Annotated in this window: 47 protein-coding genes and 1 tRNA gene (2 of these 48 cut by a window edge); 41 read left to right on the forward strand and 7 right to left on the reverse strand. The window is 70.2% G+C overall.

Annotated features, from left to right (window positions below; genetic code table 11):
* The 6 genes from B5F23_RS05125 to B5F23_RS05150 form a co-directional block, all read left to right on the forward strand.
* Positions 1–313: the final stretch of a DNA topoisomerase I gene (locus B5F23_RS05125; RefSeq protein WP_087352436.1), read on the forward strand. The gene continues 2,210 nt to the left of window position 1, outside the view; 313 of the gene's 2,523 nt are visible here — the last part of the coding sequence; its start codon lies beyond the left edge, outside the window; its stop codon occupies positions 311–313.
* 337 nt (positions 314–650) lie between these two features.
* Entirely contained in the window at positions 651–2,549 is a 1,899-nt protein-coding gene (locus tag B5F23_RS05130; RefSeq protein ID WP_087352438.1) for a glycoside hydrolase family 2 protein, read from the forward strand.
* Between the two features lie 24 nt (positions 2,550–2,573).
* The gene (locus tag B5F23_RS05135) at positions 2,574–3,215 is read left to right on the forward strand and encodes a flavodoxin family protein (RefSeq protein ID WP_087352440.1); all 642 of its coding nucleotides are present in this window, start codon (positions 2,574–2,576) and stop codon (positions 3,213–3,215) included.
* Positions 3,216–3,320: 105 nt separating this feature from the next.
* Positions 3,321–3,950 (forward strand): dTMP kinase, encoded by a 630-nt coding sequence (gene tmk, locus B5F23_RS05140; RefSeq protein ID WP_087352442.1) that lies wholly within the window; start codon positions 3,321–3,323, stop codon positions 3,948–3,950.
* Positions 3,947–5,098 carry a DNA polymerase III subunit gene (locus B5F23_RS05145; RefSeq protein ID WP_087352443.1) on the forward strand — a complete coding sequence of 384 codons (1,152 nt, stop codon included), beginning with the start codon at positions 3,947–3,949 and terminating at the stop codon, positions 5,096–5,098. The genes tmk and B5F23_RS05145 overlap by 4 nt, the downstream gene beginning before the upstream one ends.
* Complete coding sequence (locus B5F23_RS05150) at positions 5,077–6,609, forward strand: PSP1 domain-containing protein (RefSeq protein WP_087352445.1); 1,533 nt, start codon at positions 5,077–5,079, stop codon at positions 6,607–6,609. The genes B5F23_RS05145 and B5F23_RS05150 overlap by 22 nt, the downstream gene beginning before the upstream one ends.
* Positions 6,610–7,167: 558 nt before the next feature.
* Here B5F23_RS05150 and B5F23_RS05155 read toward each other — a convergent pair.
* Positions 7,168–9,801: a transglutaminase domain-containing protein gene (locus B5F23_RS05155; protein WP_143786359.1), complete on the reverse strand. Its 2,634-nt coding sequence runs from the start codon at positions 9,799–9,801 to the stop codon at positions 7,168–7,170.
* A 190-nt stretch (positions 9,802–9,991) separates the two neighbouring features.
* Between B5F23_RS05155 and B5F23_RS05160 the strand changes: the two genes are divergently transcribed.
* The 6 genes from B5F23_RS05160 to B5F23_RS05185 all read left to right on the forward strand — a co-directional run bounded on the left by B5F23_RS05160 (position 9,992) and on the right by B5F23_RS05185 (position 16,500).
* Positions 9,992–10,414 (forward strand): 6-pyruvoyl trahydropterin synthase family protein, encoded by a 423-nt coding sequence (locus B5F23_RS05160; protein ID WP_087352448.1) that lies wholly within the window; start codon positions 9,992–9,994, stop codon positions 10,412–10,414.
* 177 nt (positions 10,415–10,591) lie between these two features.
* Entirely contained in the window at positions 10,592–11,635 is a 1,044-nt protein-coding gene (locus tag B5F23_RS05165) for a glycoside hydrolase family 5 protein (protein WP_087352449.1), read from the forward strand.
* Complete coding sequence (rsmI, locus tag B5F23_RS05170) at positions 11,635–12,492, forward strand: 16S rRNA (cytidine(1402)-2'-O)-methyltransferase (protein WP_087352451.1); 858 nt, start codon at positions 11,635–11,637, stop codon at positions 12,490–12,492. The genes B5F23_RS05165 and rsmI overlap by 1 nt, the downstream gene beginning before the upstream one ends.
* A 520-nt stretch (positions 12,493–13,012) precedes the next feature.
* Positions 13,013–14,623, forward strand: a complete 1,611-nt coding sequence (gene metG, locus B5F23_RS05175) for a methionine--tRNA ligase (protein ID WP_087352452.1) — start codon at positions 13,013–13,015, stop codon at positions 14,621–14,623.
* Positions 14,624–14,629: 6 nt separating this feature from the next.
* The gene (rsmA, locus tag B5F23_RS05180; protein WP_087352453.1) at positions 14,630–15,484 is read left to right on the forward strand and encodes a 16S rRNA (adenine(1518)-N(6)/adenine(1519)-N(6))-dimethyltransferase RsmA; all 855 of its coding nucleotides are present in this window, start codon (positions 14,630–14,632) and stop codon (positions 15,482–15,484) included.
* Positions 15,485–15,486: 2 nt separating this feature from the next.
* Positions 15,487–16,500, forward strand: coding sequence for a TatD family hydrolase (locus tag B5F23_RS05185; RefSeq protein WP_087352455.1), 1,014 nt, complete (start codon positions 15,487–15,489; stop codon positions 16,498–16,500).
* A 304-nt stretch (positions 16,501–16,804) separates the two neighbouring features.
* Here the strand turns inward: B5F23_RS05185 and B5F23_RS05190 are convergent, their stop codons facing one another.
* Positions 16,805–17,986, reverse strand: coding sequence for a hypothetical protein (locus B5F23_RS05190; protein ID WP_087352457.1), 1,182 nt, complete (start codon positions 17,984–17,986; stop codon positions 16,805–16,807).
* 125 nt (positions 17,987–18,111) lie between these two features.
* On the opposite strand from B5F23_RS05190, the gene B5F23_RS05195 reads away from it, so the two are divergent.
* The 16 genes from B5F23_RS05195 (at position 18,112) to B5F23_RS09695 (ending at position 34,449) form a co-directional block, all read left to right on the forward strand.
* The gene (locus B5F23_RS05195) at positions 18,112–18,858 is read left to right on the forward strand and encodes a ComF family protein (RefSeq protein ID WP_241145803.1); all 747 of its coding nucleotides are present in this window, start codon (positions 18,112–18,114) and stop codon (positions 18,856–18,858) included.
* Between the two features lie 419 nt (positions 18,859–19,277).
* A complete protein-coding gene (locus tag B5F23_RS05200; protein ID WP_087352461.1) occupies positions 19,278–20,237 on the forward strand; it encodes a substrate-binding periplasmic protein in 960 nt (319 codons plus the stop codon).
* Between the two features lie 119 nt (positions 20,238–20,356).
* The gene (gene hpf / locus B5F23_RS05205) at positions 20,357–20,947 is read left to right on the forward strand and encodes a ribosome hibernation-promoting factor, HPF/YfiA family (protein ID WP_206392280.1); all 591 of its coding nucleotides are present in this window, start codon (positions 20,357–20,359) and stop codon (positions 20,945–20,947) included.
* Positions 20,940–22,016 carry a DegV family protein gene (locus B5F23_RS05210; RefSeq protein ID WP_087352463.1) on the forward strand — a complete coding sequence of 359 codons (1,077 nt, stop codon included), beginning with the start codon at positions 20,940–20,942 and terminating at the stop codon, positions 22,014–22,016. Before hpf ends, B5F23_RS05210 begins: the two co-directional genes overlap by 8 nt.
* A gap of 131 nt (positions 22,017–22,147) precedes the next feature.
* On the forward strand, positions 22,148–23,179 hold the full coding sequence (locus B5F23_RS05215; protein WP_087352465.1) for an NAD(P)-dependent oxidoreductase: 1,032 nt from the start codon (positions 22,148–22,150) through the stop codon (positions 23,177–23,179).
* 52 nt (positions 23,180–23,231) lie between these two features.
* Positions 23,232–23,999: an NYN domain-containing protein gene (locus tag B5F23_RS05220; protein WP_087352467.1), complete on the forward strand. Its 768-nt coding sequence runs from the start codon at positions 23,232–23,234 to the stop codon at positions 23,997–23,999.
* Between the two features lie 12 nt (positions 24,000–24,011).
* Entirely contained in the window at positions 24,012–24,575 is a 564-nt protein-coding gene (locus tag B5F23_RS05225; RefSeq protein ID WP_087352469.1) for a hypothetical protein, read from the forward strand.
* Between the two features lie 98 nt (positions 24,576–24,673).
* A complete protein-coding gene (locus B5F23_RS05230) occupies positions 24,674–25,567 on the forward strand; it encodes a hypothetical protein (RefSeq protein WP_087352471.1) in 894 nt (297 codons plus the stop codon).
* A gap of 9 nt (positions 25,568–25,576) precedes the next feature.
* A complete protein-coding gene (locus tag B5F23_RS05235) occupies positions 25,577–26,773 on the forward strand; it encodes a purine-nucleoside phosphorylase (protein WP_087352473.1) in 1,197 nt (398 codons plus the stop codon).
* A 53-nt stretch (positions 26,774–26,826) separates the two neighbouring features.
* Positions 26,827–26,902 (forward strand) — tRNA-Thr (locus B5F23_RS05240).
* A 420-nt stretch (positions 26,903–27,322) separates the two neighbouring features.
* Positions 27,323–28,372: an inorganic phosphate transporter gene (locus B5F23_RS05245; protein WP_087352475.1), complete on the forward strand. Its 1,050-nt coding sequence runs from the start codon at positions 27,323–27,325 to the stop codon at positions 28,370–28,372.
* 43 nt (positions 28,373–28,415) lie between these two features.
* Positions 28,416–29,042: a DUF47 domain-containing protein gene (locus B5F23_RS05250; RefSeq protein ID WP_087352477.1), complete on the forward strand. Its 627-nt coding sequence runs from the start codon at positions 28,416–28,418 to the stop codon at positions 29,040–29,042.
* Between the two features lie 208 nt (positions 29,043–29,250).
* On the forward strand, positions 29,251–30,387 hold the full coding sequence (locus tag B5F23_RS05255) for an aldo/keto reductase (RefSeq protein ID WP_087352479.1): 1,137 nt from the start codon (positions 29,251–29,253) through the stop codon (positions 30,385–30,387).
* A 72-nt stretch (positions 30,388–30,459) separates the two neighbouring features.
* Positions 30,460–31,101, forward strand: coding sequence for an HAD family hydrolase (locus B5F23_RS05260; RefSeq protein ID WP_087352481.1), 642 nt, complete (start codon positions 30,460–30,462; stop codon positions 31,099–31,101).
* 12 nt (positions 31,102–31,113) lie between these two features.
* On the forward strand, positions 31,114–32,127 hold the full coding sequence (locus B5F23_RS05265) for a helix-turn-helix transcriptional regulator (protein WP_143786360.1): 1,014 nt from the start codon (positions 31,114–31,116) through the stop codon (positions 32,125–32,127).
* A 138-nt stretch (positions 32,128–32,265) separates the two neighbouring features.
* The gene (locus tag B5F23_RS09695; RefSeq protein ID WP_158096124.1) at positions 32,266–34,449 is read left to right on the forward strand and encodes an immunoglobulin domain-containing protein; all 2,184 of its coding nucleotides are present in this window, start codon (positions 32,266–32,268) and stop codon (positions 34,447–34,449) included.
* A gap of 102 nt (positions 34,450–34,551) precedes the next feature.
* On the opposite strand, the gene B5F23_RS05275 is transcribed toward B5F23_RS09695, so the two are convergent.
* Positions 34,552–35,610 (reverse strand): threonine aldolase family protein, encoded by a 1,059-nt coding sequence (locus tag B5F23_RS05275; RefSeq protein WP_087352487.1) that lies wholly within the window; start codon positions 35,608–35,610, stop codon positions 34,552–34,554.
* Between the two features lie 350 nt (positions 35,611–35,960).
* Between B5F23_RS05275 and B5F23_RS05280 the strand changes: the two genes are divergently transcribed.
* Entirely contained in the window at positions 35,961–37,001 is a 1,041-nt protein-coding gene (locus tag B5F23_RS05280; RefSeq protein ID WP_087352489.1) for a branched-chain amino acid aminotransferase, read from the forward strand.
* 67 nt (positions 37,002–37,068) lie between these two features.
* On the opposite strand, the gene B5F23_RS05285 is transcribed toward B5F23_RS05280, so the two are convergent.
* Positions 37,069–38,349, reverse strand: coding sequence for a hypothetical protein (locus tag B5F23_RS05285; RefSeq protein WP_087352491.1), 1,281 nt, complete (start codon positions 38,347–38,349; stop codon positions 37,069–37,071).
* A gap of 285 nt (positions 38,350–38,634) precedes the next feature.
* On the opposite strand from B5F23_RS05285, the gene gatC reads away from it, so the two are divergent.
* The 4 genes from gatC (at position 38,635) to B5F23_RS05305 (ending at position 43,034) form a co-directional block, all read left to right on the forward strand.
* Positions 38,635–38,952, forward strand: a complete 318-nt coding sequence (gene gatC, locus B5F23_RS05290; protein ID WP_087352493.1) for an Asp-tRNA(Asn)/Glu-tRNA(Gln) amidotransferase subunit GatC — start codon at positions 38,635–38,637, stop codon at positions 38,950–38,952.
* Positions 38,952–40,454, forward strand: coding sequence for an Asp-tRNA(Asn)/Glu-tRNA(Gln) amidotransferase subunit GatA (gene gatA / locus B5F23_RS05295; protein ID WP_087352495.1), 1,503 nt, complete (start codon positions 38,952–38,954; stop codon positions 40,452–40,454). Before gatC ends, gatA begins: the two co-directional genes overlap by 1 nt.
* The gene (gatB, locus tag B5F23_RS05300; RefSeq protein WP_087352497.1) at positions 40,451–41,962 is read left to right on the forward strand and encodes an Asp-tRNA(Asn)/Glu-tRNA(Gln) amidotransferase subunit GatB; all 1,512 of its coding nucleotides are present in this window, start codon (positions 40,451–40,453) and stop codon (positions 41,960–41,962) included. The genes gatA and gatB overlap by 4 nt, the downstream gene beginning before the upstream one ends.
* A gap of 127 nt (positions 41,963–42,089) precedes the next feature.
* The gene (locus tag B5F23_RS05305; protein WP_241145804.1) at positions 42,090–43,034 is read left to right on the forward strand and encodes a YitT family protein; all 945 of its coding nucleotides are present in this window, start codon (positions 42,090–42,092) and stop codon (positions 43,032–43,034) included.
* Between the two features lie 430 nt (positions 43,035–43,464).
* Here the strand turns inward: B5F23_RS05305 and B5F23_RS05310 are convergent, their stop codons facing one another.
* Entirely contained in the window at positions 43,465–44,115 is a 651-nt protein-coding gene (locus tag B5F23_RS05310) for a helix-turn-helix transcriptional regulator (RefSeq protein WP_087352499.1), read from the reverse strand.
* A gap of 304 nt (positions 44,116–44,419) precedes the next feature.
* Between B5F23_RS05310 and B5F23_RS05315 the strand changes: the two genes are divergently transcribed.
* The 5 genes from B5F23_RS05315 to xdh all read left to right on the forward strand — a co-directional run bounded on the left by B5F23_RS05315 (position 44,420) and on the right by xdh (position 53,411).
* The gene (locus tag B5F23_RS05315) at positions 44,420–45,820 is read left to right on the forward strand and encodes a uracil-xanthine permease family protein (protein ID WP_087352501.1); all 1,401 of its coding nucleotides are present in this window, start codon (positions 44,420–44,422) and stop codon (positions 45,818–45,820) included.
* A gap of 58 nt (positions 45,821–45,878) precedes the next feature.
* Positions 45,879–47,222, forward strand: coding sequence for a putative aminohydrolase SsnA (gene ssnA / locus B5F23_RS05320; protein WP_087352503.1), 1,344 nt, complete (start codon positions 45,879–45,881; stop codon positions 47,220–47,222).
* Between the two features lie 147 nt (positions 47,223–47,369).
* A complete protein-coding gene (gene ygfK / locus B5F23_RS05325) occupies positions 47,370–50,366 on the forward strand; it encodes a putative selenate reductase subunit YgfK (RefSeq protein WP_087352505.1) in 2,997 nt (998 codons plus the stop codon).
* A 67-nt stretch (positions 50,367–50,433) separates the two neighbouring features.
* Positions 50,434–50,646, forward strand: coding sequence for a 4Fe-4S binding protein (locus B5F23_RS05330; protein ID WP_087352513.1), 213 nt, complete (start codon positions 50,434–50,436; stop codon positions 50,644–50,646).
* A gap of 11 nt (positions 50,647–50,657) precedes the next feature.
* Positions 50,658–53,411 (forward strand): selenium-dependent xanthine dehydrogenase, encoded by a 2,754-nt coding sequence (gene xdh / locus B5F23_RS05335; RefSeq protein ID WP_087352515.1) that lies wholly within the window; start codon positions 50,658–50,660, stop codon positions 53,409–53,411.
* A 133-nt stretch (positions 53,412–53,544) separates the two neighbouring features.
* Here xdh and B5F23_RS05340 read toward each other — a convergent pair whose 3' ends face one another.
* Both B5F23_RS05340 and B5F23_RS05345 read right to left on the reverse strand, forming a co-directional pair.
* Positions 53,545–54,048, reverse strand: coding sequence for a hypothetical protein (locus B5F23_RS05340; RefSeq protein WP_087352517.1), 504 nt, complete (start codon positions 54,046–54,048; stop codon positions 53,545–53,547).
* A 168-nt stretch (positions 54,049–54,216) separates the two neighbouring features.
* Entirely contained in the window at positions 54,217–55,086 is an 870-nt protein-coding gene (locus tag B5F23_RS05345) for a tetratricopeptide repeat protein (protein WP_087352519.1), read from the reverse strand.
* 106 nt (positions 55,087–55,192) lie between these two features.
* Here B5F23_RS05345 and B5F23_RS09950 point away from each other — a divergent pair, with 106 nt between their 5' ends.
* The 3 genes from B5F23_RS09950 to B5F23_RS05365 all read left to right on the forward strand — a co-directional run.
* Positions 55,193–56,047: a hypothetical protein gene (locus tag B5F23_RS09950; protein WP_241145805.1), complete on the forward strand. Its 855-nt coding sequence runs from the start codon at positions 55,193–55,195 to the stop codon at positions 56,045–56,047.
* 2 nt (positions 56,048–56,049) lie between these two features.
* The gene (locus tag B5F23_RS05360) at positions 56,050–56,847 is read left to right on the forward strand and encodes a hypothetical protein (RefSeq protein WP_087352520.1); all 798 of its coding nucleotides are present in this window, start codon (positions 56,050–56,052) and stop codon (positions 56,845–56,847) included.
* 401 nt (positions 56,848–57,248) lie between these two features.
* Positions 57,249–57,671 carry the 5' portion of an alanine/glycine:cation symporter family protein gene (locus tag B5F23_RS05365; protein ID WP_206392282.1) on the forward strand. Its footprint extends 1,008 nt past the window's final position, so only the first 423 of its 1,431 coding nucleotides appear in the window; the start codon lies at positions 57,249–57,251; the stop codon falls past the right edge of the window.

A 57,671-nucleotide genomic window follows, 5' to 3' on the forward strand; every position in this document is an offset into this window, starting at 1 on the left:
GGCCGGGCGCTCCGGGCGCCTGATCGCCCACAAGTCCGAGAGGAGCGGCAAGCGCTTCATCCGCTGCACCAACTATGACGAGTGCGGCACGAGCTACCCCCTGCCGGCGCGCGGCGCGCTCGAGGCCACGGGCGAGACCTGCCCGGACTGCGGCGCCCCGATGGTCGTGGTGACCACGGCGCGCGGGCCCTGGAAGCTCTGCCCCAACATGAGCTGCCCCGGTCGCGAGAAGAAGGAGGCCGCGCGGGGCTCGCGTGGCCGCGGCGGGCGAGCGGGCGGCGGGCGCAAGGCGGCTCCCAGGAAGAAGTCCTAGCGCCGGCCGCAGGTCCTTCTCGCCGTATGCGGGGTTCCCTGCGCCGGCCTGGCCGCACTCCCGCGCAAAGTCGCCGCGATTGGGTGGCATCCTTGATACGGGCCGTGGTCTCGCGCCCGGGTTTTTGCCAGATCGGCACGCGAGGCCGACGTTGCTGCAGGATTCTTCGTCGCCCTTCCGGCGAGAAGGGCCTGCGGCATCAAGGATGCCACCCAATCGGAGGGGGTTTCCGCCAAAACCGGCCTCCCGCGCAGCGCGGAGGCGGGCAAACACCCACAATCGGTCAAAATGTGGCAGTGAGTGTGACCGGGAGCGCCCGAGTGCAGGGAGGGACGCCATGCTGGATCTGAGGCGCGTGCTCGCAAGCAAGCCCAAACCGCCGCAGGACGTGGAGCTTACCGAGCTCTGGACGCCCTGGGGCGCACGCGTTGCCTCCGGCGAGAAGGACCTCGCCACGGCGCCTGCCTCCCACCCGCGCCCGCAGCTCGCACGCGAGCGGTGGACGTCGCTCAACGGCTGGTGGGAGTGCGCGTTCGTTGCGGCGGGGCCGGACGCGGGCGCGGCCTGGCGCAAGGCCGCCCCGCCCGCGGACGGCTGGCGGCCCATCCGCGTGCCCTTCTCGCCCGAGGCGCCGCTCTCGGGCGTGCGGCGCCAGCTCAAGCCGACGGAGCTGCTGTGGTACCGCCGCGCGCTCGCGGCCCCCGCCCTCGGGCCCGGCGAGCGGGCGATCCTGCACCTCGACGCCGTGGACTGGGCGTGCGCCGTCCTCGTGAACGGATCGCGCGTGGCCGAGCACGTGGGCGGCTCCCTGCCCTTCTGCGCGGACGTCACCGACGCGCTCCGCCCCGGCGAGAACCGCCTCGAGCTCTGCGTCCACGACCCCTCCGACGCCGGCCCCACGCTGCGCGGCAAGCAGCGGCTGGCGCGCGGTGGCATCTGGTACACGGCGCAGAGCGGCATCTGGCAGGACGTGTGGCTTGAGGCGGTCCCGGCGGCGCACGTGCGCTCGCTCGCGGTGGACGCGCGCCCGGGCAGGGGAGGCGCCCCGGCCAGCGTGGCGCTTCTCGCCGAGGTCACGGGCTCAGACGAGCTCCTCGTCCGCGTGCTCGACGAGGGCCGGGAGGTGGCTCGCGGCCTGGTCCGCGCGCGGGACGGCCGCGCGACCCTCACGCTGGAGCTGCCCGACGCGCGCCTCTGGTCCCCGGACGACCCGCACCTCTACGACCTCGACCTCGCCTACGGCGCGGACCGCGTGCACAGCTACCTCGGCGTGCGGGACGTGCGCGTGGCGCCTGACGCCCATGGCACCCCGCGCGTCCTGCTCAACGGCGAGCCCGTCTTCCTGCGCGGCGTGCTCGACCAGGGCTACTGGCCGGACGGCCTTCTGAGCGCACCCGGCGAGGAGGCGCTTGCCCATGACATCCGCACGGCCCGCGAGCTGGGCTTCAACCTGCTGCGCAAGCACCTCAAGGTGGAGCAGCCGCGCTTCTACGCCCTCTGCGACCGCATGGGCATGCTCGTCTGGCAGGACATGGTCTCCGGCGGCGACCCCGGCCCCTACGACGCTCTCCACACGAGCTACCTGCCCACGCTGCTGCGCGCGAGCTGGTCACGCCACGCAGACGCGGGTCCGCGCGCGGCTCGCCAGCTCTCCGCGGCAGACCCCGCCTACCGCGCGGCGTGGCGCGAGGCCTGCGAGGGGACGGTGCGCCTGCTCGGCGCGCACCCCTGCGTCATCGGCTGGACGCTCTTCAACGAGGGCTGGGGCCAGTTCGACGCCCGTGCCGCCGCGGAGGCGGTCCGCGCGCTCGACCCCACGCGCCCCATCGACGCTACGAGCGGCTGGTACGACCAGGGCTGCGGCGACTTCTTCAGCGTCCACAACTACTTCCGCCCGCTTGAGGTCTGGCCGGACCCGGCGCGGGGGAAGGCGCCCGGGCGTGCCTTCGCCATCTCGGAGTTCGGCGGCGTGAGCTGCGCGGTCCCCGGCCACGTGAGCCTGGGGACGTCCTACGGCTACGAGCGTGCGGACGACCTCCCCGCGTTTGCCCGCGAGGTGCGCGCACTTCTCGCCCGGGCGGACGCCCTGGAGGCCGAGGGCCTGGCCGGCTACGTCTACACACAGCTTACGGACGTCGAGGAGGAGACCAACGGGCTTCTCACCTACGACCGCCGCGTCAACAAGCTGGCGCCCGGTGATTCGGGGCGGGACTCCGGGGTAGAATTGGCAACGTAACGTCGCCTATGGAGAGGGGCACACATGAAGGTCCTGATGCTCAACGGAAGCCCGCACCAGGCGGGATGCACCAACCGCGCGCTCGAGGAGGTTGCCAAGACGCTTGCCGAGAACGGCGTGGAGTCGGAGGTCTTCTGGGTGGGCGCGCGTCCGGTGGGCGGCTGCACGGCCTGTCACGCCTGCGACAAGCTGGGGCGCTGCGCGTTCGGCGAGAAGGACGGCGTCAACGAGTTTCTCGCCAAGGCGGCAGACGCCGACGGCTTCGTCTTTGGCGCCCCGGTGCACTACGGTCGCGCCGGCGCGTCGCTGCTCGGCTTCATGGACCGCGTCTTCTACGCCAACGGACGCGCCGGGCAGCCCAACGTCTTTGCCTACAAGCCCGCGGCGGCCGTGACCTCCGCACGCCGCGCCGGCACCACCTCGGCCCTCGCCGACATCGAGAAGTACTTCACCATCTCCCAGATGCCGATCGTGAGCAGCCGCTATTGGAACATGGTGCACGGTCAGAGCGCCGAGCAGGTCGAGCGGGACGAGGAGGGCCTGTGGACCATGCGCCAGCTCGGGCGCAACATGGCGTGGCTGCTCAGGTGCGTCGAGGCCGGGCGTGCCGCGGGCGTGGGCCTGCCGGAGGCCGAGCCGGGCGCCTGGACCAACTTCGTGCGGTAGCCGGGCCTGCGGCCGCGGCCGCTCCGCCGCCCCGTGGTTTTCTCGCGGCAGGACCCTCGTCGCGCTATCATGAAAAGGTTCACTAGCTCGTGAGGGGGAGGATGTATGCGCGGGGTCTTCATCACGCTCGAGGGGGCGGACGGCTGCGGCAAGTCCACGCAGGCCGCGCGTCTGGCCGACGCGCTCGAGGCGTCCGGCCGCGAGGTCGTGCGCCTGCGCGAGCCCGGCGGCACCGCGATCTCCGAGAAGGTCCGCGCCATCCTGCTCGACCCGGCCAACGCCGAGATGTGCCCGGAGTGCGAGCTCATGCTCTACGAGGCCAGTCGCGCCCAGCTCGTGCGCGAGGTGGTCGAGCCCGCCCTCTCGCGCGGCGCCGTGGTGCTGTGCGACCGCTTCTACGACTCGACCTACGCCTACCAGGCCGGGGGGCGCTCCCTGCCCGAGGACCTCGTCCGGCGCGCGAACGCCCTCGGCAGCTGCGGACTCGACCCCGATCGCACGCTTGTCTTCGACCTCGACCCCGAGCTCGCCTACGCGCGCGCCACGGCCGGCGGCGCCGACCGCATGGAGGCCGAGGGGCTTGCGTTCCAGCGTCGCGTGTGCGACGCCTACCTGCGCCTCGCCCAGGCCGAGCCCGCCCGCGTGCGCGTCGTGGACGCCTCGGGCGAGCGGGAGGCGGTGGCGGGGCGCGCCCTCGCCGCGATCGCCGACCTCGTGGACGTGAGCCGCCCATGAGCGCGCCGTCCGCCGCCCCCATGCCCGCCGCCCTCGCCTCGCTCGAGGACCAGCCGCGCGTGCGAGACCTCCTCGCCACGGCGCTCGCCGAGGGGAGGCTCTCGCACGCCTACCTCTTCGTGGGTGCGCCCGGGTCGGGCAAGCACGAGGCGGCCGAGGCGCTCGCCAAGTGCGTGGTGTGCCCGAGCGGCGGAGACGCCACCTGCGACGAGTGTCGTCGCGTGGCGCACCGGACCCACCCCGACGTCCGCTGGCTCGCCCCCGGCAGCGCGACGGGCTACCTCGTGGCCCAGGTCCGCGAGCTCATCGCCGACGCGAGCCTCGCCCCCGTGCGGGCGGCCTCGAAGGTCTACGTGCTCGAGCGCGCCGAGCTCCTGCGCGCGGCGGCGGCAAACGCCCTGCTCAAGACCCTCGAGGAGCCGCCCGAGGGCGTGATGTTCATCCTGTGCGCCCGCACCGTCGCCTCCATGCTCCCCACCATCGTCTCGCGCTGCCAGCGGGTGCCGTTCCGCGCGACGTCCCCGGCGGCCGGCCTCGAGGCCGTGACGCGCGGCTGCGTCGCGTGCGAGTCCGAGGCGCGCGTGGCGCTCGCCGTGGCCGGGACCCCCGCGCGGGCCGTCGACTTCCTCCAGTCGCCGGCGCGCCGCCAGGTGCGGCGCCTGGTGGTCGGCGCGCTCGACGCGCTGGCACGCGACGACTCCTGGGACGTTCTTCTCGCCGCGCGAGAGATCGTGGCCGCCGTGGCCGTGCCCCTGGCCGACGTCAAGCAGGCCCAGGAGGACGCCCTGCGCGAGAGCCAGGACTTCCTCACCTCCTCCGCGCTCAAGCAGGTCGAGGACGCCAACAAGCGCGAGCTCACCGCGCGGGAGCGTTCGGGTATGATGGAGGCCCTGGCAGCGGCGGAGTCGCTGCTGCGCGACGTGCTCGGGCGCCTTGAGGGCGTCGGCGGGGGCGTCGTCAACGAGGACGCGGCCGCCACCGTGGACCGCATCGCCGCCGCGTGCGACACCGCGGGGGCCCTGCGCGCGCTCGACGCGTGCGAGCGTGCCGCGGACGACCTCGCGCACAACGTATCACCCCAGCTGACCCTCGAGGTCATGCTGCTTCGCATCAAGGAGGCACTCGCATGCCCACCATCATCCCGGTGAAGTTCACCTATGCCGCCCGCGACCTGTGGTTCGACCCGGCCGGCACCGGCGCGCAGGAGGGCGACCACGTCATCTGCGCCACCGAGCGCGGCCACGAGATAGGCCTGGCCGTCGGCGACGCGCGCGAGGTCACGCCCGAGGAGCTCTCCTCCACGATCGGCGGCGCCCAGCTGCGCGACGTGGTGCGCATCGCGACCGAGGAGGACCTCGTGCGCGCCGACGAGCTCGCCCGCCGCGGCGAGGAGTCCATGCCCGCCTTCCGCCGCCACGTGGCGGAGTCGGGGCTCGACATGAAGCCGGTGGGCGTGGAGTACCTCTTCGACGGGGAGAAGGCCGTGTGCTACTTCGCCGCCGAGGAGCGCGTGGACTTCCGCCAGCTCGTGCGCGACCTCGCCCGCGAGTTCCACGTGCGCATCGACATGCGCCAGATCGGCGTGCGCGAGGAGGCGGCCATCGTGGGCGGCTACGGGCACTGCGGCCAGGAGCTCTGCTGCCGCCGCTTCGCCACCGGCTTCGACCCGGTCTCCATCCGCATGGCCAAGGAGCAGGACCTGCCCCTCAACTCCACCAAGATCTCCGGCGCGTGCGGCCGCCTCATGTGCTGCCTGCGCTACGAGTTCGAGGCCTACCGCGACTTCAAGAGCCGCGCGCCCAAGAGAAACGCCGTGATCGACACGCCGCTCGGCAAGGGCAAGATCGTCGAGTACGACACGCCCAAGGAGCAGATTTGCCTGCGCCTCGAGAACGGCAAGCAGATCCGCGTGGCGCTCGCGGACATGACGGCCTCCGAGGCGGCGCACAGGAAGAGCGAGGAGCTCGGCTGCCCGTGCCGCCCCGACACCGTGACGCGCGAGGTGCTCGACCGCCTCGAGTCGCCCGACGTGCAGATGGCGCTCGCCGAGCTCGACCGCAAGAACGGCGTCGTCGCGGAGCCCGAGGTGGACGCGGCCGACCTCTTCGTGGAGCCGCGGCGCAAGAGGCGTCGCGCCACGGCCGGCGGTCCCGCGTCCGGCGAGAAGAACGAGCGCGTCGCGGGCTCGTCGGCGCCGTCCGGCGACGAGGCCGCCTCGGGGCGCCGCCGCCGCAAGCGCCGTCCGGGCGACGGCGGGGGAGCGTCCTCGGCGGCGTCGTCCGAGCAGCAGGCCGCCCCGGCGGCCGGCACGCACCGCAGGCGCCACCACCAGGCGGCCGAGGGCGGAGCTGCCGGCGAGGGCGCTCAGCAGGCCGGGCAGCGCCGCACGCGCCGCCCGGGCGACAAGGGCGGCCAGGCCGCGGCGGGCGAGAAGGGCGCGCAGCCGAGGGGCATGCAGCCGTCGCGCCGCCGGCGCGCCCAGCAGGGTGGCGCGGCCGCCGCCGGCGGCGAGCGGCCGGCGCCGCAGGGCGGCCAGGCGCCGCAGCAGCCGGGCGCCGAGGGTGCACCCAAGCGCCGGCGCCGCCGTCGCGGCGGCCGCGGGCGCGGCGGCGCGGGCTCGCCCGGCGAGGGCGGCGCGCCGGCGGGCGGCGCCGAGTAGCGTCGAGCCCGCGTTCTTCTCGCCTAGATGGTATGGGCCGTCCGCGACCTCGCACGCCCCAGAGCGCGTAGGTTGCGGACGGTTTTCTCGTCTGAATCGACCGCAACTCGCACGTGCGTGGGCTACGTGCGGGTTGCGGTCACTTTGGGAGGCCAAACCGTCCGCAACCTGCATATGTCCCCCGTGCGGCCGTGGCCGGCGCCGGCGTTGCTTAGGGATACGGGGTTATGGCAACCGCGTTGCCCCGCGTGCTTAGAAATCCCGGGTTATGGCAGCCAAGGAGTGCCCATGGCGCGCGGCAAGGCGAGAAACCCCAGGTGGCGAGAAGCCCGACGGTCCTTCTCGCTGCCATAACTCCACTTTCGTAAGCGCGCGGCGGGTCAGTGCTGCCATAACCCCGTATCCCTAAGCAGGTCGTGGCCCGGCGCTGCCATAACCCCAGTTCTTTAAGCGGCGCGGGGCGGCGGCGCGCGGTGGTGGTGCGGCGCGGGGCGGCGGCGCGGCGCGGTGGCGGTGTGGTGCGGCGCGGGGTGGCGCCGTGCGTCGCGCCTGGCCCCGCTACGCGAGCGCGGCCAGGCGCAGCACGAGCTCGACGGTCCCGACCGCGTAGCCGCCGCGCGCGAAGAGCCCCACCGGCGCGCCCGCCGCGCGGCAGTCCGCGAGCAGGCAGAGCGGCAGCGCCTCCGGGTCGGCGAACATGCGGCGCGCGAGGCGCTCGGGGAGCTCGGAGAAGTCGTCGCGGACGAGCGTCACGACCACGCCGGCGTCGCGCAGCACGGAGAGGGAGCGCGCGAGCGTGGGGTCGGCCGCCGCGGCCTCGGCGTCCTCGCGCGTGACGAGCGTCACGCCCACGCCGGCCGCGCCCACGCCGGCCGCGCTGTCGGCGAGCTCGTTCAGCAGGTGCTCCGTCGGCTCCTCGGCAAGCTCCAGGAACGCCACGAGGCCAAGGCCCTTCTCGCCGGCGCGCACGAGGCCCCCCGCGGCCGGGAGCTCGATTGCCTGGAACATGTCCTCGGCCGCGGGCTCGCGCATCCGCAGCGCCACCTCGCACGTCCCGTCCACCTCGAGGGCGCGCTCGAGGACCTGCTGGTTGCCGCCCGGCAGGCGGACCGTGGTGGTGAGCCGGTACGTCCCGGCCGGCACCGAGAGCGTCAGCGCGCCGTCCTCGAACTCAGAGCCCCACAGGTCGAGCGGCGCAAAGCCAAAGAGCTCCTGGCCGCCCACCTGCATCGACGTGGTGAGCCGGGCGAGCGACCAGTCCACGCCGTAGACGGGCGCGCGGCCCTCGTCGCAGGTAAGGCGCAGCGAGGCGTCCCGCTCGCCCGGGGACTCGGGCGAGCCCTCCACGCACGCCCACCGTCCGCAGGCGAGAAGCGCCTCGGCCCGCCCGTCGGCCTCCCCCAGTCGCGCGGGCACCCCGAGCGAGCGGCAGGCCGCCACGAAGAGCGTGCGGCGCGTGACCTCCGACGCCTCGCCCGAGGCGAGCGCCCCGACGGGCGTCCCCACGAGCTTGGCCACGTGCTCCGCCGGCGAGAAGCGCAGGTGGTCGGCGAGCCACGCCCAGGCGGCGCGCGGGTCGCGCCCGACCAGCGCCGCGAGCTCGTCCGGCAGCGCCGCGGGCAGCACGGGGCGCCAGGCGCTCAGGTGCTCGAGGCCGACGCGCGGGCAGAGCACGTAGCGCTCCCAGGTCTCGCGCGCCTCCTCCGGCGCGAGCCCCGCGGCGGCCAGCCGCGCCAGCGCCGTGTCGCGCCCGGCGAGCGCGGCGGCGAGGTGGCCCTCAAGCACGTCGGCGGAAAGGTCGAGCCAGTCCTTCTCGGCAAGGCCCGCCAGCATCGTCAGGCGCTCCGGCTCCGGACCGGCGCACAGGAACGCAAGCACCTCGTCGGCGTTCCCGAGCGCTCCGCCCAGCACGCGCGCCACCACGGCGGGGTCGTCTTCCGGGCGCAGCCCGGCGGCGCGCGCCGCAAGCGCCTCGGCGTGCGCGCGCATGGACGCCACGGAGGCGCGGCGCCTCTCGTCCGCCTCGGCCTTGCGCGCTCGGCCGCGCTCGGCCATCTCGGGCGTGAGCGCGCCGGACGGGGCCGGGTGGTCCCTGGGCGCCCGCACGTCGATCGCGCGCCAGCCGGAGTTGCTCTCGCTCACGCGCGCGGCCGAGAGCGCCAGGCACACCTGCGAGACGAGGGCGGTGTCCACGTCCTTCTCGGCCATGAGCGCGCCCGCGCTGGCGTGGACGCGGACGCTCCCGTGGCCCAGCACCGCGCCGCAGCGGCCCTCGTCGTCGGCGGTGAGGGTGACGAGCGGCCGCCACCCGGCCATGTTGAGGACCTCGAGCGAGACCGTCGCCCCCGCGGCCGGGCGCTCGTCAGCCCCGAGGACGCGGACCTCGAGCGGCGAGGACTCGGCGTAGGACTGCGTGACGCCCACCGTGACGGAGCAGCCGCTGCGCATGAGCACGTCCTCGGGGGCGCAGCCAAAGTCCGAGAAGAGCCGCGTGGCCACCATCGGCGCGCGACCGGAGGCCGCCGTGAACCACCCGCGGTCGAGCGCCTCCTCGGGCTCGCAGGCGCCGAGGTAGTGCCAGCGGCCGCCCGCGTAGGCCTCCACCCAGGCGTGGTTGTCGTCGCAGTGGGCCCACCAGGGCACGTAGAGCTGGCGGGCCGGGATGCCCACGGCGCGCAGCGCGGAGACGAGCAGCGTGGACTCCTCGCCGCAGCGGCCCGCCGCGCCCGCGATCACGCCGAGGGCGCCCAGGGTGCGCCCGTCGGTGGTCTGGTAGGTCGCCACCTCGGCGCACCAGTAGTTGACCTCGATTACGGCGCGCTCGGCGGCAAGCCCGGCCACGCGCGGGGCGAGCGCCTCCCAGAGCGCCTCGCGGCAGCGGTCGAGCGGCTCGTTGTTCACGCGCGGGCACGCCACGTAGTGCACGAAGACGTCCTCGGGCAGCGCCGCGGTCTCCGGGCGGGACTCGCGCAGCATGAGCGCGTGGCGCGCGTGGGCGGCGAGCACGTCGAAGGGGGTGTCGAAGACGTCCGTGAGCGGCAGCGTGGCGCAGAAGTAGCGCGCGAGGACGGCGTCGTCGATCGGCAGCGCCTGGAGGGCGGCGTCGAGCTCGCGGCCCTTCTCGCCGAGAAGGGGGCGGCGGGCGTCGAAGCGCGAGGCTGCGTAGTCTGCGAGCTGCTCGGAGAGCTGCATGGGTGCTCCTTGGGTCGGGGCGCGCGGGGCGCCGCGGTCTGGCGGCCTGCTATGGTAGCCCAACGCGCCGGCCCGCTGCCGCGACGTCCGCGAGGCGGCGCGTGCGCAGGCCCCGTGGTTTGGGCGCGCCGGCGAGAAGGGCCGCGCGTCGCCTGCGCTACCATGGACCCACCCGACCGAGAGGATCCCCATGTACGGACTCAAGACCGAGGCGAGCTTCGACTCCGCGCACTTCCTGGCCGACTACCACGGAAAGTGCGAGAACCTCCACGGACACCGCTGGCGCGTCGTGTGCTACCTGCGCTCCGGCGAGCTGGGCGGGGCCGGGACGGAGCGCGACATGGTCTGCGACTTCGGCGCGTTCAAGCGCGAGGTCCGCTCGCTCGTGGCGGAGTTCGACCACATGTTCCTCGTGGAGGAGGGAACGCTCGCGCCGGCCACCGTCGCGGCGCTCGAGTCCGAGGGCTTCACCCTCAAGGTCCTGCCCTTCCGCACCACGGCCGAGAACCTCGCGCGGCACTTCTGCGAGCGCCTGCGCGAGCGGGGGCTGCCGTGCTCGCAGGTCGACGTCTACGAGACCCCGCTCAACTGCGCGACCTACCTCTGGGAGTAGCCCCGGGCGCAGTTCAGGGAGGGACTGGGGGCGGCCTTTCCGGCCCCGAGCCGCCCGTCGCCGACGCAGCGCCGCCGGCCCCCTAGTTTTTCTTGCGCATCGGTTGCGTCCGGCGGGGTCGCTATACTCTCAGGTGGGGGGAGAGAGTCGGGAGACTGGGAGAGGCGGAGGTGCGTCATGGGAAGCAACTCCCTGCACGGTGTCAATCTCACGGGCTGGCTGACGCTCGAGTCGTGGGTCACGCCCGAGCTCTTTGCCGAGGCGGGCGCCCTTGACGAGGAGGCGCTCGTCACCGCGCTCGGGCCGCGGCGCTACGCCGAGCTCGTGCGGCGCCACCGGGCCTCGTTCGTCACGCGCGAGGACTTCGTCAAGATAGCCTCCCGCGGCTTCAACGCCGTGCGCCTGGGCGTGCCCTGGTACGTCTACGGCGAGCAGGGTCCCGAGCCCGGCCCCTACGTGGGCTGCATCGAGCACGTCGACCAGGCGCTCGACTGGGCGGAGGAGATCGGCCTCAAGGTCGTCTTCACGCTGGCGATAAACCCGGGCGGCCCGCACTCGGGCAACGGCATCGCCCCCGACCTGGCCGACTGCCACGTCCCGCGCGACGGCGTGCTCGACGTGGTCTATGCGCTCTCCAAGCGCTACGCCTCGCGCGTGGGCTTCTTCGGCCTGGAGCTCGCCGACGACGCGGTCCCGCAGGTCCGCCGCGGCCTCACCCTCACAGACGGCGTCCCCCTGCACCGCCTGCGCAACTACTACCGCGAGGCCTACGAGCTCGTGCGCAGCGCCGCCGGGGAGGACCCGGTCGTCATCATGCCCGACGGCGGGGTCGCCAACGGCTGGGGCCGCTTCATGGCGCAGCGCCACTACCGCAACGTCTGGCTCGACTGCCACCTCGACCGCTCCGCCCCGCGCGTGGACGTCTCCGGACCCTCCGGCGTGCGGCGCCTCGTCGCCGCGCACGCGCGCCACGTCCGCGACGCCCAGCGCTCCGGCATGCCGGTCATGGTGGGCAAGTGGTCGTCCTCCCTGCCGATCGCCGACTCCCAGATGACGCCTGAGGGGCGCATCGCACTCGAGCGGGTCTACACCTCCGAGCAGCTCGGCTCCTACGAGAAGTGCCCCGCGTGGTTCTTCAACACCTGGAAGACGAGCGGGATGCTCGCCGGCTGGGACGCGCGCGTCGCGCTCGCCACCTTCGAGCGCGGGATGATCGTCTGATGGCCGGACTGCTCAGCGTCGTCGGAACCCCCATAGGAAACCTCGAGGACGCCTCGCCCCGCGTGGTCCGCACGCTCGGCGAGGCGGACCTCGTGCTCTGCGAAGACACGCGCGTCACCGGCAGGCTCCTGAGCGCGCTCGGCGTGCGCGCGCGACTCGAGCGCTGCGACGAGAACGTCATGGCCAGTCGCATCGAGGGGGTGCTCGCGCGCCTGGCGGCCGGCGAGCGGGTCGCCTTCGTCTCGGACGCCGGCATGCCGGGCGTCTCCGACCCGGGCCAGCGCCTCGTGGACGCCGCCCTCGACGCCGGCGAGCGGGTCGAGGTGGTGCCCGGTCCGAGTGCCGTGACCTGCGCGCTCGTAGCGTCGGGGCTCGCGAGCGAGCACTTCTTCTTCGAGGGGTTCCTCCCGCGGCGTCCCGGCGCGCAGCGCGCGCGGCTTGAGGAGCTCGCCGCGGTGCCGGGCGCGATCGTGGTCTACGAGAGCCCGCGCCGCGTCGCCGAGACGCTCGCCAACGTCGCCGAGGTGATGGGCGGCCGGCGCGTCGCGCTCGTGCGCGAGCTCACCAAGCTCCACGAGGAGGTCGTGCGCGGCGAGGCCGCCGAGCTCGCCGCCGAGGTCGCCGCGCGCGGCGAGGTGCGCGGCGAGTGCGTCGTCGTGATCGCCGCGCCGGGCCCCGACGAGCTCGAGCGCCGCCGTGCCGCCGCGGCGGGCCCCGCGCGCCCGCTCGAGGAGGAGATCTCCGCCGGCCTCGCGGCGGGGGAGCCCAAGAGCGCGCTTGCCAAGCGCCTGGCGCGCGCCTTCGGCCTGCCGCGCGCCGAGGTCTACGACGCCGTGGTGGCCGCGGCGGGCCGGTAGCGGGCGGACCTCGAGGTTCTTCTCGCCCGGGCCCGGGCCGGGGTGTGGCCGTGGCCCGCCGAAACGGCGACCCGATTGGGCACGACGCGGCTGCCCGCGGCACAAGCGCGCGACCCTGGTCTGCCAGAAAAGTGGCCCGATTGGGTGTCTGGCCCTTCCCGCGTCTCCGGGGAGCCCCGTCCTGTCACAAAACCCCTTTGGTTGGGTGGCATGTTTGATGCCCGACTCCACCCAGGGGGCCGCCTGGGGCCGTTTTGCCAGGTTTTTCTCGACATTGGGTGGCATTCTTGATGCACCCCATCAAACATGCCACCCAATCGCGGCCCTTTTTTGCGGCGGGGCGAGAAGGACGCCGCGGAGTCGGAGGACGCGGCGGGGCGAGAAGGACGCGGCGGGGCGAGAAGGGCACAGCAGGGCGAGAAGCGCGCGGCGCCGACAAGCGCGCTCCGCCCGCCCGTCGCGTGGGCGTTAGCGCTACAATCGACCCCGCATGCCAAGATCCGTCATGAGGAGTCGTCACATGGCAGAGAAGCCGTCCTACTTCATCACCACCCCCATCTACTACGTCAACGCCGCCCCGCACCTGGGGACCGCGTACTGCACCGTCCTGACCGACGTCCAGGCGCGCTTCCGCCGCGCCGCCGGCTACGACGTCAAGTTCCTGACCGGCATGGACGAGCACGGCGAGAAGGTCGCCGAGGCCGCCGCCGAGCACGGGATGACGCCGCAGGAGTGGTGCGACTCCCAGGCGCCGCTCTTCACCGAGCTCTGGCGCGAGCTGGAGATCTCCAACGACGACTTCATCCGCACCACCGAGCCCCGCCAGCACCACGCGGTCCAGTACCTGTGGGAGCGCATGCGCGAGTCCGGCTACCTCTACAAGGGCTCCTACGACGGCTGGTACTGCGTGCCCGAGGAGACCTACTTCACCGAGACCCAGGTGGAGAAGGCCGACGAGGAGCGCGGCACGAAGGGCGAGCACCTCTGCCCGGACTGCGGCCGCCCGCTCGAGCGCGTCCAGGAGGAGTCCTACTTCTTCAAGCTCTCCGCCTTCCAGGACCGCCTGCTGGCGCTCTACGACGAGCACCCCGAGTTCGTGCAGCCGGACTTCCGCATGAACGAGGTTCGCACCTTCGTGGCCGGCGGGCTCCAGGACCTCTCCGTGTCCCGCACCACCTTCGACTGGGGCATCCAGGTGCCCTTCGACGACGGCCACGTGACCTACGTGTGGTTTGACGCGCTGCTCAACTACATGACCGCCGTGGGCTACAGCGTGGACTCCGACGAGGCCCGCGCCGAGCTCGCGCGCCGCTGGCCCGCCCAGTGCCACGTGGTGGGCAAGGACATCATCCGCTTCCACTGCGTGATCTGGCCGGCCATGCTCATGGCCATCGGCGAGGCCCTGCCCGAGCACGTCTTTGCCCACGGCTTCCTCACGGTGCGCAACTCCGAGACCGGCAAGGCCGAGAAGATGAGCAAGTCCCGCGGCAACGCCATCGCCCCGCGCGACGTCATCGATCTGCTCGGCGTGGAGGGCTACCGCTACTACTTCATGACCGACGTCTCCCACGGCGAGGACTCCGCCATCTCCTTCGAGCGCATGGAGCAGGTCTACAACGCCGACCTGGCCAACAGCTGGGGCAACCTCGTCTCCCGCGCGCTCAACATGAGCGCCAAGTACTTCGACGGCGCCACGCCCAAGTGCCCCGAGGGCTGGGGCGAGAAGGACGGCGTGCTGCGCGGCGTGGCCACGGGCATCTACGACCGCTACGCCGCGTGCATGGAGCGCTTCGACTACGTGGGCGCAAAGGACGCCGTGATGGAGCTCGTGCACGCCGCCAACCACTACATCGAGGACTCCGCGCCCTGGGCCGTGGCCAAGGACCCGGAGCGCGCCGGCGAGCTCGCGGACATCATCCGCGACCTGCTCGAGTCCATCCGCATCTGCGCGCACCTGCTCGCTCCGCTCATGCCCGAGACCTCGGCCGAGGTCCTGCGCCGCATGTCGCTCGCGGGCGAGGCCGGCACCGACGACCTGCGCGCGGCCTGCGCGTGGGGCGGGCTTGCCGGCGGCGTGGCGGTGACCAAGGGAGACGCGCTCTTCCCGCGCCTCGACACCAAGAAGAAGTAGGCCGCCGTGGCTAGATCACCGCTTGCGAGCCCCGGCGCCACGCGTGCGCTGCTCGAGGCCTACGGCCTGGCCACCAAGCACAGCCTGGGCCAGAACTTCCTGGTGAGCGACCGCGTCATCGAGAAGATCATGGACCTCGCCGACCTCGCCGGGACCGAGCGCGTGCTCGAGGTGGGGCCGGGCATCGGCACGCTCACGCTCGCGCTGCTCGACGACGCCGCGCGCGTCGTCTCGGTGGAGATGGACCGTTCGCTCGAGCCGGTGCTCTCCGCCCACGCCGCCGCGCACCCCAACTTCGCCTACCTCATGGGCGACGCGCTCGCGGTCCCGGCCGAGGCGATCGCCGAGGCGGCGGGCGGGGAGCCCACGGTGATGGTCTCCAACCTGCCCTACAACGTGGCCGCCACGATCATCCTGGACTTCTTCCAGCGGATGGGCTCGCTCGAGCGCGCCGTGGTGATGGTGCAGGCCGAGGTGGCGGACCGCATCTGCGCCAAGCCGGGTGGCCGCACCTACGGCGCCTACACCGCCAAGCTGGCGCTTCTCGCCCGCGTGACGGGACGCTTCGAGGTGGGGCCGGGCAACTTCATGCCGCCCCCGCACGTGGACTCCGCCGTGGTGCGGCTGGAGCGCGCGCCGCTCGAGGGCGCGGGCGACGTCGCGCGCGTGTCGGCCGTGATAGACGCCGCGTTCGCCCAGCGGCGCAAGACCATAAGAAACTCGATGTCCGCGTCCGGGTTCGCGCGCGAGGCGCTCGACGCCGCCTTCGCGGCCTGCGGCATCGCGCCCACCTGCCGTGCGGAGACGCTCGCGCCGGAAGACTTCGTGCGGCTCGCCGCCGCGCTCGACGAGGGGGAGTAACCATGCCCGAGCCCGTTGCCCTCGACCACCTCACGCTCGCCGACCGCGAGCTCTTCCACGACCGCAGGGGGCGCGCGTGCCCGCTGCCCGCGCCGCTCGCCCCGCTCGCGGACACCCACGGGCACCTCACGAGCTTCCGCGCCCACGACCCGGCGCTCGCCATCGCGCGCGCCGCGCTCGCGGGCGTGCGGCTGCTCGTGGTGCCGGTCGACCCGGTGAGCGACGTCGGGCGCAAGTGGCCGGACGTGCAGGCGTTTCTCGCCTGGCTCGACGAGCAGGTAGAGATCGCGCGCGAGTGCCTTGCGGAGTGCGCCGGGCAGGGCTTCGTCCCGCCGGCCTTCGAGGGCTTCGACGACGTGCCGGACCTGCTGGACAACGTGAGGATCGTCGCCGGCGCGCACCCCTACGGCGCCGAGGCGCTCGACGACGCGGCGCTGGGGCGCCTTCGCGAGCTGCTCGAGAGCCCGCGGGCCGTGGGCGTGGGCGAGTTCGGCCTGGACTACGGCCCGTACAGCGGCGTGGGCCCCGCGGCGCAGGAGGCGGCCTTCCGCGCCCAGCTGCGCATCGCCCACGAGCTGAACCTGCCCGTCGAGCTGCACATCCGTGACGCCGCGGGTGACGTGCGCGCCACGGCCCACCTGCAGGCGGCGCGCATCCTGCGCGAGGAGGGCGTGCCGGCGCGCGGCTGCGACCTGCACTGCTTCACCTCGGGCCTCAAGGTGATGGAGGACTTCACGCGCCTCGGCTGCCACGTCGCCTTTGGCGGCGCGGCCACCTTCAGCCGCTCGGACGACATCCGCGAGGCGGCCGCGTACTGCCCCGAGCGCTACCTGCTCACGGAGACCGACAGCCCCTACATGGCGCCGGTGCCCCTGCGCGGCGAGGAGTGCGAGCCCGCCATGGTGGCCTACACGGCAGCCTGCGTGGCCGACGCGCGCGAGGCGGCGGGCCGAGAGGACCGGGCGGCCACGTACGCGGCGCTCTGGAAGAACGCCCGCACGCTGTTCGGCGTGTAGGGGCCCGGACGGTCGCGCGACGGCGCCCCTCGCCCCGTCTGCGCCCGAGCCTCGCCTGCACTTCTCGTCCCCGGCGCCCGCACTTCTCGCCTAGCCCGCACCTGATGCCCGCACTTCTCGCCCGCACTCCAGAAGTGCGGGCCTTCCGGCTGGGCGGAACCGCACTCAAGGGCGTCTGTCGAGAAGAACCCCGCACTCGACGTCCTTCTCGCCGTTCGGCGCCCGCACTTCTTGGGTGAGGCCATCGAGTGCGGGCACGCCCCCTGCGCTACGGTCGCCCCAGCGCCCCGCACGCCCCCCCGCGCTACGGTCGCGCGTCGAGGTCAACGCCGTTCGCGCGGGCCAGGTCGCGCCAGCACTTCTCGGCGGCACGTCGGTAGGCCTGGCGCGGGACGCCCTGGCGAACGCCGTCGAAGCCCGCGGCCGAGCCTGAGCGCATGGCGGCGATGAGGCGGTCCACTGCCTCCGAGACCGCCCTGCGCGCCCAGCCCATGCGTGGGCCGCGCGCCGTGGCCGCGACCATGGGCCCCGCCCCCACGGCGACGCCCCCCATCCATCGCGCGCCCGCCATCCGGCAGAACTGCCCGAGCAGGGCAAACGACGGCTCGATCTGCTCGGGCTCGTAGAACCCCATGTTGGCCAGCGCGTAGACGCGCGTCCCGGGCGCGATCAGCCCCGCCGCGCGCCCGAGGAGGTCCACGAGCCCGGCGGGCGGCGCGTCCACGTAGAGCGGATAGCCGAGAAGCACCGTGTCGCAGCCAGAGAGCGCGTCGCCGTCCGCCCCGGAGCGCGGGCAGCCCACGTGGACCACCTCCGGCGCGGGGCCGTCCCCGTAGACGCGCGCGTAGACGCCGAGCGCCTCCTCGAGGTCGGCGAGAAGGGCGGCGGTGGTCGAGCGCTCGCCGCGCGGGCTGGCGTTGACGAGCGCGACGCGGCGGGGGAGCGCGGGCACCCCCGACGCCGCCGGCTCGCACGGCGCTGACGCCGGCGCGTCCCTCTCGGCGGGTATGCCGCTCACGTCGCCGGGAAAGCCGACGCCCGCGAGGCGGGCGCCAAAGTTGAGGGCGTTTCTCCCGGCGAGCCGCCGCGCCGTGGCGCGCTCGGCGTCCGTGGAGGGGCCGTAGAGAACAAACCGCAGGTCAAAGGTGTGGTCGTAGCGCATGCGATGGTGCAGCTCGCCATCGGTCACGGCAAAGCGCGGGTGCAGGTAGCCGAGGGAGCGCTCCAGGGCGCGCTTGGCGAGCGGCGAGAGCCAGCCGAAGGTCATCTTGGACACGACGACCAGCTCGTCCGTGCGGGAGAGCAGGCTCCCGAGGTCGCCGAGCGCGTCGCGCGCCACGCAGGCCCCGGGCGTGCGCGTCCAGCATCCAAAGCACCCGGCGCAGTCGCGCGCGGCGAGAAGGTCCTCGCGCACGACGGCCGCGTCGGGACAAAGCCCGAGCTCGTCGAGCTGCCTTCGTGTGAGGTCGCAGAAAACCGTGCGCATGGGCGCCTCCCTTCTCACTAGCGATGATACCCGCGCGGCCTCGCGCCCGAGCGGGACTTCGCCGTCCGCCCGTGCTAGACTTCTCCCTACCGAGCGACCCCCAGCCTCAGCGGAAGGGGGTCGCTGTGCGTATAGGGGGTCTTGTCCGTGCGGCGGGGGAGGGGCTCGCGGAGGTCCTGTGGCCCACGCGCTGCGTGGGGTGCGACCAGCCCGGCGAGCTCCTCTGCGACGAGTGCCGCGCCCGCCTGCCGTGGGTCGAGCAGCGCCTCGCGTGCCCGGCGTGCGGGGTCCCGTACGGGCACCTCACGTGCACCGAGTGTCCCGGAGAGCCGGGCGGCGCGGCGTGGCCCGCGCGCGCCACGATAGCCGCGCTCGGCTTCCGCGGCACGCCGGCACGCATGGTCACCTGCCTGAAGGACGCCCACGAGCTGCGCCTGGCCCCGGCCATGGCCGCCGCCATGCTCACCGCGCTCGAGGAGGCGTCGGCGTGGCCCGCGGCGGACGGCCGGCCGCGCTTCTCGCCGCGCGAGACCGACGGCGTGTGCTTCGTCCCCGCCACGGCCGCCGCCTTCTCCCGGCGCGGGTTCGACCACATGGAGCTCGTGGCCCGCTCCCTCGCCGGGTGCGCGGGGCTGCCGCTCGCGGACGCGCTCGTGCGGGCTCCGGCGCGCGACCAGCGCGAGCTCGGCCGCGAGGAGCGCTCGGCCAACCTCTCGGGCACGGCCCGCGTGGTGCAGGACGTCGCGGGGGCGCGCCTGCTGCTGCTCGACGACGTCGCGACGACCGGCGCCTCGCTCGCCGAGGCGACCCGCGCCCTCCTCGCCCGCGGCGCCGCGTCCGTGACCGCCTGCGTCTTCGCGCGCGTCTGGTGAGCCCCCCGGCCGCGCCCAGCCCGCCCGCCGGCCGCCCGCCGTCCGCCCGCCGGCGCGTTGCCGGTTGGAGAACGCTGCCCCCGACGTCTTCTGGGGGCGGGTATACTCGAGTGGTCTCGACCAGGTCTGTGGTTGCGGGAGGGGCGGGCGTCTGCCCGCGCCGACCAAGTCCATGCCAGACGAGGGCAAAGGGATCCACGTAAGCCCGGGCGTGCGCGCCCGTGCGATCATGGCTCGTCCTAGAGGTAAGTCGTACCGCCCGTCATACGCATGAGGCATCCGGCCTCGCGGGCGAGAGGGGCTAGAGTGGAGGCGCCGCGGCGCCGAAAGCGACGCTCCCGGTACGCGGGTGTGGGGGCAAAGACCAGGTCAGCTGGGAGAGACGCGCAGAAGGTCCCCGCCGGGAAGAAGGGCTTGCCATGCTGAGCAACCACATTCGCGCCGCAGCGGCCACCGTCGCCGCCCTCGGCCTCGCGCTGGGCCTCGGAGGGTGCTCCGTGGGCCCCGTCGACCTCGACGACTTCCTCATGAGCACCTCCGTCGCGGACGCCCAGGCCGCCGCCCGCGCCGAGCTCGCGCCCGTGGTGACGAGCGACGCGCTGCGCCAGGCCGACACCCTCACGGTGGGCATCCTCACCACCGAGTCCGCCCCGCTCTCCCTCGCCGCGTCCGACGGCAGCCAGAGCGGCATAGACGTCGACGTGGCCCACGCCCTCGCGGACGCGCTCGGGCTCGGCACGGTCTCGTTCGTCTCGGTCTCGGACGTGGACACCGCGCTCGCTGAGAGCTGCGACGTCGTGATGGGCGTCACGGCTGAGAACGCCGGCGGCGCCACGGTGGTGGGCTCCTACGTTCAGAGCGCCACGGGCGTCTTCACCAAGCAGGGCCTCGACGTCCCCGCCGACGCCTCGGCGCTCTCCGGCGCGCGCGTCGCCGTGCAGGGCGGCTCGGTCTCCGAGAGCGTGCTCATGGGCTACGAGCTCGACGTCACCGAGGTGAACGTGGACAACCTCAACGCGGGCTTCGACGCGCTCGACGCCGGCGAGGCCGACTTCGTCGTCTGCGACGCCTACGCGGGCGCCTACCTCGCCACCGCCTACCCCGGCACCTCCTTCGTGGGCACGCTCGACTCGCCCTCCGCGGTGGGCATCGCGGTCTCGGGGTCCAACGCGGAGCTCCAGGCGGCGCTCGCCACGGCCCTGGACACGATCTCCACCAACGGCGTGGGCGACGTCGCGCGCGCCCGTTGGGTGGGCTCGCTGCCCGTGCTGACCGACGAGACGCGCGTGGCGAACCTCGTCGAGCGCACGCCGTCCGCCGACGCCGAGGCGTCCGCCGACGGCGCCGAGACCCCCGACGACACCACGCCCGCCGAGTAGCTTCGCCCGCCGGGGGAACGCCGCGGGCGTTTCTGCCGTCCGGCGAGCGCCCAATTGGGTATCAGTGTTCTAGGGACGGGCCCGTCGCCCGCCCCCAGGCCAACCGATAGGAGGTTCGCATGGTGGACATCAAGATCTCGGGTCGCAAGGTGAGCGTCTCCGACTCCCTGCGCGAGCATGTCGAGGAGAAGGTGGGCAGCGCCCTCAGGGTGTTCGACATCAAGCCCATGACCTGCGACGTCGTTCTTCGCGTCGACAAGAACCCCTCGAACCCCGAGCGCAAGGCCTGCGAGGTCACCGTCTTCGTCCGCGACAACGTGGTCCGCGTCGTCGCCAGCTCCGACGACATGTACTCCGCCATCGACGAGGCGGCCGACAAGGTCACCCGCCAGCTCCGCAAGTACAAGACGCGCGTCATCGACCGCCGCCAGCGCGTCGCCCAGGCCAAGGGGGGCACCGTCACCCAGGAGGACCTCGCCGCCCTCATCGAGCCGGTCCCCGGCGAGACCGAGGACGACCAGCTCGTGCGCGAGAAGTACATCGACCTCGTGCCCATGACGGAGGAGGAGGCGCTCGTCCAGACCGACCTCATCGGCCACGACTTCTACGTCTTCACCAACGCCACCACGGGCCTCATCAACGTGATCTACCACCGCAAGAACGGCGGCTACGGCATCATCAAGCCCAAGATCGAGGAGGAGAATGAGTAGCACCCAGACCGACGTCAGGGCCGTCCCGGACTCCGGGGCGACCGCTCCCGCGGCGGACGCCGCGGACTCGGCCGACAACGCCCAGGCGTCGCAGGAGGCTGCGCGCCTGGGCCGTGCCTATCACCGCAAGGCCAGCGTCAACATCATCGTGGACTCCTGCGCGGACTTCGCGCCGGAGGTCGCCGACGCCCTCGGCGTGGAGGTCGTGCACTTCACCTACGTCATGAGCGGCCAGGAGTACGCTGACGACCTCTGGAAGACCATGTCCGCGAAGGAGTTCTACGACCGGATGCGCGCCGGCGAGGTGGCCACCACCTCGGCCGTGACCCCCGGGCACTACCTCGAGGTCTTCGAGCGCGCCGCCGAGGAGGGCACCCCGACGGTCTACCTGGCCTTCACCCGCGGCCTCTCCTCGAGCGTGGACGCCGCGCGCCAGGCGGCGGACATGGTCCGCGAGAGCCACCCCGACTTCGAGATCTACGTCGTGGACAACGTCTGCCCGTCGGCCGCGGCGGAGCTGCTCGCCATCGAGGCGGTCCGCCAGGCGGCCAACGGCCTCACGGCCAAGGAGCTCGTGGCGTGGGTCGAGGAGGCCCGCTACTACGTCCACGGCTACTTCACCCTGGAGTCCTTCGACGCGCTCGCCCGGGGCGGCCGCATCCCGCCGGCCGCCGCCACGGTCGGGGGCAAGCTCGACATCAAGCCCGAGCTCTCCTACGACACCAACGGCGCCCTCACGCTGCGCGGTATGTGCCGCGGCCGCAAGAAGGCCCTGCGCGCCATCCTGGCCGACTTCAAGGCCAACTACCTCGGCGCCGAGGGTGGGGACGAAAAGCTGCCCATAGGCATCGTCTCCGCAGACGCCGAGAAGGACGCGCGCTGGCTCGCCGACCAGGTGCGCCGCGAGCCGGGCTGCGCCGACGTCCCGATCATCTACAGCTCCGTCGGCCCGGTCATCGGCGCGCACGTCGGCCCCGGCATGGTCGCCCTGCTCTTCTGGGGCAAGGACCGCCGCGAGGCGCTCTCCTTCACCGACCGCATCGCGCGACGCGTGAAGGGCGAGAAGTAACGCGCGTGTGGAGAGGCTCCCCGCCGCGCCACGGCGGCGGGCGCCCCCTCCCGACAGCTGGTATTATCTGAGCGCCCCCGTACCCGCGGGGGCGCCTTTTGGGAAAAGTTGCGAAAGGAAACGCACACGACATGACCACCCACATCCGCAAGGTCGCCCTCGTCGGCACCGGCATCATGGGCGCCGCGATCGCCTCCCACATCCTCGACGCCGGGTTCGACCTCACCGTCCACAACCGCACGCGCGAGAAGGCCGAGGCGCTTCTCGCCAGGGGAGCCCACTGGGCCGACAGCCCCGCCGAGGCCGCGGCGGACGCCGACGTCGTCCTCACGATGGTCGGCTACCCCTCCGAGGTCGAGGACGTCTACCTGGCCACCGACGGGCTCATCCGCACCGCCAAGAAGGGTGCCTGGCTCATCGACCTCACCACGAGCTCCCCGCAGCTCGCCCGCGACATCCACGACGCCGCCGAGGTCGAGGACAAGCACGCCTTCGACTGCCCCGTCACGGGCGGCGAGCAGGGGGCGCTCGACGGCACCCTCACGCTCATCGTCGGCGCGGCCGAGAAGGACGTCGCCCCGGTGCTGCCCCTGCTCGAGTGCTTCTCCGCGCGCCGCTTCTACTTCGACGTTCCGGGCGGCGGCCAGGCGGCCAAGCTCTGCAACCAGGTGAGCCTCGCCTCGTGCATGGTCGGCTACGCCGACGCCCTCGCCCTCGCGGAGCAGTCCGGGATCGACCCCGAGCGCGTGCTCGAGGTCATGGCGAGCGGCACCGGCGGCTCGGGCGCGTCGGCCACGCTCGCGCCCAAGTCCCTCGCCGGCGACTACCGCCCCGGCTTCATGGCCGAGCACCTGCGCAAGGACATCGCGCTGGCGCTGCAGCGCTCCGAGGAGCTCGACATCACGCTGCCCGGCGCCGAGACCGCCTTCACGCTCTTCGACATGCTCTGCCAGATCGGCGGCGCGCGCATGGGCACCCAGGCGCTGACGCTGCTCTACCGCGAGGAGGCCGACTGCGTGGCCGCCGGCCTCGACTGGTCGCTGCTCGAGCGCGACGAGGACGAGCACGAGTGCGGCTGCGGCCACGACCACGGCGAGGGCCACGAGTGCCACTGCGGCCACGACCACGGCGCCGACCACGAGTGCCACTGCCACGACCACTAGGCGCCCGGCATCAACGCAGTAAGGAGACCCACCCACCTTGAACGGTAACGACATGCCCCAGAGCTCCATCGCGGTGCTCATCGACTTCGAGAACCTCGCGCTCGGCACCGGCCGGCGCAAGCGCAACGGCCACCAGGAGCCGGGCCCGCTGCCCGACGTCAAGCTCATCCTCGAGCGCCTCGTCGACAAGGGCCGCATCACGGCCAAGCGCGCCTACTGCGACTGGCAGCGCTTCTCCGACGCCGTGACGCCCCTGCACGAGCTCGGCATCGAGCTCATAGAGATCCCCGACCGCGCCTTCACCGGCAAGAACTCGGCCGACATCCGCCTTGCCGTGGACGCGATGGAGATCTGCCTCACGAAGGACCACATCGACACCTTCGCCATCCTCTCCGGCGACTCGGACTTCTCGCCGCTCGTCTCCAAGCTCAAGGAGTTCGGCAAGACGGTGATCGGCGTGGGCATGAAGGAGGCCACGAGCTCGCTTCTGACCGAGGTCTGCGACGAGTTCATCTTCTACGAGGACATCAGGAGCTCCGGCGGCATCCCCGACTACGCCGCCAAGGTGCCCAAGGACCGCCACGAGTGCTACCAGCTGCTCTTCGAGACCATCGACGCGCTGCAGCGCGAGAGCGACAGCTTCATCCTCGCCTCGCGCCTGAAGGACACGATGAAGCGCAAGCGCCCGCAGTTCTCCGAGGGCAGCTACGGCTACCGCTCGTTCACGGCGCTTTTGCGCGAGGCGGCAAAGCTCGGATTCATCGAGATTCACCAGGACCCCAAGAGCGGCACGGCCGTGGTCGACGGGTTCTGCGAGTAGGAAGGACGCAAGATGACCGAATCCACCAACCCCGAGATCGCGGGTCTCATCGAGGAGCTCTCCGGCGCGAGCCGCCGTCGCCGCCAGGAGGTCGCGCACCAGCTCGCCCTCACCGCGCGTGCCCACCCCGAGCTCATGCTTCCCCACGTCGACGCCCTCGTGGACGCCCTCTCCCGCCCCGAGGCGCAGACGCGCTGGGAGGTCCTCGACGCCCTGTCCGCCGTCGCCGAGACCAACGCCGACAGCGTCGCGGGCGCCTACGACGGCGCGGAGGCGTCGCTGTTCGACGACGCCTCGGCCACGGTGCGCCTGGCGGCGTTCGTCTTCCTGACCCGTCTCGCGGGGAGCTCCCCCGAGCGCTCCGACGAGGCGTGGCCCCTGCTCGACGAGGCCATCCAGTGCTACCACGGAGACGCCGAGTACCGCGACATGCTCGTCGCCCTGCTGGCGCTCGCCCGCGGCCAGGCGTCCGAGGCCACCCGCGCGGCCCTCGCCGATCGCGTCCGCTTCGACGCGGAGAACGGCGCCGGCTACATCAAGACCCTCTCCGCGGAGATCCTTCAAGCTCTCGCATAGGATTGTGCGTTGCGCAAGGAGCCGGCGCGGCTCGTCTAGAATTCACGGCACGTGACGTGGGCCCGCCCTGTGGCGGGCCCGTCCCTAAGGAGGACCACATGGCAGATGACAGGCTGGCGAAGTCCGGGCGCCCGGACGGCGAGAAGGACCAGGCGGCGCGCAGGACGCTCCCGACCCCGGCGTGGGCCGCGATCTGCGCGGCGGCGCTCGTGGTGGGCGTCCTCGCCGGCTACTTCCTGCTGCGCGGCACCGGCGGGGCCATATCCCTCTCCGGCCGCACCTCGCTCTCGGCGGGTGAGCTCGACAGCACCATCGCGACCTACACCCTCGACGGCCAGAGCCACGCCGTGACCGCGCGCGAGGTCCTCGCCGAGACCTACGGCTCGAGCATCCCGGCGAACGACGACGGGACCTACGAGGTGCCTGCGGCGAGCGACGTGGTCTCCTACGCGCAGAACCAGATCCTGCTCGCCGAGGCCGAGTCCCGCGGGCTCACCGCCACCGACGAGGAGGTCTCGAGCTTCACCTCGAGCATCTACGGCAGCGACGACTACGCCACGATCGGCGAGCAGTGGGGCCTCGACGAGGACAGCACCAGGCAGATCCTGAGCGAGCAGACCTCCATCAAGAAGCTCCAGGACGATGTCGTCACCGTGACGCTGCCGACCTACCCCACGGCCCCGACCGAGCCCGCGGAGGGGGAGGAGGACGTCGCCACGGCCGACTACGCCTCCTACGTCATCGACCTGCTCGGGGACGAGTGGGACAGCGAGGCCAACACCTGGGCCCGCACGGACGGCACCTACTACGCCACGCTCTCCGGCTACGAGATCTCAAACGACTCCGCGACCTACGCCGCCGCCCAGGCAGCCTACTCCGTGGCCCAGAGCGCCTACTCCGACGCCTACAACCGGCTGAGCGCCGAGTGGACGGACTTCGCCAACGGCATTCTGTCCAACGCGACGATCCAGCTCGGCTCGCTCGCCGAGTAGGGGCGAGCCGTGCGCGTGGCGATAAGCGCCTGCCTGCTCGGCGCGCCGGTGCGCTACGACGGCGGGTCCAAGCCGGTTCCCGAGGTGATCGAGCTGGCCGGGAAGGAGGGCGTCGAGGTCCTGCGGGTGTGCCCCGAGACCGCGAGCGGCCTTCCCGTCCCGCGCCCTCCGGCCGAGCAGCGCGGCGGGCGCGTCCTTCTCGCCGACGGGCGGGACGTGACCGAGGAGTTTGCCCTGGGCTCGCGGCTCTGCGGGGACGACGTCGTCCGCTCGGGGGCGCGTTTGGCGGTGCTCAAGGCAAAGAGCCCCTCGTGCGGGGTGGGTCTGGTCTACGATGGAACCTACTCTGGAAGACTCGTTGCGGGCCAGGGCGTCTTTGCGGCGCGGCTCGATGAGGAGGGGATCTGCGTGGTCACCGAGGACACCGTGAGGGCGTGCAAGCCGAGCGTCGAGCACCCCGTCGCCATCGTCTTGGGAAGCGGCCTGGGCCACCTGGGGACGCTCGTGCGGCCGGTCCGTCGCATCGACTACCGTGACATCGAGGGCTTCCCGCTCTCGGCGCGGCCCGTGGCGGGACACAGCTTCGAGGCCACGGTCGGCACGATCGACGACGTGCCCGTGGTCGTCTACCCCGGGCGCATCCACCTCTACCAGGGCTACTCCGCCGCCGAGGTGACCTCGCTCGTGCGCCACGCTCACCACCTGGGCTGCCGCGACATCGTCTTTGCCTGCGCCACGGGCGCGGTGCCGGGCATGGCGCACGTGGGCCTGGGCATCCTCACGGACCAGATCAACCTCACCGGGCGCAACCCGCTCGCGGAGTGGGACGGACTGCGCGACGTGGAGAGCCCCTTCGTGGACATGAACGAGGCGTACTCCCCCTACCTGCGCACGATCGCGCGCGGCGTGGCCGACGACCTGGGCGTGGCCGTGGAGGAGGGCGTCTACGCGGGCGTGCTCGGCCCGTGCTTCGAGACCCCGGCCGAGGTGGCCGCGCTGCGCACGCTCGGCGTCTCCTACGTGGGCATGAGCACGGTGAACGAGGTCATCATGGCCAAGGCGCTCGGCATGCACGTACTTGGCCTCACGCTCGCGGCCAACGAGTCCGGCGCGCCGTCGGTGACCCACGAGACCGTCCTGACCGAGGCTGAGAGGCACGCGGAGGACTTCGAGCGGCTCGTCCGCGGGGTGCTGCGCCTGCTGTAAAAAACGGGGCTTGCGCGCGCGTCGCGCTTCTCGTATAGTAGTTAGCCGCTTACGCCAGCTTAGCTCAGTTGGTAGAGCACCGCTCTCGTAAAGCGGGGGTCACCAGTTCGAGTCTGGTAGCTGGCTCCAGCGTAAGTGCAGGCCGTCGGGTTTCTCGCCCGGCGGCCTTTTTCGTCGCCTCTCGGCCTCCGTCCCCGCCGTCGTTTTGCCGAGTGCGCGATATTCGGGGTTCTTCTCGCCGGCCGCGCCGACACCTCTTAGCTACCAACTGGGCAAACGTTGAGTTTGTGTCGGTGAACTTGAAAAGGAAACTCCGAATTTCGCGCACTCGACGGGGAGGGGGCGGGAAGGAGAGGGAAGGGGCGGGGCGAGAAGAACGCCGGGCCCCGGCCCTTGCCATGCGCGCAGACTAATGTAAGCTCTTTGTAAGCAGCGGCGAGCGGGGGCACAAACGACGCCCTTCTCGGCCTTGCACGGCACATCCTTACGTTATCCTTAACGAGCGTTTACAAAGCTGTGACAATTGGTCGGTAAGGGAGCGAGCCTGCTGTGATTAGCTTTGAGCAGTTCCTCGGCGTGCTGTCGAGTAACCCCTTTCTTGTGATCGTCATGCTCCTCGTCATGGGGACCATCTTCGTCAACGGCGCCACAGACGCCGCAAACGCAATCGCCGAGCCCGTGGGCACCCGCTCGATAGACGTGGACTCGGCGATTCTCATGTCGGTCGTCTGCAACTTCGTGGGCCTCGTGGCCATGTCGTTCATCTCCACGGCCGTGGCGGACACGATCAGCGGCATGGTCGACTTTGGTGGCGACTCCCACGCGGCGCTCATCGCGCTCGCTGCGGCCACGGTGGGCATCGTGGCGTGGGGCCTGGGGGCCTGGGCCTTCGGCATCCCCACCTCCGAGAGCCACGCCCTCATCGCCGGCCTCACGGGCGCCGCGCTCGCCGTCTCCGGCGGCCTCGACGGCGTCAACATGAACGAGTGGATCAAGGTCGTCTACGGGCTCGTGCTCTCCACCGGCCTGGGCTTCGCTGCCGGCTGGGTCATCTCCAAGGTCATCCCGATCGCGTGCAGAAACGCCGACCGCCGCAGGGCGAACAACTTCTTCGGGCGCATGCAGGTGCTCGGCGCCGCGGGCGTGGCCCTCATGCACGGCGCCCAGGACGGCCAGAAGTTCATGTCCACCGCGATGCTGGCCATCGCGCTCTCGCTCAACCTGACGGTGGGGGACATGGGCGGCTTCCCGCTGTGGATCATGGTGCTGTGCGCCGCGGTCATGGCCATCGGCACGGCCGTGGGCGGAAAGAAGATCATCAAGAAGGTCGGCATGGAGATGGTGCGCCTCGACAAGTACCAGGGCTTTGCCGCCTCGGTCTCCGCCACCGCGTCGCTTCTGCTCGCCACGCTGACGGGCCTTCCCGTCTCCACCACGCACACCAAGTCCGCGGCCATCATGGGCGCCGGCGCCGCAAAGGACCCCAAGTCCGTCAACTGGGGCGTCGCCAAGGAGATGGTCCTCACCTGGATCTTCACGTTCCCCGGCTGCGGCGTCATCGGGTTCGTCCTCGCCAAGCTCTTCCTCGTACTGTTCTAGGCCGCAAGCACACGTTCTTCTCGCCACGAGCAAAGGAGTCCCCATGCCCCGCATCAAGAAGGAAGACGAGTTCTACACCATGCTCAAGGAGCTCGCGTCGCTCATCACCGACGCGGCCGAGGAGTACAACGGCATCGTCTGCGACTTCCCCGGCTCCATGAGCCGCATCCCGCAGATGAAGGTCTACGAGTCAAACGCCGACGAGCGCGTCAAGGCCATCATGGCCAAGCTCTACACCTCGTTCATCACCCCGATCGACCGCGAGGACATCTCCACGCTCGCCCTCGCCATGGACGACGTCGTCGACTCCATGTACGGCGTGGCGGTTCGCCTCGACCTGTTCAACATGAGCGACCTGCGCCTCGAGGCCAGGCAGATCTCCGAGCTCACGGTCCACGCCGTCAACGAGATGAAGAACATGATCGACCACCTCCCCGACTACAAGAAGGACCGCGTGGTCCTGGAGAAGGCCATCGAGATCGGCAGTGTCGAGGACGAGGGCGACACCGTCTACCAGCAGGCCCTCCGCCGCCTCTTCAGCGACGAGGAGGACGCGAGCGGCAAGTACGCCGTCACCTGGCTGCGCATCTTCGACCGCATGGAGCTCTGTCTGGACGCGTGCGACCGCGTCGCCGGCATCGTGCGCGACATCATCATGAAGGACGCGTAGGCGAGAAGAACGTCACGTCGCGGGGGAGGCCCGCCAAAAGGCAGGCGCCCCGACCTTCACGCAGGACTGCGCTTCGCGGAAGATCCTGCTTAGAAGGCCGGGGCGCCTGCCTTTTGGCGGGCCGCGCCGTGCGGGTTCTCTTACCGGGAAGAGGAGGGGAACGCTATACTGTTGGTGACAGTATGTCGCTTATGGAGAGGGGACCCGCATGCTGTACCGCGACTTCAAGGGACTGAGCCTTTCTCGCCTGGGCTTTGGCGCGATGCGCCTGCCGTGCGTGGACGGCGACGACGCCACGCCGGACCAGGCCGCCGTCGACGAGATGGTGGACTACGCGCTCGAGCAGGGCGTCAACTACTTCGACACGGCGTGGGGCTACCACGGCGGGCAGTCGGAGGTCGTGCTCGGCCGCGCGCTCGCACGCCACCCGCGCGACTCCTTCTACCTCGCCGACAAGTTCCCCGGCTACGACCTCTCCAACATGGGCAAGGTCAAGGAGATCTTCGAGCGGCAGCTCGAGAAGACCGGCGCCGGCTACTTCGACTTCTACCTCTTCCACAACGTGTGCGAGATGAACGTGGACGGCTACCTCGACCCCGCCAACGGCATCCTTGACTACCTGCTTGAGCAGAAGCGTGCGGGCCGCATCCGCCACCTGGGCTTCTCCGCGCACGGCGCCATCCCGGTGATGGAGCGCTTCCTCGAGGCTTACGGCAAGGAGATGGAGTTCTGCCAGATCCAGCTCAACTACCTCGACTGGGAGTTCCAGGACGCTCGCGGCAAAGTCGAGCTGCTCACCAGGTGGGGCCTGCCGGTGTGGGTGATGGAGCCGGTGCGCGGCGGCAAACTCGCGTGCCTTGGCGAGAAGGACGAGGCGCGCCTCGCCGCCCTGCGCCCCGACGAGCGCCCCGTTGCCTGGGCGTTCCGCTTCCTGCAGGGCATCCCCGAGGTTACGGTGACGCTCTCCGGCATGTCTGACTTCGAGCAGCTGAAGGAGAACATCCAGACCTACTCCGAGGAGCGCCCGCTGTCCGAGGAGGAGCTCGCCACCCTCATGGACATCGCCCACGAGATGGGCGCGCAAGGGACCGTGCCGTGCACGGCGTGCCACTACTGTACGAGCCACTGCCCGATGGGGCTCGACATCCCGCACCTGCTCTCGCTCTACAACCAGCTCGTGGTCACCGGCAAGGGCGACTTCATCGCCCCGATGGCCCTCTCCGCGCTGCCCGAGGACAAGCGCGCGAGCGCCTGCATAGGCTGCGGAAGCTGCGCGGCAGTGTGCCCGCAGCAGATCGACATCCCCGGCACGCTCGCGGACTTCGCAAGCCGCCTGGCGGGCTAGCCTGCGCGGGGAAGGCCGCCTCGGCGCCCCCCTCTGCTACACTCGCGGGACGAGACGAGGGGAGGGGGCGCCATGGCAAGGCCGGAGACCCTGGGGGCGGTCCTGTTTGACTTCGACGGGACGCTGTGCGACACCGAGCGGCACAACCTCGCGCTAGTCCGCGAGGTGCTGGTGGAGCTCGACGCGCCCGTGAGCGACGAGGAGCTCCTCTCCATAGCCGGCGGGGACGACCGCGTGGTCATCCCGCCGATCCTGGAGCGCTACGGGTCCCCCTACGATATCGAGGAGTACGAGCGCCGCCGCGACGGCTGCTATCGGACCTACTCCCAGGCCCCGCTCGCCCTCGAGCCGGGCGCGCGCGAGCTCGTCTCGTCCCTGCGCGGCCGCGGGGTCGCCGTGGCGCTCGTCTCGACGACGGTCGCGCGCTGCGTGCTCACCGCTCTCGATCGCCTGCGTGCCCTCGGCCTCTTCGACGTGGTGGTGACGGGCGACATGGTCGAGAGGCGCAAGCCGCACCCAGACCCCTACCTGCGCGCTCTCGACCTCCTGGGAGTGGGTGCGGGAGAGGCCGTGGCGGTGGAGGACTCGCCGGCGGGGATAGCCTCGGCGCACGCCGCCGGGCTCCACGCCATCGGCTACTCGGGCTGCTCGCTCGGCCAGGACCTCTCCGCCGCTGACGAGGTCGTGGACAGCTATCTCGGCCTCAGCCTCTAGGGGGTGGGCGCCGTGACCGCACGACACCCCCTGTGCGACCCCATGCCGCTCCTGAGCACGGCGTTCGAGCCGGGGAGGTGCCGTGAGTTCGTCGAGTCGATGCCGGAGGGGCCGGCCCGCGACGTGGCCCGCGCCGAGCTCCTCTACTTCACCGGCCAGGCCGAGGCGGCCGCCGCCGCGGCGCGCCCGCTCCTGACGAGCGACGACCTCTCCGTGCTCCTCTCCGCAAGTCTCGTCCTCGGCTACGCGAGCCTCTCGCTCGGCCAGGCCGACGACGCCCGCGCGGCGCTCGGCACCGCCCGGGCCGCGGTGGGGGAGGGCCTCGACGACGCCGACCCCCTGGCCTCAGCCGTCGCCTCGTTCTTCGTCACCACGGCGCGCACCCTTCTCCACCTGCCGCTCCCCGAGCGCGTCCCGCCCCTCGAAGATTGCGTCGGGCTCCTCCCGGAGGGCCTGCGGCCATTCGCCCTCTACGTGCTGGCGCACCAGGCGTACCTCGTGGGCGAGCACGGCAGATGCGTGGGCGTCGCCGAGGCGGCGCTCGCCGTCCAGGGCGAGGCGCGGCCCATCACCAACACCTACCTGCACCTCGCCTGCGTCATGGGCTACGTCGGCATGCGGGACGTGGGTGCTGCCCGCGCGCACCTGCTGACCGCGTGGGACCTCGCCCGACCCGACGGCCTCATCGAGCCCTTCGGCGAGCACCACGGCCTCCTCGGCGGCATGCTCGAGGCGGTCATCAAGCGCGGGTGGCCGGACGACTTCCGGCGCATCATCGACATCACCTACCGCTTTTCCGCCGGCTGGAGGCTCGTCCACAACCCCGACGCCCTCGACGCGGTGGCGGACAACCTCACAACCACCGAGTTCGCCGCCTCGACGCTCGCCGCGCGCGGCTGGACCAACCAGGAGATCGCCGACCACCTTGGGGTCTCCGTCAACACCGTCAAGACGCTTGTCTCGTCTTCCCTGCGAAAGCTCGGCGTCTCGAGCAGGCGGGAGCTCAGCCGCTTCATGCTCCCGTAGACGGTTCTCCCCGCGCCGTGGGCGGTCTCATCCTTTTCGGGCCGAAGACGGGCGATGCGGGGCGTCGTTGCCCTGCGGGACAATGGGGGGCGAGAAGAACCTGCCGGCTGCGGCGGTCCGGAGAGAAGGGTGGTCCCCATGTTCAAGAAGTTCGCTGCAATTGCGATGGGAGGGGGTTGCCTCCTAGCGGTGGCGCTCTGCTTGGGCCTGCTGCCCGCCACGGCGCTGGCGGCGGGAAAAGGTGAGCCTAATAATCTTTATGTGGGAAACCAGAGTGTTAAGAGTGGTGAAGATACCACCTACTGGACCACAGATGCCAGTGGGGGGCTAACACGGGTCAATGATGCCACCGACGATTCTAATGATTGGACTATCAAATACGATCCAAACACCGCCACCCTGACGCTGAACGGGGCGACGATCACGGGAAGCAGCGATAGTTCCTCAGCTTCTAGAGGCGCCGGGATCTATGCTTTGTGCTCTACGGGGAACCCGGTTTCCCTGACCATAGAGCTGATTGGTGAGAATACCATCACAGGCATCTTTGGAATTTATGTGAATTCAGAGTCGAGCGAGAACAGCTATGGTACAGACGCCTCCCTGACTATTACGGGTGAAAGCAATGGAAGCTTGAAAGTTTCTGGTTCTTATCACGGAATTTATGTCAAAAGCGGAACAGGCGGTGCTTCCCTGAACATCAACGATGCGTCTGTCGTGGCAAGCAGTAGTTCCTCCTATTTTGACTACGCTGGCGTCTTTGTGCAGTCCAGCGCGCACGCTACCAGCTCCCCGCGGCTCTCCCTTAAAGTCAATGGCGGCAGCCTGACCGCCAGCGGCGGTGATGGAATATCGTTTAATGTAGGAAGCTCTGGTGATATCGGCGCCACCACCAGCCTGACAATCAGTGACAATGCCATCGTGCGGGCGGAAAACGGGATCAACGCTTATCGTGTCGATGAACCTACACCATCAGGCACTGGTATCGTATTCAACGACAAGAAAGGCACCGTGTACGGCTATGTGACCCTGGACGAGAGCCTCACCATTGCCCAGGGCGAGACCCTGACCATCCCGGAGGGATCTGCCCTCAACACCAAAGGCAACCTGACCAACAACGGTACCATCATCAACAAGGGCGAACTGATCGGCACGCCATCAGGGACCGGCACAACCGAAATCGCCCCTGCCATCACCACCCAGCCCGCAGGCCAGACCGTGACCGAGGGTGAAACCGCCACGTTCACCATCGAAGCCATCGGCGGGAACCTGTCCTACCAGTGGCAGCAAAGCACCGACAACGGCCAGAGTTGGACGGATATCGATGGCGCCACAGGCGCTTCCTACGCAACAGAAGCCTCCACTGCCAGCATGAACGGCTATCAGTACCGCTGCGTGGTGAGCAACAGTGCAGGCAGCGTCACCAGTAGCGCCGCCACCCTGACGGTCAAAGAGCACGTGCACGAATGGGTTGTCGCCTGGATCTGGTCGGAGGACGGCAAGACGGCAACCGCTACGTTCACCTGCAAGAACGACGGGAGTCACCAGGTCGCCGAGGACGCGGCCGTCGCCTCGACCGTGAAGACGCCCGCCACCTGCACCGAGGCCGGCGTGACCGCCTACACCGCCACCGTTGAGTTCGACGGCGAGACCTACACGTCCGCCAAGGACGTGACGGACATCCCGGCCGCCGGCCACAAGCTGACCAAGGCGGAGGCCGAGGCCCCCACCTGCACCGAGCCGGGCAGCGCGGAGTACTGGACCTGCGAGGTCTGTGACAAGGCCTTCTCCGACGCCGCGGGCGAGCACGAGATCACCTCTAAGGACGCCGCGATTCCGGCAATCGGCCACGAGTTCGAGGGCGGGCTCTGCTCCGTCTGCGGTGCGCGCGACACGTCCTTCTCGCCGGCGCTTGTCTCTGGTGACGGCGCCAAGTGGACCAAGGGCTCCAGCAAGGGGCTGACGTTCGTCTCGAGCGCGGCCTTCGCCGACCTCGTGGAGGTGCGCCTGGACGGGCGGGTCCTCTCCGCCTCCGAGTACGTCGTCCGCGAGGGCAGCACGATCGTGACGCTTCCCGCGAAGCTCCTCGAGGGCCTCAAGGCCGGCGACCACGAGCTCCTCATAGTGTCCGGGTCCGGCACGGTGCGCGCGTCCCTCACCGTCGCGGAGGCCGCAAAGGTCGAGGAGGCCGCGAAGACCGAGAAGGCGTCGGCCGACGAGCTCCCGGCGAACGGTGACTCCACCGCGCCTGTGCTCGCCATCGCCGCCGCTGCCGCCGCGGGCGCGGGGCTCGTCCTCCTCTCCAGGCGTCGCGCAGCGAGGTAGCGCGGGCTGGAACGAGGACCAGCGCATAGGGTAGGGAAAGGGCCCCGTCGCGGATGAGTCGCGGCGGGGCCCTTCGTGAGGCGGGTGTGGGCCGGGCGTGGCCTACGCGAGCGTGCCGGCGAGGGCGAGCAGCTCGTCCACGTCCTTCTCGCCGGTGGCCCAGGAGCACACGAAGCGCGTCACCACGCGGCCGTCGCCCAGCTCGTAGAAGGTCTCGGCTCCGCACGCCGCCTCGAAGGCGTCGCGCTGCTCGGCGCTCGTGACAAAGAACTGCTGGTTGGAGGCCGAGTCGCCGTACGGCGTGAAGCCGAGCTCGCACATGCCCGCGCGCAGGCGCAGCGCGCGCTCGTTGGCGCCTCTCGCCAGGCGCCAGTAGAGCGCCTCGCCGCCGTCCGTCGGGCGCTCGAAGGCCGCCTCGAACTGCACGCCCAGCAGGCGCCCCTTGGCGAGAAGCCCGCCGCGCTCCTTCTGCAGGTAGGGGAAGGCCTCGCGCAGGCGCGGGTGCGAGATGACCATGGCCTCGCCCATGAGCAGGCCGTTCTTGGTGCCGCCGATGTAGAAGGCGCCGCAGCGCGCGGCGATGTGCTCCAGCGTGAGGCCGCCAGCGGCCGGCGAGGTGAGGGCCGACCCCAGGCGCGCCCCGTCGAGGAAGACGGGCAGGCCGCGCTCGTCCGCCCAGTCGCAGATGGCGTCGAAGCGCTCGAGGTCCCAGACGCCGCCGAGCTCGGTGGTGTTTGAGATGTAGACGCAGCCGGGGCGCGTCATGTGGCGGCCCGTGGAGGTCTGGAAGCGCCAGACGCGCTCGGCGGCCTCCGGCGTGAGGAAGCCGTCGCGGTCGTCCGTGGGCAGCACGGTGCGCCCGCAGGCGGCCACGGCGCCCGTCTCGTGCACGTTGATGTGGGCGTCCGGCGTGCAGACGACACCCTCCCAGTCGCGCAGGAGCCCCGTCACGCCGATCACGTTGGCCGACGTCCCGCCGACGCAGAACTCCACGTCAACGTCGTCGCGCCCGCAGGCGGCGCGGACGAGCTCGCGGGCGCGCTCGCAGTGGGTGTCCCCCTCCTCGGTGTAGCCGGGCGTCTGCTCGTCGTTGGTGGCCACGAGTGCGGCCAGGACCTCGGGCGCGGCGCCCTCTGAGTAGTCGTTGCGGAACATGCGCATGGCGGCCTCCGTTCTTCTCGGCACGATTGTACGCCGCCGCGCGCCCGAGGGCTCTTCCCGTAGCGCCTGTTATCCCTCCCAAACCCACGTTTTTCTCGTCAGAATGTGGGTTTGGGAGGGTTCAGGAAGCTTAATACCGCTCAAACCTCGCTTCTGGGGCATGAAATGAAGGTTTGGGAGGGGCGAGAAGGGGGGCAAAGAAGGGCACAGGTGCGCTGGCGAGAAGGGCGCGGGGTCCTTCTCGCCGGCGCATTGTTACAGGCTCCGCAAACGTCGCGCTGCCGCTGCGCGGACGCGCTATCGTGGGGCGCAGCCTGAAGAGCCGTTTTGAGTCCAAGGGGGCACGCGACATGGAGAAGAAGGACATCGATTGGGGCAGCCTCGGCTTTGCCTACCAGCCCACCGACTACAGCTACGTCTGCAACTACCGCGACGGCGCCTGGGAGGAGGGCGGCCTCACGACCGACCACACCCTCACGCTCTCCGAGTGCGCGGGCATCTTCCACTACTGCCAGGAGGTCTTCGAGGGCCTCAAGGCCTACACCACCAAGAGCGGCGACATCGTCTGCTTCCGCCCGGACCTCAACGCCAGCCGCATGGCCGACTCCGCGCGCCGCATCGTGATGCCGCCCTTCCCGGAGGACAAGTTCGTCGAGGCGGTCAAGATGGTCGTCAAGGCCAACGAGGCGTGGGTGCCGCCCTTCGGCTCGGGCGCCACGCTCTACGTGCGCCCGTTCATGGTGGCCACGGGCAACGTCATCGGCGTCAAGCCGGCCGACGAGTACCAGTTCCGCATCCTCGTGACGCCGGTGGGCCCGTACTACTCCGGCGGCGTCAAGCCGGTCGCCGTGAAGGTCCCCGAGTACGACCGCGCCGCCCCGCACGGCACCGGCGCCATCAAGGCCGGCCTCAACTACGCCATGAGCCTCTACCCGAGCGTCCAGGCGCACGCCGAGGGCTTCGCGGACAACATGTTCCTCGACCCGCAGACCCACACCTACGTGGAGGAGTCCGGCGGCGCCAACTTCATGTTCGTGGACCGCGAGGGCACGATCGTGGTGCCCCAGTCCGCCACCGACTCCATCCTGCCCTCCATCACGCGCCGCAGCCTCGTGCGGGTGGCGCGTGAGATGCTCGGCATGACCGTGGTGGAGCGCCCGGTCACCTTCGAGGAGGTCGCGAGCGGCGCCTTCGTGGAGTGCGGCATGTGCGGCACCGCCGCCGTGATCAGCCCCGTCGGCAAGGTCGTCAACGGTGAGACCGAGGTCACCTTCGGCGAGGGCGGCATGGACCACGTGGGCCCCGTGATGGCCAAGCTCCGCGAGACGCTCACCGGCATCCAGGACGGCGAGGTCGAGGGCCCCGAGGGCTGGGTCGTCAAGATCTGCTAGGCGAGAAGAACCTCATCGCGCGAGCCGAGGCGCCCGGCGGGACCGCACGTCCCGCCGGGCGCCTTCCCTAGGACAGCGCAATGACGCCGTTCTTCTCGTCCACCGTCGCGTCGAGGCCGAAGAGGCGCGCGAAGGCGTCGACGTCGACGAGCGCGTAGCGCGCGGCGCCCCCGGCGAGGTCGTCCTGCCGCAGGAGCATGGTCTGCCCGTCGAGCGTGAGCAGCGCGTCCGTGACGCCCGAGGGGTCGGTCCGGAGCGTGACGGTGCCGGACGCGCCCCCGCAGCGCCACGAGAACGAGCTGCCGTCCTGCTCGTACGACCCGCCCGCGAGAAGCGCCACCTGCTCGACGAGCCACGAGTGCGCGGCGACCGGCTCCTCGTCGCTCGTCGAGTACCTGGGGTCGCCCACGTCGACGCGCATGACGTAGGTCCCGCGCCCCTCGTCCCAGCGCGCGACGCCGTCCTCGCCGTGCGCGATGAGGTCTCGCTGGAAGGGGTTCTCCGCGTCATCGAGGCCGTCGACGTCGTCGAGGCCGAGGGGGACCTCGGAGCCGCGCACGACGAGGCGGCCGATGCCCGAGCGGTGGGTGGAGTCGCGGAGGCCCTCGGGCAGGCCGGGGTCATCGGGGGCGACGCCGTCGGCGATGAGCTGGGCGTAGGACCGCGAGAGCTCCTCGGTGGCCGCATCGGCGTCGAGCTCGCCAAACAGCGCAACGGTGCCGAGGTTGCGCCAGTCCTCGGGCCACCCGTCCTCGGCGGAGAGGCGCCCGTCGTACCACCTCACGCGGACGCCCGTCGAGGCGTGCTCGCGAATCCAGCTGGCGTCGTTGTAGGCGAGCTCGTCCTCGTAGACTTCGTCGGCCGCGGCGAGCATCTCCATCGCGGTGACGATCTGGTCGTAGGTCCTGACGTAGACGCACGGCCCGCTTGCCGAGAAGAGCGGGCCCTCGCCCGGCGACTCGAGGACGGCGTCCGTGAGCACGTCCACGGCGTCGTCGTAGTAGAGGCCGCGCACGACGTCGTCGTAGTCGCAGCTCACGTTCGGGTACGGCCCGGTGGGAAACTTCGGGTCCGGATCGGGGTTCACGATCTCGCTCACGGCGGTGAAGGCGAGGTCGCGCTCGGTGGACTCGAACGTGTAGACGACGCGCTGGGGCAGCGCACTCTCCTCGGTGACGTCGACGAGCTCGTAGCCCTCGTTCGGGCAGGCCGCGGCGACCTCGGCGAGCACCTCGTCGCGCCCGGGCGCCGGGGTGTCGAGCGGGACCCCGCAGGCCGCGAGCGCGAGGGCGAGCGCGCCCGCGAGGACGGCCGCCAGGGCAAGGGGTACCGCGTGCGCGTCTCTCATGTCGACTCCTCCCCGCTGGCCGGGCGCTCTTCTCGCCCGTTCCTCCCAGTCTTTCAGATTGCCGTGCGCCCCTCAAGGCCGGTGCCGCCGTGCGGACGCGTCCGACCGGCCCGGCGTCCACGGCGAGCTCCGAGCCAAACGCACGGTTCTTCTCGCCAGAGCGTGCGTTTGGCTCGGAGGGGGCGCCCGCGTGCCCGCCACCCGCTTTGTTGCGGCCGCGTCTCCACGTCGCGCCCGCGTCCGGCCCCTGTCGTAGAATGTCCCCAGCAAACGACAGGAGGACCCATGCCGCTTACCAGAGAAGACGTCGGCAGCATCGCCGACTACGCGCGGATCGCCCTCACGGACGCGGAGCTCGACGAGATGACCGCGTACATGAACGAGGCCGTGGCGCTGCTCGAGCCCATCCGCCAGTACGACCTCGAGGGGGTCGAGCCCACGTTCCACCCCATCGGGGACCTGTCCAACGTCATGTCGCAGGACGTGCCCGACGACGAGGTGCGCCACCTCCCCGTGGACGTGGCGCTGTCCAACGCCGGCACCAGCCGCGAGCGCAGCTTCCGCGTGCCGTCCATCCTCGGCGAGGCGGGGGGTGACCGCTGATGGCCGCCGCCACTAGCTTCGACCAGCTCTCTGCCGCCCAGATCGCCGCAGGCGTCGCGTCCGGCGACTTCACCGCCGTCGAGGTCGCGCGCGCCGCGCTCGACGCCGTCGAGTCCCGCGACGGCGAGGTCCAGGCCTTCCTGCAGGTCACGCCCGAGCTCGCGCTCGAGGCGGCCGCCGCGACCGACGCGCGTCGCGCCGCCGGCGAGAAGCTCGGGCCGCTCGCCGGCGTGCCCGCGGCCTTCAAGGACAACATGAACCTCGTGGGCACGCGCACCACCTGCGCCTCGCGCATGCTCGCCAACTACGAGAGCCCCTACACCGCGACCTGCGTCCAGCGCCTCATAGACGCCGGGGCCACGCCGGTGGGCAAGACCAACATGGACGAGTTCGCCTTCGGCAGCTCGACCGAGTCCTCCGCCTTCCACCCCACGTACAACCCCTGGGACACCGAGCGCGTGCCGGGCGGCTCCTCGGGCGGCTCCGCGGCGGCGGTTGCGGCCGGCGAGGTCACGATCTCGCTGGGCTCCGACACGGGTGGCTCCATCCGCCAGCCGGCGTCGCTGTGCGGCGTGGTGGGCATGAAGCCCACCTACGGCGCCGTCAGCCGCTACGGCGTGGTGGCCTTCGGCAGCTCGCTCGACCAGGTCGGCCCCTTCGGCCGCAGCGTGGCCGACGTGGCGCTTGCCATGAACGCGCTCGTTGCCGGCGGCCGTGACCCGTGGGACTCCACCTCCCAGGACTGCCCGGTCGACTTCCTGGAGCACCTCGAGGATCCCGTGGAGGGTCGCAGCGTCGGCGTGGTCCCGGAGCTCATGGAGGCCGCCGGCCTCGCGCAGGAGGAGCGCGACGCGGTTCTTCTCGCCGCGCGGTCCCTTGAGGAGCAGGGGGCACGCATCGTCGAGGTGGAGCTTCCCAACATCGCCTCCGCCATCGCCGCGTACTACGTCATCGCCCCGTGCGAGGCCTTCTCCAACCTGGCCCGCTTCGACGGGGTGCGCTACGGCTACCAGGAGCCGGGGTGTCCCACGCTCGCCGAGCAGACCTCGAAGAGCCGCGCGCACGGCTTTGGCGAGGAGGCCAAGCGCCGCCAGATGCTCGGTGCCTACCTGCTCTCCTCCGGCGTCTACGAGAAGTACTACTACCCGGCGCAGCAGGTCCGCACCCTCATCACGGCCGACTACGCGCGCGCCTACGAGAAGTGCGACGTCATCCTCATGCCGGCCAGCCCGCGCACGGCCTTCCGCCTTGGCGAGATGAGCGACCCCACCGAGATGTACGCCTCGGACATGTTCACGATCTCCAACAACATCGCGGGCAACGGCGGCGTCTCGGTGCCGATGGGCCTGGGCGCGGCCTCGGGCCTTCCCGTCTCCGCGCAGCTCCAGGGGCCTGCGTTCAGGGACCGCTCCCTGCTCACGTTTGCGCGCGCCATCGAGCGGGCGGTCGGGGGCGCCTGCGTGGCGCCCGCCTTTGCCGGGAGGGGGGGTGAGCTCGCATGAAGAAGCTCGCCGAGGTCCTGCGCGACTGGGAGGCCGTGATCGGCCTCGAGGTCCACACCGAGCTCACCACGCTCGAGACCAAGATGTTCTGCAACTGCCGCCTGTCCCACGACGACGAGCCCAACACCAACGTCTGCCCCGTCTGCCTGGGCATGCCGGGCGCGCTCCCCGTGCCCAACGAGAAGGCCATCGAGTCGATCGTCATGGCGGGCCTGGCCACGGGCTGCCAGATCCAGCGCCACTCGATGTTCTACCGCAAGCACTACTTCTACCCGGACATGGCCAAGAACTTCCAGACCACCCAGGGCCCGGTCGCATTCTGCATGCATGGCCGGCTCGACCTCGAGGTCTCCGGCGAGGGCGCGCGCGAGCGGCCCGACGGCACGGGCGTCGAGAAGGACGCCGACGGCTCCTACGTGGCCCCCGTCCGCATCCTGCGCATCCACATGGAGGAGGACGCGGCCAAGATGGTGCACGTGGGCGGCGAGGAGGGCCGCATCGGCGGCGCCGCGGAGTCGCTCATCGACTACAACCGCTGCGGCACGCCGCTCATCGAGCTCGTCACCGAGCCCGACCTGCGCACGCCCGAGGAGGCGCGCCTGTTCATGGAGAAGCTGCGCCAGACCTTCCTCACGCTCGGCATCTCCGACTGCTCGCTCGAGAACGGCTCCATGCGCTGCGACGGCAACGTCAGCCTGCGCCGCCGCGGCACCACCGAGCTCGGCACCAAGACCGAGATGAAGAACATCAACTCCTTCAAGAGCCTCCACGACGCCCTCGAGTACGAGATCTGCCGCCAGGCGGAGGTGCTCGAGGAGGGCGGGATCGTCTACCAGGAGACGCGCCACTGGGAGCCGAGCCGCCGGCGCACCGTGGTCATGCGCGTCAAGGAGACGGCGGACGACTACCGCCTCTTCCCGGACCCCGACCTCGCGCCGTTCGACCTCACCGACGAGTTCGTCGAGCGCTGCCGCGCGCGCATCCCCGAGCTGCCGGACGCCAAGCGCGACCGCTACGTGGCCGACTACGGCCTCAAGCGCAAGGACGCGGCCCAGCTCGCCGGTGACCCGGCGGTCGCGGCCTTCTTCGAGGAGGCGCTCGCGGGCGTGGGCGAGAAGGTCGTGGGCACGCTGGCCAACGTCATGGTGAACCTCGTGCCCAGCTACTCGGGCCTTACGGTCGAGCAGGTCCGCGGCATCTCCGGGCTTCTCGCCGAGGAGGCGGTGACGTTCGCGCAGGCGCGCGAGGTGCTTGACGCGGTGTGCGGCAGCGGCGAGGACCCGGTGGCCTACGTGGACGCCCACGGCATGCGCCAGTCCACGGACACGGACGCGCTGGCCGCGATCGTGGATGAGGTGCTGGGCCGCTGCACCGACCAAGTCCAGCAGTACCGCGACGGTAACAAGAAGGTGCTCGGCTTCCTCGTGGGCCAGTGCATGAAGGCCGCCAGGGGCTCCGGCAACCCCAAGGCGTTCAACAGGATGCTCGCGGAGCGGCTGGAGGGCTAGCTCCCCGCGGGGCCCTGCGGGGCCCCGGCCGCACGTCCTTCTCGCCCGCCGCGCACTTCTCGCCGGTGCGGGCGCGCAAACCTGCTAGACTGCCCGAGGCAGTGCGGCGTCGAGAGGGGAGCGCGCGGTGGACGAGCAGCTGGAGGCGGCGGTCGAGCCGGTCTCTGAGGTCGTGAGCGAGGACGAGGCCAGGCGCGGGGAGCGGCTCTCCAAGAAGCGCATGGCCTACAGCTTCCCCACCTTCTTCGCGCTGCTCAACGCCGGGCTCGTCCTCACGGCCGTGGCGCTCGTGCTCTTCAAGACCCCCAACCACCTGGCCTTCGGCGGCACCACGGGCTTCGCGATCCTGCTCAACGCCGCGGTGCCGGCGCTTCCGGTCTCCGCGTACATGTGGATCCTGAACGTGGTGCTGGTGCTGCTCGGCCTGGTGTTTCTCGACCGCAAGGCGGTGCTGTGGAGCGCCTTCGCGTCGTTTGCGCTCTCGGGGTACACGTCGCTTTTCGAGTGGCTCTTCCCGGTAACGTCCTCGATCACCGGGGACCTGTGGCTCGATGTCTGCTTTGCGGTGCTGCTGCCGGCCGTGGGCTCGGCGATCGTCTTTGACATCGGCGCGTCGACGGGCGGCACGGACATCCTCGCCATGATCTTGCGCAAGCACACCGACATAGAGATCGGCAAGGCGCTCTTCGCCGTGGACGTGGCCGTGGTCGTGGCGGCGATAGGGCTCTTCGGCGCGCGCGTGGGCCTCTACTGCGTGCTCGCCCTCATCGGCAAGACCTTCGTGGTCGACGGCTTCATTGAGTCCATCCGCCAGCGCAAGGTCTGCCAGGTCATCTGCAGCCACCCGCGCGACGTGGAGGAGTTCATCGTCAAGAAGCTCGGGCGCACGGCCACGATCCAGTTTGGCTGGGGCGCCTACTCCGGCAAGCGCGTGGTCATCCTCACGAGCGTGCTCTCGCGCCGCGAGGCCATGCGGCTGCGGCTCTTCGTCCGCGCGCAAGACCCGGGCGCGTTCATCACCATCACCAGCAGCTCCGAGATCGTGGGCCGGGGCTTCCGCGGCGTCAACTAGCGGGCTCGGCGAGCGGGTCCTTCTCGCCGGGGCGCCGCCGCCTCGGCTCGGCTCGTATGGTTAGAATCCTTTATGATTACCCGCTCGTTTGCGGCGCCGTGACGGCCCGCGCGTTCCCGGCAAGGCCCTCTCTGCCCAAAACCCGCTGTCGTTGGGTGGCATCTTTGATGTGAGGGCGCCGCTTCGGGCGCGTGAGGCGCCGGCGAGAAGAACCTCGCGGGCGTTTGCGCAGCTCACAGCCTTGCTGGTGCGCGGGAATAGCGTGCGCGGGCGCAGCTGCATCAAACATGCCGCCCAATCGCGGGAGGTTTGTGACAGCACTGGCCCAGGCCCGCACCCGGGGGGGGTTGTGACAGCGCTGGCCCAGGCCCGCGCGCGGGGTTTGTGACAGCGGAGGGTCCGGTCCCGTTCCCGCACCGGCGCGCCCGCGCTACTCCTTCGGGCCGTTCTTGGCCTCGTCGAGGTAGCTGTAGAGCGTGTACTTGGAGATGCCGAAGTACTTGCAGACCTTGGGGCCGCTCTTGGTGATGAGGAAGGCGCCCGTGTCGTTGAGGTAGCGGATCGCGCGGACCTTCTCCTCCTTGGTCATGAGCGCCACGGGCGTCCCCACGAGCTCCACGCTCTGCTCGATGAGGTCGTCCAGCAGGTCGGCCACGTTGCGCACGATCGGCTCGGGCTCGCGTGGGGCGCTCGGCTCGGTGCCCACCAGCTCGCCTATGACCTCGCCCGCCGCGCGCAGGACCGTGATGTCAAAGTTGAGCGCGAAGATGCCGACCGCGTGCCCGCTCTCGTCGCGGATGAAGACGGTCGAGGACTTGAGCACCTTGCCGTCCGCCGTCTTGGTGAGGTAGGAGAGGCGGTCCTCGAGCTTGTGGTCGCCGGCGTGCAGCGCCTCGAGCACCACGTGGCTCGGGCCGTCGCCCAGGCGCCTGCCCGTGACGTGCCCGTTCTCGATGGCCACGATCGAGTGGTTGGGGTCGGCCGTCTCCAGGTCGTGCACCACGACCTCGCACCCGCTGCCAAACTGGAGCGCGAGCGCGTGGGCGAGCCGCTTGTAGAAGTCGAGCTGGTTCTCGGTCATGGGGCACCTCCCTGCCCTTTCGGGGGCGAGCGTTAGCAATCGTATACCCGGTTCGCGTGCCAAACTTACTTTTTGTAAGGCACCCAAACCGGTCGGCATCTTTCGGCGGGCGAGAAAAACGCGTGCTGACGTGGCGTTATATCGTCCCGAGTTCAACGAAATTCTTACCGTAAACGGCGCTCCCGTCAACCGTTCACGCCCCGCAACCTACCGTCTAACAGATTTTCTTGAAAGCAGACAAATTGTTAGCCAGCCCCGCGCAATACTATCGAAACATAGTCGCAGACTCGTGGAGAGGACGATCATGGCAAAGACGCAAGCCGCGGATGCCAAGGGCGCGTCCGCGTTCCTGTTCCAGCGTGACGGGATGCCTCCCGTCGCGGAGATGCTGCCCTGCGCGCTCCAGCACGTCCTGGCGTCGTTCGCCGGCATCATCACCCCGGCGATCCTCATCGCCGCCACGTTCAACTTCACCACGGAGCAGCGCACCGACATCATCCAGGTGGCGCTCATCCTCTCGGCGCTCGACACGGGCCTGCAGGCCTTCGCGCCGTTCCGTCGCATCGGCGGCAACCTGCCGATCGTCATGGGCGTCTCGTTTGCCTTCCTGCCCGCGCTCCAGGCCATGGGCGCCACGTTCTCCTTCGGCTCGCTGCTCGGCGGCGAGATCGTGGGCGGCGTCGCGGCCATCCTCTTCGGCCTGTTCTACAGCAAGCTCAAGGGGCTGTTCCCCCCGGTGGTCACGGGCACGGTGATCTTCACGATCGGCGTCTCGCTCTACCCCACGGCCATCAAGTACATGGCCGGCGGCGAGGGCACCGACCTCTGGGGCACCCCGCAGGCGTGGATCGTGGCGCTCGTCACCTTCGCCGTGGTCTTTGGCCTCAACAACTTCGCTAAGGGCACCCTCAAGCTCGGCAGCGTCTTCTTCGGCATGATCGTGGGCATCGTCGTCTCCGCGCCCTTCGGCATGCTCGACTTCTCGGCCGTGGGCTCGGCCGGCGTCTTCGCGTTCCCCAAGATCATGCCGTACCAGATCGAGTTCGTCCCCGAGGTCTGCATCACGCTCGCCGTGGTCTACCCGATGGTCGCCATCCAGGTCATCGGCGACGTATCGGCCGCCTGCCTCGGCTCCATGGACCGCATGCCCACCGAGCGCGAGCTGTCCGGCGCCATCGTCTCCCAGGGCGCCACGTCGATCGTCTCCGCCTTCATCGGCGGCCTGCCCACCTCGGCGCTCGGCCAGAACGTGGGCATCATCTGCTCCAACAAGGTCGTCAACAAGTGGGTCTTCGTGATCGTGGCCGCGGTCTTCGCAGCCGCCGGCCTGCTGCCGCAGCTCTCCGCCGTGCTCACGGCCATCCCGCAGCCCGTCATCGGCGGCGCCACGGTGGGCGTCTTCGGCACCATCACCATGAACGGCGTGCGCATGTTCACCAAGGACGGCCTCACGCCGCGCACCACCACGATCGTGGGCACCTCCGTCGTCTTCGGGCTCGGCATCTGGATGGCCACCGGCTGCCTCGCCGGCCCCGGCATGCCCTCCTGGGTGACCACCGTCATCGGCTCCAACGCCATCACCCCGGCCGCGCTCATGGCCATCATCCTGAACCTCATCCTGCCGGTCGACCCGCCGCAAGAGATCCGCAAGGCGGCCACCAAGGAGCAGGCCGTCGCAAAGGTCATGCCCGCCAGCAAGGAGTAGGCGCAGGGCCCGCACCCTACGCACCCGTCCTTCTCGCCCGCAAAGATAGGAGAAGAAGATGCTGCTCGTAGCAAACGGTCGCGTCATCACGCGCGACGCAGACACCCCCTACCTCGAGCACGGAGCCGTTGCCATCGACGGCGAGAAGATCGTGGAGGTGGGCCCGGAGGCCGAGCTCGCCGAGAAGTACGCTGGCGCCGAGTACGTGGACGCCCACGGCGGCGTCATCATGCCGGGCCTCGTGAACTGCCACACCCACATCTACTCGGGCCTGGCCCGCGGCCTGTCCATCAAGGGCTGCAACCCCACCAACTTCCTCGAGAACCTCGAGCAGCAGTGGTGGAAGATCGACGACAACCTCACGCTCGACGGCACGCGCGCCTCTGCGTACGCCACGGTGCTCGACTCCATCCGCGACGGCGTGACCACGATCTTCGACCACCACGCGAGCTTCTGCGAGATTCCGGGCTCCCTCTTCGCGATCAAGGACGTCTGCGAGGAGGTGGGCATCCGCGCCTGCCTGTGCTACGAGACCTCCGACCGCCGCGGGGACGAGAAGCGCGACCAGGGAATCGCGGAGAACGCCGAGTTCGCGCGCTGGGCGGCCACGCAGGACTCCGGCATGGTCGCGGCCATGTTCGGCGGCCACGCCACCTTCACGCTCTCCGACGAGACGATGGACAAGATGGCGGAGGCAAACGACGGCCTCACGGGCTTCCACATCCACGTCTGCGAGGGCATGAACGACGTCTGGGACAGCCGCCTGAACCGCGGGGGAATCTCTCCGATCGAGCGTCTGCTGCAGCACGACCTTCTCGGCCCGCGCACGATGCTCGGGCACTGCATCCACGTCACGCCCGCCGAGATGGACATCATCAAGGAGACGGGCACGCACGTCGTCAACAACCCCGAGTCCAACATGGGCAACGCCGTGGGCTGCGCCCCGGTGCTCGAGTTCTACCGCCGCGGTATCCCGGTGCACCTGGGCACCGACGCCTACACCCACGACATGCTCGAGAGCCTCAAGGTCTTCCTCATCATCCAGCGCCACAACGCCGCCATGCCCAACGTGGGCTGGGTCGAGGACATGGACATGCTCTTCAAGAACAACCCCGCCATGGCGAGCGCCTACTTCGGGCGCGAGATCGGCGCGCTGCGCCCCGGCGCCGCGGCCGACGTCATCGTGATGGACTACCCGGTCTTCACGCCGTTCTCCGACGAGAACGTCGACGGGCACATGCTCTTCGGCATGATGGGCAAGAACTGCCGCACCACGATCGTGAACGGCAAGGTCCTCTACCGGGACCGCGAGTTCGTGGGCATCGACGAGGAGCGCATCAACGCGTGGACCCTCGAGCAGGCAAAGCGGCTCTGGGGCACGCTCAACGAGCGCACGTACTAGGAAGTCCGGGCCGGGCGCGAGGGGCGCCCGGCCCTCCTCGGCCTCCGCGGGGCCGATTCAGCCATCCTCCGGCGCGCGGTCTCGCCGGCGGATTCAAAACGACCGAAAAGGGGGCAGCCCCCCTTTGGGTCACGGAGAGGAGCAGTAATGAGCGACGTCATGAGGCCGATGCCGTTTGCGCAGGTCATGGACTGGATCCTGACCGAGCACGAGACCCAGGGGTCGATCTTCGGGGTGCGCAAGGCCTACGTCCACGAGGGCGGCGCCGAGTCCATCTTCGACGAGCGCATCGAGACGCCCTTCGGCCCGGCCGCCGGCCCCAACACGCAGCTCGCACAGAACATCATCGCCTCCTACGTGGCGGGCTCGCGCTTCTTCGAGCTCAAGACCGTCCAGATCATGGACGGCGAGGAGCTCTCCGCCTGCGTGAACAAGCCCTGCATCGTGGCCGAGGACGAGTGCTACAACTGCGAGTGGTCCACCGAGCTCACCGTGCCGCAGGCCTTTGCCGAGTACGTCAAGGGCTGGTGGGCCTGCAAGCTCCTCGCGCGCGAGTATGGCCTGGGCGACCCTGACGGCTTCGTCTTCAACATGAGCGTGGGCTACAGCCTCGAGGGCATCAAGAGCCCCAAGGTCGACGCCTACATCGAGGGCATGAAGGACGCCTCCGGCAGCGACGTCTGGGCCGAGTGCCGCGACTGGGCGCTCGCCAACCTCGACCGCTTCCAGAACGTCGACGCCGACTTCGTCAACTCCGTCTCGCCGCGCGTCTCCAACTCGGTGACCGAGTCCACCCTCCACGGCTGCCCGCCCGACGAGATCGAGCGCATCGCCACCTACCTCATCACCGAGAAGGGCGTGAACACCTACATCAAGTGCAACCCCACGCTGCTCGGCTACGACTTCGCGCGCGAGCGCCTCAACGAGCTCGGCTTTGACTACATCGTCTTCGACGACACGCACTTCCGCGAGGACCTGCAGTGGGCGGACGCCGTTCCGATGTTCGAGCGTCTGATCGAGCTCACCGCCGAGAAGGGCCTCGCGTTTGGCGTCAAGCTCACCAACACCTTCCCGGTGGACGTGACGCGCGGCGAGCTGCCGAGCGAGGAGATGTACATGTCCGGGCGCTCGCTCTTCCCGCTCACGATCGAGCTCGCCCGCCGCATCGCCTCGCAGTTCGACGGCCGCCTGCGCATCTCCTACTCCGGCGGCGCCGACGCGCGCAACATCCGCGAGCTCTACGCCGCGGGCATCTGGCCCATCACGATGGCGACCAACGTCCTCAAGCCGGGCGGCTACGAGCGCTTCAGCCAGATCGCCGGGCTTCTCGCCGGCGCCGAGCGCGTCGACAACGTGGACGTGGACGCCGTGACCGAGCTCGCGGCCCGCACCGCCTCCGGCGCGGACTACCGCAAGCCCATCAAGCCGGCCAAGCCGCACAAGATCGACGCCGAGCTTCCGCTCATGAGCTGCTTCACGGCGCCCTGCCGCAGCGGCTGCCCCATCAGCCAGGACATCCCGGCCTACCTCTCCCGCGTGGACGAGGGCAAGCTCGCGGAGGCGCTGGGCATCATCGTCGAGAAGAACGCGCTGCCGCACATCACCGGCAACCTCTGCCCGCACCCCTGCGGCGCCAAATGCGAGCGCAGCTTCTACGAGCCCGAGGGCGCTCGCATCCGCGAGTCCAAGCTCGCCGCCGCGCGAGGGGGCTTCGACGAGGTCGTGCGCGGGCTGCGCGCCGCCGGCCCGGGCCGCCTGGCCAGCGTGGCCGACAAGAACGTCGCCGTGGTCGGCGGCGGCCCCGCCGGCCTGGCGTGCGCGTTCTTCCTCACGCGCGCCGGCGCCAAGGTGACGATCTTCGAGCGCACCGACGCCCTCGGCGGCATCGCGCGCCACGTCATCCCCGAGTTCCGCATCTCCCACGAGGACATCGACCGCGACGTGGCGCTGTGCCTCGCCTTTGGCGCGCAGGTCGAGATGGGCGTCGAGGTGACGAGCGCCGAGGAGCTCCTCGCGCGCGGCTTCACGGACGTCGTGGTGGCCACCGGCGCGTGGGCGCCCGGCCAGGTGGGCCTCAAGATGGGCGAGGAGATCGACGTCCTCGAGTTCCTCGAGGCCGCCAAGTCCGGCGATCCGCTCGAGCTCGGCACCGACGTCGTGATCGTGGGCGCCGGCAACACCGCCATGGACGCCGCGCGCGTGGCCAAGCGCGCCGACGGCGTTAAGAACGTGCGGATCGTCTACCGCCGCACCGTGCGCGAGATGCCGGCCGACGAGGAGGAGCTGCAGCTGGCCCTGGCAGAGGGCGTGGAGCTCTGCGAGCTTCTCGCCCCGATTGGCGCGGCCGACGGCGTGCTCACCTGCGAGCGCATGCGCCTCGGCGAGCCCGACGAGTCCGGCCGTCGCCGCCCGGAGGGGACCGGCGAGACCTGCGAGGTCCCGGCTACGGCTGTGATCTGTGCCGTGGGCGAGAAGATCGAGACCACCCTGTACGAGCGCGCCGGCGTCCAGGTCGACCGCCGCGGCCGCCCGGCCGGGACGTCCACGGGCGTGCCGCACGTCTGGGCCGCCGGAGACTGCCGCCGCGGGCCGGCCACCTTCGTGGAGGCCATCGCCGACGCGCAGGCCGTTGCCCGCGACCTCGCCGGCGTCGACTTCAGCGCCGGTGCCGAGAAGAACGTGCGCGCCGACAAGCTCGACGCCATCATGGCCCGCAAGGGCGACGTCTGCCTGGACGTGGCCGGCTGCACCACGAGCCGCTGCCTGGGCTGCGCCACCGTGTGCGAGGTCTGCTGCGACGTCTGCCCCAACCGCGCCAACGTGGCGGTCAAGGTGCCGGGCCTCGCGCAGCAGCAGGTCGTCCACGTGGACGGCATGTGCAACGAGTGCGGCAACTGCGCGGTGTTCTGCCCGTGGAGCGGCCGCCCGTACAAGGACAAGCTCACGCTCTTCTGGAGCGCCGAGGACATGGACGCGAGCGAGAACCGCGGCTTCCTGCCGCAGGGCGACGGGACGTTCCGCGTGCGCCTCGCCTCCGGCGAGGGCACCTACGACGTGGACGACGCCGCGTGCGGCCTGCCCGAGGACGTGCGCCTCACCATCCGTGCCGTCCGCGACGACTACGGCTACCTGCTGGCCAAGTAATTCCGCGCGACCCGCGGGCCGAGGTCCTTCTCGCCCGCGGGTCGCGTCAAGCAACGAGGGGAGAGACATGGACGACGAGACCAGGCGCATCTGGGTCGCCGACGAGGGCTGCATAGGCTGCCGTCTCTGCGAGCGCGCATGCCCCGCGGGTGCCATGCGCGTTGAGGACAAGCAGGCGCGCATCGACTACGCGCTGTGCATCGCGTGCGGCATGTGCGCGACCAAGTGCCGCAAGGGCGTCATCCACGACACGCTGGGCATCTACGCCCCGGCGCAGTAGGGGGGGAGACCATGGCAGCCAACGCCGAGTACCGCTTCACCGTCAACGGCGAGGAGCAGGTCGTCACATGCGACAAGCCGCTCCTGCGCTACCTGCGCGACGACCTCAGGCTCACGTCCGTCAAGGACGGCTGCTCCGAGGGCGCCTGCGGCACGTGCACCGTGCTCGTGGACGGCCGTGCCACCAAGGCGTGCGTCCTCACCACGCGCCTGGCCGCCGGCCGCGACGTCGTGACCGTGGAGGGGCTGTCGCACGAGGTCCAGGAGGCCTTCGTCTACGCGTTCGGCGCCGTGGGCGCCGTGCAGTGCGGCTTCTGCATCCCCGGCATGGTCATGGCCGGCGCCGCCCTTGTCGCCCGCGTCCCCGACCCCACGGAGGACCAGGTCAAGGTGGCCATCCGCGGCAACGTCTGCCGCTGCACCGGCTACAAGAAGATCATCGAGGGCATCCTGCTCGCCGCGGCCATCCTGCGGGGCGAGAAGAGCATCGACCCGGAGCTCGAGCGCGGCGACGACTACGGCGTGGGCAAGCGCGCCTTCCGCGTGGACGTGCGCCGCAAGGTGCTCGGCTTTGGCAAGTACCCCGACGACATCGACGAGCGCGACTTCCCCGACCTCGCCTACGCGAGCGCCGTGCGCTCGAAGCACCCGCGCGCCCGCGTGGTCAAGATCGACGCCGAGAAAGCCCGCTCCATGCCGGGCGTGCTCGCCGTGCTCACGGCCGCCGACGTGCCGGTGAACGCCGTGGGCCACCTGCTCTACGACTGGGACGTCATGACCGCGGAGGGCGACGTCACGCACTGCGTGGGCGACGCGATCGCGCTCGTGGTGGCCGAGGACGCCGCCACGCTCGAGAAGGCCAAGAGGGCCGTGAAGGTGGAGTACGAGGTGCTCGAGCCGGTGCGCTCGATCGAGGAGGCCCGCGCAGAGGATGCGCCCGTGCTCCACAAGCCCTACCTCGCCTTCGGCAACTGGGTCACGCCCGAGAACAACATCTGCCAGCAGCGCCACGTGGTCCGCGGCGACGCGGACGCCGCGCTCGCGGGCGCCGCGCACAAGGTGACGCGCACCTTCAAGACGCCGTTCACCGAGCACGCGTTCCTCGAGCCGGAGTGCGCCGTGGCCTTCCCGTACAAGGACGGCGTGAAGGTCTGCTCATCGGACCAGGGCGCCTACGACTCCCGCAAGGAGATCGCCCACATGCTCGGCTGGGACGCCACGCCGGAGCGCGTGGTCGTGGAGACCATGCTGGTGGGCGGCGGCTTCGGCGGCAAGGAGGACGTCTCGGTGCAGCACCTGGCCGCGCTCGCCGCGCTCGCCGTGGACCGCCCGGTCAAGGTGCGCCTCACGCGCCAGGAGTCCATCAACTTCCACCCCAAGCGCCACTACATGGAGGGCACCTTCACGCTCGGCTGCGACGAGGACGGCACCTTCGTGGGCCTGGACTGCGAGATCAACTTCGACACCGGCGCCTACGCGAGCCTGTGCGGCCCGGTCCTGGAGCGCGCCTGCACGCACTCCGTGGGCCCGTACTGCTACCAGAACACCGACATCCGCGGCTTCGGCTGGTACACCAACAACCCGCCCGCCGGCGCGTTCCGCGGCTTCGGCGTGTGCCAGAGCGAGTTTGCGCTCGAGAGCCTCATCGACCTTCTCGCCGACGAGGTGGGCATCTCGCCGTGGGAGATCCGCTACCGCAACGCCATCGAGCCGGGCAAGGTCCTGCCCAACGGCCAGATCGCCGACCGCTCCACGGCGCTCAAGGAGACGCTGCTCGCGGTGCGCGACGTCTACGAGGCGCACCCCGGCCACGCCGGCATCGCGTGCGCCATGAAGAACTCCGGCGTGGGCGTGGGCCTGCCCGACGCCGGTCGCTGCAAGATCCGCGTGGAGGACGGCCGCGCGGTGGTCTACTCCGCCACCTCCGACATCGGCCAGGGCTGCAACACGGTCTTCCTGCAGGACGTGGCCGAGGCCACGGGGCTGCCCCTGTCGTGCATCGCCAACGGCGAGTGCTCCACCGAGAACGCGCCCGACTCCGGCACCACCTCCGGCTCGCGCCAGACGCTCATCACCGGCGAGGCCGTGCGCGGCGCGGCGTTTCTGCTGCGCGACGCCATGCTCGCGGTGGAGGAGGGGACCGAGACCGGCTCCGAGCCGGTGGTCGCGCACGGCGACGGCTTTGTGGTCGAGTACGCCGACGGCACGCCCTACGTGGGGCCGGGCGCGGGCTACCACGCTCAGGACCCGGCCGCCGCGCTGAGGGCGCTCGAGGGCCGCGAGTTCTCCTACGAGTACCTCGAGAAGACCGACAAGCTCGGCGCGGACGTCCCCAACCCCAAGAGTCACGTGGCCTACGGCTACGCCACGCACGTGGTGATCCTGGACGACGACGGCCGCGTGACTGAGGTCCACGCCGCGCACGACTCGGGCAAGGTCGTGAACCCCATCGCCATCCAGGGCCAGATCGAGGGCGGCGTGCTCATGGGCATGGGCTACGCGCTCACCGAGCGCTTCGACCTCGAGGACTGCGTGCCGCAGGTGAAGTTCGGCACGCTGGGCCTCTTCAGGGCGACGGACATCCCGGACATCCACGCGATCTACGTCGAGAAGGACGAGCTTTTGGACGTGGCGTACGGCGGCAAGGGCATCGGCGAGATCGCCACGATCCCGACGGCGCCCGCGGTGCAGAACGCTTACCGCGCGCTCACCGGCGAGCTGCAGACCGAGCTCCCGCTCAGGCACTCGTACTACGCGCGCGGGTAGGTCCCGCGACTCGGGCGTCCCCGCGCAGGGCGCCCACCTGACATACCCCTGATCGTCCCGCTCCTGACGATCACCCCTTGCTTGGGGCCCGCCGGCTTGCCATGCCCGGCGGGCCCTTTGCGCTTGAGGGCCACTATCGAGTCGCCGCTACCGTCCGGCGCGCTCTCAAGAGCGATTCTGCCGACCCCATTGCCCGCACCACCGCGCGCACGGCGGGCCCCGCCACGAAGAGCTGCCAGAGCAGCGCCATGGGGAAGTTGAGTGCGACGGTCTGGAGCCACGTGGCTACGAGCTCGCCCGCGGGCGGCTGCTTGAAGGCGAGCGTCGCGACCAGGCTCATCATGGGGCACATGGTCCAGCAGGTGAAGGCTCCGCGCAGGATGGTGACGAGCACCTGCGGGCAGCGGTCCGCGTCGAGCAGCCGCCCGACCAGGTGCGCCGCGACCCTGCCGCCGACGAGTGACTCGAGCGCGATGACGGCGGCCATGAGCGGCACGATGTCGGCGAGCGGCGCGACGAAGAGCTCGGTCCTGAGGCCGCCCGCGAGGAGCGCCCGGTTGTAGAGCTCTATGCCGTAGACCATGACAAAGGCCATGAGGATCGAGAAGGCAATGCGCTGGGTGCGGGTTCTGGGCATGGCTTTCCCCTCTGCCCAGCCCTCTTGGGTGCGTCGTCGCGCCGCGGAAGGGCAACTGGACTTATGCCTTCCGCAGCGCGTTGCAGCGTCCCATGGTAGCGCGCCGGATGGAGTGGGGCGTCAAATCTTCACAGAGAGGGGAGGCACAGCCAAGGCTCGCTGTGTGCCCTAGAACAAGACTCCCCCATCTGTCTCAACCATCGCGCGCGCCACGTCCTGCCCCGCGATGGCCTCGTCGAGGCGCCTTTGGTAGTACGTCATCCCGTTCACGGTTATGTCTATCCTGAGACCAATCTCTGCCTGCTGATAGAGGCTGAGCGCGCGAAGCGGGTCCCTCTCGATACCCTGTTTCCAGGCGCTGGGGTGTACGAGGAGCTTGGCTATCCGCACGGCAGGCTGCGCGGTTTCGACAATTCCGTCGGCAAGCTCGAGGCTGCGCTCCCAGAGCGCCTTCGCCTTGGGGAGATCTCTCTGGCCCGTGATGCAGCGACTGTACATGTCACCCAGCTTGTACACCGCCTCGCACGAGGGCGCAAGAGCGACGGCGAGCGCATAGCAGCGATATGCCCTTTCGAGGTCCTTCTCGCCGATGCGGCCGTACTCGTAGATGTAGCCAAGGTTGACGATGGACTGGTAGCAGCCGTGCTCCATGGCCATCTCGTAGAGCTTCGCCGCCTTGGCGTAGTCCTGCTCCACGAACTCGCCCATGTAGTACAGTGCCCCGAGGTCGTTCATGCAAGCGGCGCTTCCGGCGCTGATCCCGAGCTTGTACCCAAGCACGAGAAGCTCGGCTATGCCGTCGTTGAACGGAGCAAGCTTACGGATGCGCTCGCCGTTCTCGGCGACGAAGCGCGCGAAGTTATTTCCCCCGGACGAGAAGGCAACCTTTCCCAGCTCCTTGAGCAGCTCGTTGGCGTTGTCGATCTCCGCTTCGTCGTGATAGTCCAGATTTGTCTCATGGAACGTGACGTCTATCCCGCTGAGCTCGGCAATACGTTCGATGTCCTCGCGCGAGACGTTGAAGGTGCTGTTCTCCATGTTGACTCCCTTCGTCTGGGTGACTGCACCGTAAGCGTATTCGGTTGACCGGACAACAATTGTTGTCCGGTCGGTAGGGTAGGTTTGGGTAAAGGCAGGATCGAGGATGGGGGCAGAGATGGGTCTGGATGCGACGGTTCGATGTAGGTGCTTTGAAGAGGGGAGGCTCAGGCCTGGCCCGATCCCTCTTGATGACGTGTACGTAGACGAGGAGGGGTATCTCTCCTCGCGCAAGCTTGACGCGGCACGCGCCAGGTTCACCTATCGCCAGTTCCTGGCGCGCTACGGCGATCTCCAGAGAGAGTTTGAGAAATGGGCTGATTCCTGCTGCGAGCACGAGGGCGGAGAGTACTGCTCTGAGCGGGTGAGCAACTGGAGTGGGTGCGGGGAGTTTGAGGAGCTTGTGGAGGAAGCTGGCGGTGAAGCCGAGTTCCCACTTCTCAGCACGCTCCTCCCGGATGCGAACGGGGGCGCATACCCTGCCGAGAAGGCTGCGGCAACCCTGGCCGAGCTCGATCGATTCGTCGAGAAGCTCACCGATGTCGACGAGTGGGTGCTTCGAGACGAGGAGTTCGGCAAGAAGATCTGGACCTCTACTTCCGGCGGGTCCTTTCCCTGGATGATGGGTCCGTTCGACCGTGTGAGCATGGTCGGTGGGAAGGTCAGCTTCTGGCATGCGGGATACGAGCCGGTGGAGACCACGCACTTCAGGCAGATTCCGTTTGGCGAGAAGGGCGCCGATGGCTGCCGGCGCATGCGAATCGTCTGTCTCGACACGGGGAGAACCACGGTGACCTTTGACTCCATCGGTCCGGAGGGCGCCCCGAAGACCGAGCGGGAGTTTCTCGTCACCTCTGAGAAAGCCCCGTTCCTCTACGAGGGAAAGTACGGAACGGCCGAGCGAATCAGGAGGCTGCTCGTTGCCTCGGTTGAGACGGGAAACCCGATAAGGTGGTGCTGACGATGCGCAATGTTGTTCCGGATGCCGGGTCGGTCGAGATTCCTCTTCTCGGTTATGAAGACAGGGGTGCCCTGAACCGCCTGACGGCATATGGCCGTGCGGAACTCCAGGATGACTCCCGCAGGTGTGGCTGCTTTCGGTGTGGGAGCACGTTTCTCGCGGGGGAGATTGTTGACTGGATGCCCGAGGAGGACGGGGAGGATACCGCCCTGTGTCCGTACTGCGGATGTGACACGGTGATCTATGACACGGATCGGTATCCCCTGTCCACGGCACTGCTTGCCGAGCTCTACATGGACTGGTTCTCCTCGGAGTTCAAGGAACGGAAGAAAGCCGCCACGTATGCGCCTTCGTTCTCCGACTATGACGACTACCTGAGGCGTGGAGTTCCGTTCCTGATGGAGCATCGGGCGACGCAGGAGATCGTGGGCGAGGTCGACCTGTTTCGTATTGATGCGCCTGGAAACGCAACGGGCTTCATGCACGAGGACAGAGACGCATGGTTCGCGCAAGAGCTGGCGGACGGCGAGCCCGGTGGCATGGCGGACATTGTGGTCCACGGATTCGAGCGCGCGTTTGTCGACGGGGGCGAGAAGATTCAAGTTAGCTGTTACTTCGAGTTCATCGACGAGCATGGGCGTCGTCTGCCCTATGAGCTCTGGAGTCCGGACCAAGAGCGCCGCGTGTGCGAGCTGTCGACGAGGTATGGGTCACGGCTGAAGGGCCTCATTCTCGGCCCGGACGACCGCAGAATGCGGCTTGTTGTCGGGTGTGCTCCGGATAGGCTCAGCATCCAGTGATCAATCCGTGGCTTCCGACTGCGTGTGCTATGGGGCTGGTCGCAAGGGCGCGCACGTAGTTGAGGTAGGGCACGCTGGGACAGGAGATTGCTCCATTCATTGGGGTGTTCGTATCAAGAGCGTAGACGAGAGACCGGACAGTTATTAGATCTGGATGGTCGAGACTCGTAGACTTTACCGTCAAATTTTTACCGCCAATGGCGGTAAAAGACATGCGGCAAGCGCACAGACAGGATTATTCTTCCAAGAATAATCCTGCGCCCGAGAAGAACATGTCGCTGGTAGATGAGTTGGTCGAGGCACGATAATCAGCATTGCCGTCACGGGGCGGAAACACGGGCCATGTACAGTAGGCACTTCAACAGTCCGAGCCGCCCGCGCCCCAAGACGAGAGGTGCCTCATGTTCGAAAGCTTCATGTCCGCCGTTGCCGCGCTGAACACCAACGTTCTGTGGGGCGTCCCCATGGTCGTGCTGATGCTGGGAACCGGCGTGTTCCTGCTCTTCATTACCCGCGGCGTCGTGTTCACGCGCTTCAACGTGGTCATGCGCTACACCACCAAGACGCTCTTCCAGCGCCCCGACCCGTCGGAGGCGGGGGAGGGCACCATCTCGCCCTTCCAGGCGGTGTGCACCGCGCTCGCGGCCACGCTCGGCACCGGCAACATCGTGGGCGTGGCGCTTGCGGTGGCCACGGGCGGCCCGGGGTCGATCTTCTGGCTGTGGCTCTCCGCGCTGGCAGGCATGGTCATCAAGTTCTGTGAGGTCACGCTGTCGGTGGCATACCGCACGCGCAACGAGCGCGGCGAGATCGTGGGCGGTCCC

Origin of the sequence: Olsenella sp. An188, from assembly GCF_002160255.1 — a bacterium.
Lineage (GTDB): Bacteria > Actinomycetota > Coriobacteriia > Coriobacteriales > Atopobiaceae > Thermophilibacter > Thermophilibacter avistercoris.

Bases quoted from the DNA above. Each gene is read 5' to 3' on its own strand.
- B5F23_RS05210 (WP_087352463.1), top strand. From the start codon at position 20,940: ATGAGTAGCACCCAGACCGACGTCAGGGCCGTCCCGGACTCCGGGGCG.
- gatC (WP_087352493.1), top strand. From the start codon at position 38,635: ATGCCGCTTACCAGAGAAGACGTCGGCAGCATCGCCGACTACGCGCGG.
- B5F23_RS05130 (WP_087352438.1), top strand. From the start codon at position 651: ATGCTGGATCTGAGGCGCGTGCTCGCAAGCAAGCCCAAACCGCCGCAG.
- B5F23_RS09695 (WP_158096124.1), top strand. From the start codon at position 32,266: ATGTTCAAGAAGTTCGCTGCAATTGCGATGGGAGGGGGTTGCCTCCTA.
- B5F23_RS05200 (WP_087352461.1), top strand. From the start codon at position 19,278: ATGCTGAGCAACCACATTCGCGCCGCAGCGGCCACCGTCGCCGCCCTC.
- B5F23_RS05250 (WP_087352477.1), top strand. From the start codon at position 28,416: ATGCCCCGCATCAAGAAGGAAGACGAGTTCTACACCATGCTCAAGGAG.
- metG (WP_087352452.1), top strand. From the start codon at position 13,013: ATGGCAGAGAAGCCGTCCTACTTCATCACCACCCCCATCTACTACGTC.
- B5F23_RS05285 (WP_087352491.1), bottom strand. From the start codon at position 38,349: ATGAGAGACGCGCACGCGGTACCCCTTGCCCTGGCGGCCGTCCTCGCG.
- B5F23_RS05150 (WP_087352445.1), top strand. From the start codon at position 5,077: ATGCCCACCATCATCCCGGTGAAGTTCACCTATGCCGCCCGCGACCTG.
- B5F23_RS05215 (WP_087352465.1), top strand. From the start codon at position 22,148: ATGACCACCCACATCCGCAAGGTCGCCCTCGTCGGCACCGGCATCATG.
- B5F23_RS09950 (WP_241145805.1), top strand. From the start codon at position 55,193: ATGGGGGCAGAGATGGGTCTGGATGCGACGGTTCGATGTAGGTGCTTT.
- B5F23_RS05190 (WP_087352457.1), bottom strand. From the start codon at position 17,986: ATGCGCACGGTTTTCTGCGACCTCACACGAAGGCAGCTCGACGAGCTC.
- gatB (WP_087352497.1), top strand. From the start codon at position 40,451: ATGAAGAAGCTCGCCGAGGTCCTGCGCGACTGGGAGGCCGTGATCGGC.
- B5F23_RS05230 (WP_087352471.1), top strand. From the start codon at position 24,674: ATGGCAGATGACAGGCTGGCGAAGTCCGGGCGCCCGGACGGCGAGAAG.
- B5F23_RS05345 (WP_087352519.1), bottom strand. From the start codon at position 55,086: ATGGAGAACAGCACCTTCAACGTCTCGCGCGAGGACATCGAACGTATT.
- B5F23_RS05165 (WP_087352449.1), top strand. From the start codon at position 10,592: ATGGGAAGCAACTCCCTGCACGGTGTCAATCTCACGGGCTGGCTGACG.
- B5F23_RS05280 (WP_087352489.1), top strand. From the start codon at position 35,961: ATGGAGAAGAAGGACATCGATTGGGGCAGCCTCGGCTTTGCCTACCAG.
- B5F23_RS05330 (WP_087352513.1), top strand. From the start codon at position 50,434: ATGGACGACGAGACCAGGCGCATCTGGGTCGCCGACGAGGGCTGCATA.
- rsmI (WP_087352451.1), top strand. From the start codon at position 11,635: ATGGCCGGACTGCTCAGCGTCGTCGGAACCCCCATAGGAAACCTCGAG.
- hpf (WP_206392280.1), top strand. From the start codon at position 20,357: ATGGTGGACATCAAGATCTCGGGTCGCAAGGTGAGCGTCTCCGACTCC.
- B5F23_RS05160 (WP_087352448.1), top strand. From the start codon at position 9,992: ATGTACGGACTCAAGACCGAGGCGAGCTTCGACTCCGCGCACTTCCTG.
- B5F23_RS05255 (WP_087352479.1), top strand. From the start codon at position 29,251: ATGCTGTACCGCGACTTCAAGGGACTGAGCCTTTCTCGCCTGGGCTTT.
- B5F23_RS05225 (WP_087352469.1), top strand. From the start codon at position 24,012: ATGACCGAATCCACCAACCCCGAGATCGCGGGTCTCATCGAGGAGCTC.
- ssnA (WP_087352503.1), top strand. From the start codon at position 45,879: ATGCTGCTCGTAGCAAACGGTCGCGTCATCACGCGCGACGCAGACACC.
- B5F23_RS05275 (WP_087352487.1), bottom strand. From the start codon at position 35,610: ATGCGCATGTTCCGCAACGACTACTCAGAGGGCGCCGCGCCCGAGGTC.
- gatA (WP_087352495.1), top strand. From the start codon at position 38,952: ATGGCCGCCGCCACTAGCTTCGACCAGCTCTCTGCCGCCCAGATCGCC.
- B5F23_RS05135 (WP_087352440.1), top strand. From the start codon at position 2,574: ATGAAGGTCCTGATGCTCAACGGAAGCCCGCACCAGGCGGGATGCACC.
- B5F23_RS05155 (WP_143786359.1), bottom strand. From the start codon at position 9,801: ATGCAGCTCTCCGAGCAGCTCGCAGACTACGCAGCCTCGCGCTTCGAC.
- B5F23_RS05145 (WP_087352443.1), top strand. From the start codon at position 3,947: ATGAGCGCGCCGTCCGCCGCCCCCATGCCCGCCGCCCTCGCCTCGCTC.
- xdh (WP_087352515.1), top strand. From the start codon at position 50,658: ATGGCAGCCAACGCCGAGTACCGCTTCACCGTCAACGGCGAGGAGCAG.
- B5F23_RS05185 (WP_087352455.1), top strand. From the start codon at position 15,487: ATGCCCGAGCCCGTTGCCCTCGACCACCTCACGCTCGCCGACCGCGAG.
- B5F23_RS05360 (WP_087352520.1), top strand. From the start codon at position 56,050: ATGCGCAATGTTGTTCCGGATGCCGGGTCGGTCGAGATTCCTCTTCTC.
- tmk (WP_087352442.1), top strand. From the start codon at position 3,321: ATGCGCGGGGTCTTCATCACGCTCGAGGGGGCGGACGGCTGCGGCAAG.
- B5F23_RS05315 (WP_087352501.1), top strand. From the start codon at position 44,420: ATGGCAAAGACGCAAGCCGCGGATGCCAAGGGCGCGTCCGCGTTCCTG.
- B5F23_RS05220 (WP_087352467.1), top strand. From the start codon at position 23,232: ATGCCCCAGAGCTCCATCGCGGTGCTCATCGACTTCGAGAACCTCGCG.
- B5F23_RS05340 (WP_087352517.1), bottom strand. From the start codon at position 54,048: ATGCCCAGAACCCGCACCCAGCGCATTGCCTTCTCGATCCTCATGGCC.
- B5F23_RS05310 (WP_087352499.1), bottom strand. From the start codon at position 44,115: ATGACCGAGAACCAGCTCGACTTCTACAAGCGGCTCGCCCACGCGCTC.
- B5F23_RS05260 (WP_087352481.1), top strand. From the start codon at position 30,460: ATGGCAAGGCCGGAGACCCTGGGGGCGGTCCTGTTTGACTTCGACGGG.
- ygfK (WP_087352505.1), top strand. From the start codon at position 47,370: ATGAGCGACGTCATGAGGCCGATGCCGTTTGCGCAGGTCATGGACTGG.